Annotated in this window: 46 protein-coding genes and 7 pseudogenes (1 of these 53 cut by a window edge); 26 read left to right on the top strand and 27 right to left on the bottom strand. The window is 69.7% G+C overall.

Features of this window, described 5'->3' with window-relative positions:
* Together AC3ETA_RS36370 and AC3ETA_RS36365 are read left to right on the top strand one after the other, a co-directional pair.
* Window positions 1–653, top strand: the 3' portion of a protein-coding gene (locus AC3ETA_RS36370) for a GntR family transcriptional regulator (RefSeq protein ID WP_432197155.1). It extends 124 nt beyond the left edge of the window; the window shows 653 of its 777 coding nt (coding positions 125–777); its start codon lies beyond the left edge, outside the window; the stop codon is at window positions 651–653.
* 458 nt (window positions 654–1,111) lie between these two features.
* Window positions 1,112–2,446, top strand: a complete 1,335-nt coding sequence (locus tag AC3ETA_RS36365) for a helix-turn-helix domain-containing protein (RefSeq protein ID WP_432197154.1) — start codon at window positions 1,112–1,114, stop codon at window positions 2,444–2,446.
* A gap of 625 nt (window positions 2,447–3,071) precedes the next feature.
* On the opposite strand, the gene AC3ETA_RS36360 is transcribed toward AC3ETA_RS36365, so the two are convergent.
* Entirely contained in the window at window positions 3,072–3,218 is a 147-nt protein-coding gene (locus tag AC3ETA_RS36360) for a hypothetical protein (protein ID WP_432197153.1), read from the bottom strand.
* Between the two features lie 9 nt (window positions 3,219–3,227).
* Window positions 3,228–3,473, bottom strand: a complete 246-nt coding sequence (locus AC3ETA_RS36355; protein ID WP_432197152.1) for a hypothetical protein — start codon at window positions 3,471–3,473, stop codon at window positions 3,228–3,230.
* A 236-nt stretch (window positions 3,474–3,709) separates the two neighbouring features.
* Between AC3ETA_RS36355 and AC3ETA_RS36350 the strand changes: the two are divergent.
* Window positions 3,710–3,961 (top strand): annotated as a pseudogene (locus tag AC3ETA_RS36350) (RNA-guided endonuclease TnpB family protein); the annotation flags it as partial.
* Here AC3ETA_RS36350 and AC3ETA_RS36345 read toward each other — a convergent pair.
* Both AC3ETA_RS36345 and AC3ETA_RS36340 read right to left on the bottom strand, forming a co-directional pair.
* Window positions 3,930–4,189 (bottom strand): annotated as a pseudogene (locus AC3ETA_RS36345) (helix-turn-helix domain-containing protein); the annotation flags it as partial. The pseudogenes AC3ETA_RS36350 and AC3ETA_RS36345 overlap by 32 nt on opposite strands.
* Before the next feature lie 361 nt (window positions 4,190–4,550).
* Complete coding sequence (locus tag AC3ETA_RS36340) at window positions 4,551–6,413, bottom strand: hypothetical protein (RefSeq protein WP_432197151.1); 1,863 nt, start codon at window positions 6,411–6,413, stop codon at window positions 4,551–4,553.
* 166 nt (window positions 6,414–6,579) lie between these two features.
* On the opposite strand from AC3ETA_RS36340, the gene AC3ETA_RS36335 reads away from it, so the two are divergent.
* Both AC3ETA_RS36335 and AC3ETA_RS36330 read left to right on the top strand, forming a co-directional pair.
* Window positions 6,580–6,939: a transposase gene (locus AC3ETA_RS36335; RefSeq protein ID WP_432197150.1), complete on the top strand. Its 360-nt coding sequence runs from the start codon at window positions 6,580–6,582 to the stop codon at window positions 6,937–6,939.
* Between the two features lie 441 nt (window positions 6,940–7,380).
* Entirely contained in the window at window positions 7,381–8,898 is a 1,518-nt protein-coding gene (locus AC3ETA_RS36330) for an MFS transporter (protein WP_432197149.1), read from the top strand.
* A 153-nt stretch (window positions 8,899–9,051) separates the two neighbouring features.
* On the opposite strand, the gene AC3ETA_RS36325 is transcribed toward AC3ETA_RS36330, so the two are convergent.
* Together AC3ETA_RS36325 and AC3ETA_RS36320 are read right to left on the bottom strand one after the other, a co-directional pair.
* Window positions 9,052–9,648: an NADPH-dependent F420 reductase gene (locus AC3ETA_RS36325; RefSeq protein WP_432197148.1), complete on the bottom strand. Its 597-nt coding sequence runs from the start codon at window positions 9,646–9,648 to the stop codon at window positions 9,052–9,054.
* Between the two features lie 34 nt (window positions 9,649–9,682).
* Complete coding sequence (locus AC3ETA_RS36320) at window positions 9,683–10,516, bottom strand: inositol monophosphatase family protein (protein ID WP_432197147.1); 834 nt, start codon at window positions 10,514–10,516, stop codon at window positions 9,683–9,685.
* 139 nt (window positions 10,517–10,655) lie between these two features.
* On the opposite strand from AC3ETA_RS36320, the gene AC3ETA_RS36315 reads away from it, so the two are divergent.
* The gene (locus AC3ETA_RS36315; RefSeq protein ID WP_432197146.1) at window positions 10,656–11,612 is read left to right on the top strand and encodes a LysR family transcriptional regulator; all 957 of its coding nucleotides are present in this window, start codon (window positions 10,656–10,658) and stop codon (window positions 11,610–11,612) included.
* Window positions 11,613–11,755: 143 nt separating this feature from the next.
* Here AC3ETA_RS36315 and AC3ETA_RS36310 read toward each other — a convergent pair.
* Window positions 11,756–11,938: pseudogene (locus AC3ETA_RS36310) on the bottom strand (acyl-CoA dehydrogenase family protein); the annotation flags it as partial.
* Between the two features lie 511 nt (window positions 11,939–12,449).
* On the opposite strand from AC3ETA_RS36310, the gene AC3ETA_RS36305 reads away from it, so the two are divergent.
* The 3 genes from AC3ETA_RS36305 to AC3ETA_RS36295 all read left to right on the top strand — a co-directional run bounded on the left by AC3ETA_RS36305 (window position 12,450) and on the right by AC3ETA_RS36295 (window position 14,155).
* A complete protein-coding gene (locus AC3ETA_RS36305) occupies window positions 12,450–12,704 on the top strand; it encodes a hypervirulence associated TUDOR domain-containing protein (RefSeq protein WP_432197145.1) in 255 nt (84 codons plus the stop codon).
* A gap of 12 nt (window positions 12,705–12,716) precedes the next feature.
* Window positions 12,717–13,205, top strand: coding sequence for an MSMEG_6728 family protein (locus AC3ETA_RS36300; RefSeq protein WP_432197144.1), 489 nt, complete (start codon window positions 12,717–12,719; stop codon window positions 13,203–13,205).
* A gap of 68 nt (window positions 13,206–13,273) precedes the next feature.
* Window positions 13,274–14,155: an oxygenase MpaB family protein gene (locus tag AC3ETA_RS36295; protein WP_432197143.1), complete on the top strand. Its 882-nt coding sequence runs from the start codon at window positions 13,274–13,276 to the stop codon at window positions 14,153–14,155.
* Window positions 14,156–14,249: 94 nt separating this feature from the next.
* Here AC3ETA_RS36295 and AC3ETA_RS36290 read toward each other — a convergent pair.
* The 7 genes and pseudogenes from AC3ETA_RS36290 to AC3ETA_RS36260 all read right to left on the bottom strand — a co-directional run.
* A pseudogene (locus tag AC3ETA_RS36290) lies at window positions 14,250–14,447 on the bottom strand (hypothetical protein); the annotation flags it as partial.
* A gap of 151 nt (window positions 14,448–14,598) precedes the next feature.
* Window positions 14,599–14,892: a hypothetical protein gene (locus AC3ETA_RS36285; RefSeq protein WP_432197142.1), complete on the bottom strand. Its 294-nt coding sequence runs from the start codon at window positions 14,890–14,892 to the stop codon at window positions 14,599–14,601.
* Between the two features lie 695 nt (window positions 14,893–15,587).
* Window positions 15,588–17,051, bottom strand: coding sequence for an FAD-binding oxidoreductase (locus AC3ETA_RS36280; protein WP_432197141.1), 1,464 nt, complete (start codon window positions 17,049–17,051; stop codon window positions 15,588–15,590).
* Window positions 17,048–17,962: an alpha/beta fold hydrolase gene (locus AC3ETA_RS36275; RefSeq protein ID WP_432197140.1), complete on the bottom strand. Its 915-nt coding sequence runs from the start codon at window positions 17,960–17,962 to the stop codon at window positions 17,048–17,050. The genes AC3ETA_RS36280 and AC3ETA_RS36275 overlap by 4 nt, the downstream gene beginning before the upstream one ends.
* Window positions 17,963–18,117: 155 nt before the next feature.
* Entirely contained in the window at window positions 18,118–19,758 is a 1,641-nt protein-coding gene (locus tag AC3ETA_RS36270; protein WP_432197139.1) for a LuxR C-terminal-related transcriptional regulator, read from the bottom strand.
* Between the two features lie 462 nt (window positions 19,759–20,220).
* Entirely contained in the window at window positions 20,221–20,496 is a 276-nt protein-coding gene (locus tag AC3ETA_RS36265) for a hypothetical protein (RefSeq protein ID WP_432197138.1), read from the bottom strand.
* Between the two features lie 229 nt (window positions 20,497–20,725).
* A pseudogene (locus tag AC3ETA_RS36260) lies at window positions 20,726–20,950 on the bottom strand (hopanoid C-3 methylase HpnR); the annotation flags it as partial.
* Between the two features lie 27 nt (window positions 20,951–20,977).
* On the opposite strand from AC3ETA_RS36260, the gene AC3ETA_RS36255 reads away from it, so the two are divergent.
* Window positions 20,978–21,388 (top strand): hypothetical protein, encoded by a 411-nt coding sequence (locus tag AC3ETA_RS36255; RefSeq protein WP_432197137.1) that lies wholly within the window; start codon window positions 20,978–20,980, stop codon window positions 21,386–21,388.
* Window positions 21,389–21,954: 566 nt separating this feature from the next.
* On the opposite strand, the gene AC3ETA_RS36250 is transcribed toward AC3ETA_RS36255, so the two are convergent.
* From AC3ETA_RS36250 to AC3ETA_RS36240, 3 genes are all read right to left on the bottom strand, one after another.
* Complete coding sequence (locus AC3ETA_RS36250) at window positions 21,955–22,668, bottom strand: LmeA family phospholipid-binding protein (protein WP_432197136.1); 714 nt, start codon at window positions 22,666–22,668, stop codon at window positions 21,955–21,957.
* The gene (locus AC3ETA_RS36245; RefSeq protein WP_432197172.1) at window positions 22,665–24,938 is read right to left on the bottom strand and encodes an MMPL family transporter; all 2,274 of its coding nucleotides are present in this window, start codon (window positions 24,936–24,938) and stop codon (window positions 22,665–22,667) included. The genes AC3ETA_RS36250 and AC3ETA_RS36245 overlap by 4 nt, the downstream gene beginning before the upstream one ends.
* Window positions 24,939–25,016: 78 nt before the next feature.
* A complete protein-coding gene (locus AC3ETA_RS36240) occupies window positions 25,017–25,538 on the bottom strand; it encodes a hypothetical protein (RefSeq protein ID WP_432197135.1) in 522 nt (173 codons plus the stop codon).
* A 157-nt stretch (window positions 25,539–25,695) separates the two neighbouring features.
* Between AC3ETA_RS36240 and AC3ETA_RS36235 the strand changes: the two genes are divergently transcribed.
* The 4 genes from AC3ETA_RS36235 to AC3ETA_RS36220 all read left to right on the top strand — a co-directional run bounded on the left by AC3ETA_RS36235 (window position 25,696) and on the right by AC3ETA_RS36220 (window position 28,689).
* Window positions 25,696–26,382 carry a response regulator transcription factor gene (locus tag AC3ETA_RS36235; RefSeq protein ID WP_432197134.1) on the top strand — a complete coding sequence of 229 codons (687 nt, stop codon included), beginning with the start codon at window positions 25,696–25,698 and terminating at the stop codon, window positions 26,380–26,382.
* The gene (locus tag AC3ETA_RS36230) at window positions 26,379–27,773 is read left to right on the top strand and encodes a sensor histidine kinase (RefSeq protein WP_432197133.1); all 1,395 of its coding nucleotides are present in this window, start codon (window positions 26,379–26,381) and stop codon (window positions 27,771–27,773) included. Before AC3ETA_RS36235 ends, AC3ETA_RS36230 begins: the two co-directional genes overlap by 4 nt.
* A gap of 35 nt (window positions 27,774–27,808) precedes the next feature.
* Window positions 27,809–28,069 carry a hypothetical protein gene (locus AC3ETA_RS36225; protein ID WP_432197132.1) on the top strand — a complete coding sequence of 87 codons (261 nt, stop codon included), beginning with the start codon at window positions 27,809–27,811 and terminating at the stop codon, window positions 28,067–28,069.
* A gap of 149 nt (window positions 28,070–28,218) precedes the next feature.
* Window positions 28,219–28,689, top strand: a complete 471-nt coding sequence (locus AC3ETA_RS36220; protein WP_432197131.1) for a hypothetical protein — start codon at window positions 28,219–28,221, stop codon at window positions 28,687–28,689.
* A 109-nt stretch (window positions 28,690–28,798) separates the two neighbouring features.
* On the opposite strand, the gene AC3ETA_RS36215 is transcribed toward AC3ETA_RS36220, so the two are convergent.
* On the bottom strand, window positions 28,799–29,188 hold the full coding sequence (locus tag AC3ETA_RS36215) for a hypothetical protein (protein WP_432197130.1): 390 nt from the start codon (window positions 29,186–29,188) through the stop codon (window positions 28,799–28,801).
* A 700-nt stretch (window positions 29,189–29,888) separates the two neighbouring features.
* Between AC3ETA_RS36215 and AC3ETA_RS36210 the strand changes: the two genes are divergently transcribed.
* Window positions 29,889–32,663, top strand: a complete 2,775-nt coding sequence (locus AC3ETA_RS36210; protein WP_432197129.1) for a glycosyl hydrolase — start codon at window positions 29,889–29,891, stop codon at window positions 32,661–32,663.
* Window positions 32,664–33,277: 614 nt separating this feature from the next.
* Entirely contained in the window at window positions 33,278–33,712 is a 435-nt protein-coding gene (locus tag AC3ETA_RS36205; protein ID WP_432197128.1) for a subtilase-type protease inhibitor, read from the top strand.
* A gap of 184 nt (window positions 33,713–33,896) precedes the next feature.
* On the opposite strand, the gene AC3ETA_RS36200 is transcribed toward AC3ETA_RS36205, so the two are convergent.
* Window positions 33,897–34,589 (bottom strand): iron-dependent transcriptional repressor DtxR, encoded by a 693-nt coding sequence (locus AC3ETA_RS36200; RefSeq protein WP_432197127.1) that lies wholly within the window; start codon window positions 34,587–34,589, stop codon window positions 33,897–33,899.
* Between the two features lie 8 nt (window positions 34,590–34,597).
* Entirely contained in the window at window positions 34,598–35,131 is a 534-nt protein-coding gene (locus tag AC3ETA_RS36195; RefSeq protein WP_432197171.1) for a YbhB/YbcL family Raf kinase inhibitor-like protein, read from the bottom strand.
* A 168-nt stretch (window positions 35,132–35,299) separates the two neighbouring features.
* Here AC3ETA_RS36195 and AC3ETA_RS36190 point away from each other — a divergent pair, with 168 nt between their 5' ends.
* On the top strand, window positions 35,300–35,986 hold the full coding sequence (locus AC3ETA_RS36190) for a GntR family transcriptional regulator (protein ID WP_432197126.1): 687 nt from the start codon (window positions 35,300–35,302) through the stop codon (window positions 35,984–35,986).
* Between the two features lie 135 nt (window positions 35,987–36,121).
* Here the strand turns inward: AC3ETA_RS36190 and AC3ETA_RS36185 are convergent, their stop codons facing one another.
* Complete coding sequence (locus AC3ETA_RS36185) at window positions 36,122–39,241, bottom strand: family 78 glycoside hydrolase catalytic domain (protein WP_432197125.1); 3,120 nt, start codon at window positions 39,239–39,241, stop codon at window positions 36,122–36,124.
* A 570-nt stretch (window positions 39,242–39,811) separates the two neighbouring features.
* Here AC3ETA_RS36185 and AC3ETA_RS36180 point away from each other — a divergent pair.
* The 3 genes and pseudogenes from AC3ETA_RS36180 to AC3ETA_RS36170 all read left to right on the top strand — a co-directional run bounded on the left by AC3ETA_RS36180 (window position 39,812) and on the right by AC3ETA_RS36170 (window position 47,101).
* Window positions 39,812–43,086, top strand: a pseudogene (locus AC3ETA_RS36180) (GH92 family glycosyl hydrolase).
* Between the two features lie 475 nt (window positions 43,087–43,561).
* Window positions 43,562–45,880 (top strand): SpoIIE family protein phosphatase, encoded by a 2,319-nt coding sequence (locus AC3ETA_RS36175; protein ID WP_432197124.1) that lies wholly within the window; start codon window positions 43,562–43,564, stop codon window positions 45,878–45,880.
* A 615-nt stretch (window positions 45,881–46,495) separates the two neighbouring features.
* Complete coding sequence (locus AC3ETA_RS36170; protein WP_432197123.1) at window positions 46,496–47,101, top strand: dihydrofolate reductase family protein; 606 nt, start codon at window positions 46,496–46,498, stop codon at window positions 47,099–47,101.
* Window positions 47,102–47,307: 206 nt separating this feature from the next.
* On the opposite strand, the gene AC3ETA_RS36165 is transcribed toward AC3ETA_RS36170, so the two are convergent.
* The gene (locus AC3ETA_RS36165; RefSeq protein ID WP_432197122.1) at window positions 47,308–48,444 is read right to left on the bottom strand and encodes a PQQ-dependent sugar dehydrogenase; all 1,137 of its coding nucleotides are present in this window, start codon (window positions 48,442–48,444) and stop codon (window positions 47,308–47,310) included.
* A 289-nt stretch (window positions 48,445–48,733) separates the two neighbouring features.
* Window positions 48,734–49,354, bottom strand: a complete 621-nt coding sequence (locus AC3ETA_RS36160; protein ID WP_432197121.1) for a hypothetical protein — start codon at window positions 49,352–49,354, stop codon at window positions 48,734–48,736.
* Between the two features lie 324 nt (window positions 49,355–49,678).
* Between AC3ETA_RS36160 and AC3ETA_RS36155 the strand changes: the two genes are divergently transcribed.
* A complete protein-coding gene (locus AC3ETA_RS36155) occupies window positions 49,679–49,828 on the top strand; it encodes a hypothetical protein (protein WP_432197120.1) in 150 nt (49 codons plus the stop codon).
* Window positions 49,829–49,883: 55 nt separating this feature from the next.
* On the opposite strand, the gene AC3ETA_RS36150 is transcribed toward AC3ETA_RS36155, so the two are convergent.
* From AC3ETA_RS36150 to AC3ETA_RS36140, 3 genes are all read right to left on the bottom strand, one after another.
* Window positions 49,884–50,618 (bottom strand): translation initiation factor IF-2, encoded by a 735-nt coding sequence (locus AC3ETA_RS36150; protein ID WP_432197119.1) that lies wholly within the window; start codon window positions 50,616–50,618, stop codon window positions 49,884–49,886.
* Between the two features lie 266 nt (window positions 50,619–50,884).
* Window positions 50,885–51,319 carry a hypothetical protein gene (locus AC3ETA_RS36145; RefSeq protein ID WP_432197118.1) on the bottom strand — a complete coding sequence of 145 codons (435 nt, stop codon included), beginning with the start codon at window positions 51,317–51,319 and terminating at the stop codon, window positions 50,885–50,887.
* Window positions 51,320–51,636: 317 nt separating this feature from the next.
* Window positions 51,637–52,302, bottom strand: coding sequence for a helix-turn-helix transcriptional regulator (locus AC3ETA_RS36140; protein WP_432197117.1), 666 nt, complete (start codon window positions 52,300–52,302; stop codon window positions 51,637–51,639).
* A 75-nt stretch (window positions 52,303–52,377) separates the two neighbouring features.
* Here AC3ETA_RS36140 and AC3ETA_RS36135 point away from each other — a divergent pair.
* The 3 genes and pseudogenes from AC3ETA_RS36135 (at window position 52,378) to AC3ETA_RS36125 (ending at window position 54,483) form a co-directional block, all read left to right on the top strand.
* Window positions 52,378–53,221: pseudogene (locus AC3ETA_RS36135) on the top strand (aldo/keto reductase).
* A gap of 37 nt (window positions 53,222–53,258) precedes the next feature.
* A complete protein-coding gene (locus AC3ETA_RS36130; RefSeq protein WP_432197116.1) occupies window positions 53,259–53,885 on the top strand; it encodes an NAD(P)-dependent oxidoreductase in 627 nt (208 codons plus the stop codon).
* 121 nt (window positions 53,886–54,006) lie between these two features.
* On the top strand, window positions 54,007–54,483 hold the full coding sequence (locus tag AC3ETA_RS36125) for a tautomerase family protein (protein ID WP_432197115.1): 477 nt from the start codon (window positions 54,007–54,009) through the stop codon (window positions 54,481–54,483).
* Between the two features lie 196 nt (window positions 54,484–54,679).
* Here the strand turns inward: AC3ETA_RS36125 and AC3ETA_RS36120 are convergent, their stop codons facing one another.
* Window positions 54,680–55,264 carry a TetR/AcrR family transcriptional regulator gene (locus tag AC3ETA_RS36120; RefSeq protein ID WP_432197114.1) on the bottom strand — a complete coding sequence of 195 codons (585 nt, stop codon included), beginning with the start codon at window positions 55,262–55,264 and terminating at the stop codon, window positions 54,680–54,682.
* A 79-nt stretch (window positions 55,265–55,343) separates the two neighbouring features.
* Between AC3ETA_RS36120 and AC3ETA_RS36115 the strand changes: the two genes are divergently transcribed.
* Window positions 55,344–55,781 (top strand): tautomerase family protein, encoded by a 438-nt coding sequence (locus AC3ETA_RS36115; RefSeq protein ID WP_432197113.1) that lies wholly within the window; start codon window positions 55,344–55,346, stop codon window positions 55,779–55,781.
* Window positions 55,774–56,802, top strand: coding sequence for a zinc-dependent alcohol dehydrogenase (locus AC3ETA_RS36110; RefSeq protein ID WP_432197112.1), 1,029 nt, complete (start codon window positions 55,774–55,776; stop codon window positions 56,800–56,802). Before AC3ETA_RS36115 ends, AC3ETA_RS36110 begins: the two co-directional genes overlap by 8 nt.
* The last annotated feature ends 61 nt before the right edge of the window (window positions 56,803–56,863 follow it).

Here is a 56,863-nt window from a genome sequence, read left to right as displayed (position 1 = left end):
CACGCATGCCCGCCGAGCGATTACTCGCTGTCCAGCTCGACACCTCGCGCACCACCGTCCGGCTGGCGCTGCAGGAGCTCGTCGGTGAAGGCCGACTGGACCGGATCCAGGGAAAAGGCACCTTCATTGCACGGCCGAAGCTCTACCGCGTCCTCCAACTCACCTCCCACACCGAGGACATGCAGGCCCAGGGACTCGAACCCGCCTCGCGCATCCTGGACATGCGTCACATCGAGGCCGACGAGCGGCTGTCGCGCCTGCTCGACATCGATGTCGGTGAGCGGGTGGTGCGAATCGAACGGCTGCGGCTGGCCGGTGGCGAGCCCATGGCCATCGAGACGACCCACCTGTCCGCACGGCGCTTCCCCGACCTGCGCGAGTCGCTGGCCCAGTACAGATCCTTGTACACAGCACTCGCCGAGGTGTACGGCGTACGCCTGTCGGAGGCCGAGGAGGGCATCGAGACCTCGCTCGCGACCCCGTACGAGGCCGGGCTGCTCGCGACGGACGTGGGGCTTCCGATGATGCTGCTGTCCCGGCACTCGCACGACACCGAGGGGAGACCGGTGGAGTGGGTCCGCTCCGTGTACCGCGGCTCCCGCTACAAGTTCGTAGTGACCTTGATGCCCATGACGGACCGGACGCCCGACTGAGCCCTGTCCGGTTCCGACCGTTCCACCTTGTTGCTCGCGCCCCCCCACGGTCACGGCGCCCCCGCACGCTGATCGCGCGCACGGCCCCCGACACGGCCCGCCCGGTGCGGCGGCCGTGACCGCATGCAGCACGCTGAGCCCCGGGCCGGCCCCCACGACCGAGCCCCTGAGGACCAGTCCCGCCCCGCCAACCCTGGGAAAGTCGTGACACGACAGGGTGTTCTCACCAGCCGAACCGAAGCCGTCCCGCCATCGGCCGAAGCCGTCCCGCCATCGGCCGAGGCCGACCGACCACCAGCCGCCGGCATCCCGGATGGGGCACACCGCCGGATTCCCGACCGCTCGCCGACCGCCACGCCGACGGCGGCCGAAGTCGCCGACCCTCCCGAGGGGGCAGGCCGCCCCTGGGTCCCCGGCCGCTCGCCGGCCGCCGCCCTGCGAGCGGAGGCCTGCCTCCCGTGATCCAGACATCGCTGTCGACGACACTCGCGGACGCCCTGGTCACCGCACGTGAGGCGGCCTGCCTGACCCAGGAGGGCCTCGCGGAACGCTCCGGGGTGAGTGTGCGGGCCATCCGCAACCTCGAGACCGGCCACACCTCCCGCCCCCGCAAGCAGTCACTGCTGCTCATCGCCAAGGCCCTCGGCCTGCCCCCGGACGAGGTCGGGCGGCTGATGCGCAGACCCGGCGCCGAGAAGCAACAGCCACCACCCGGGCTCGTACCCGCCGAACTCCCCGCAGCGCCCCGCCACGATCTCGTCGGCCGGACAACGCACGTCGACTCGCTGATGGCACACCTGTCCGCCACGGAGCACGGCGGCGCCGGACGGCCCGCGGTCGTCGTCGGGCCGCCCGGCGCGGGCAAGACCTCGCTGGTCCTCGAGGCGGCACACGGTGTACGCGACCGGTTCCCGGACGGGCAGGTCTTCGTGGACCTCCACCCGGGAGCGTCCTCCACGCCGCTGACGCCGGACGAGATCGTCCCCCGCGTACTGCGCTCCCTCGGTGCCGGGCCGGCGGCGGGCCATCCGGAGGAAGCGGCTGCCCGGCTGCGCGACGCGCTGAGCAGGAGGCGCGTCCTCGTCGTCCTGGACAACGCCGGCAGCGAGGCGCAGATACGGCCGCTGCTGGTCGACGGCTCGCGCAGCGCCGTACTGGTGGCCGCGCGCCGCGCACTCCCCGCCCTCACCGCCCAGTTCCGCCGGCACATCGGCGTCCTCGATGACGGGGACGCCCTCCAGGTGCTGGAGGACCTGCTCGGACCGGCGCGCGTGAGAGCGGAACGATCGGCCGCGTCGAGTGTCCTGCAGTTCTGCGGGCGGCTGCCACTGGCCCTGCACATCGCCGGGCTGTGGCTGTCGGCACGACCCCACCGGTCGCTGCGTGATCTGGCGGACCGGCTGACGAACGAGCAGGACCGGCTCCGCTTCCTGCACATCGGCGATCTGTCCCTTGAGGCCAGTGTGGCGGCCTGCCACAGCTCGCTGCCGGCCCCGGTGAGGACCGCGTTACTGCGGCTGAGGACGGTGAACGGCGACTTCGGCGTCGACGACATGGTGACCCGCGTGACACCGTCGCGAGGACTGGCCGCCGACCTCCTCGACGAACTCATCGACCGTCAGATGGTGCACTCGGCCGGAGGAGCCGCCGACGGCCGACTCCTGTACCGGCTCCACGACGCGGTGCGCCAGTACGTGGCGTACGGCCCTGTCGGCTCCTGGCACCCGGACCGCGTGGCGGGCCAGATCTGGCTCCCCCGGCAGGCTGTGGACAGCGGCAGCAGGGAGACGTGAGCCTCTCCGCCGCCACCCGTAGCCTTGTGCGAAAGGGCTTCCGGCTGCGGACCGGGCCCGCTGACTTCCCGGAACTGAAGCAGCCATCAAGTCTTCCTTCGTTGCCTCCCCCGGCCTTCCCCGGCCTCCCCCGCCTCCCCCGGCCTTCCCCGGCCTCCCCCGCCTCCCCCGGCCTTCCCCGGGGGGAGGTACGAAGCTTGCGTGGGAGTGGGGCGGGGAGAGCCGATTCGCCGGCAGGGCGGATCGGCGTACACCAAAGCGCAGGTGAGGATGCCGACTCGGTCAGGAGGTCTCAACTGTCAGTGCGGACTGGGACCGGTTGCGCCGGGTGTGGAATGAGTGCGTCGCGAAATCCAGGGCCGTGCACGCGCACAACCGGGCGAGTGGAGAGAGGGCGACGTGCGGGCCGGTGCAGCTCGCGGCGATGCCGACCAGGGTGCTCGTGCTGGTCACAGGCCGTTGTCAGCGGAGCAGATCGTCCGTCAGCTGACCTGTGTCGGCGCGGTTTGATGCGTTGCCACCAGTTTGACCACATGGCGAAAGTGGGCCCTCTCCGCAGGCGTTCCTGCGGAGAGGGCCCGTCCGTGTGCCCACGTTAGTGGCGCTGCTCGCTATTCTTCACCGGCTAGCGCAGTACGTCCCTGATCCGCCACCACAGCTTGCGGGCCCGTGGGGTTTCAGTGGCGTAGCTGTTGCCGAGCCGGATGTTGTCCGCGGTGCGCCCCAGCGGCGTTCCTTCGGGTGAGTACCGCGTGGGGGGTTGCTCGACCATGCGCTTGTCCTACGGATTCGGAGACCTGGTCCCGCATCCCTTGCGCAGTTCGTTGTCGGAGCGGGTCTTCGGGCCCCAGCCGATCCCGCTGGCGTAGCCCTGCTTCCCAGGGTAGTAGGTGTAGGTGCCGCCCCCGTCGTTGCGGTCCGTCGACCACCCGTAGTCGATGAAGCTGCTTGAGGGAAGCTGCTTGAGGTCGGCCCCGTGCCGTGCCAGTCGTCGTAGCCGCGCGGCCCGCTCCACGCGCTGCGTCACATCTGCGTCTGCAGCTTCTGCGAGCCGTACGACCCGCCACATGCCTGTGAGGTCTCCCACTGGAAACATGCACTGGCGCCGGCGCCGTACGATCTACAGAACAGACTGCCGCCCACGACCAGCACGAGCACCCCGGAACACCGTCACGCCAGTCCTTTGACCAGCGACTTCAAGTTGGCGGACGGGCTCACTGAAGGACATCAGGGCACGTGTGCCGATGCCGCAACGGGGCCGGGATGCCGAAGCCGCCGTCCAGCGTGCGTGTGTACCGGGATGTGGTGGGGCACTGCTGGGCGTCGTTCGTCCTCCCTGCCGTGACCGAGGCCCTGCCCGCGACGGAGCGTGTGATCGGGATCGGCTGGGGCGTCAGGGAGACCGCGACCACCACGTCCGACGGGCACGACCCTCCCCACCCGCAGCACGGGCGTACGGCGGCGCAGAAGCTTGCCCGTTACCAGCGGATGATGGCGCGCAGGAAGCCGAATCGACGGCTTCGGCGATGTAGCGGTAGGCCGTGGTCGTGCCGACGTCGAACCCGGCGGCGAGCTGGGTGTAGGGATGGGCGTTGCGCAGGTGGGCGAGGGTGAGCAGGGCCTGTCGGCCCTGCTCAGCCGGCGCCACCGGCTGCCGATCGCACGACGGCGTTCGCGGCTGCGGGCAGCGAGGACAAAGAGGTGCGGGCTGGACAGGTCCAGTCCGGACGAGTGGACAAGCATGTGAAGCCTCTGGCGGAACGGGTGATCTTGGTCGTGAACCCGTCCACCAGGGGCCTCACTCGTCTCTCACGCCAACTACTGGACCACGCAGGGAGGTTGGAAAGGGCTCGATGTGATGGAACCGCCCCCACCGAAGGCCCACTCATGTTGGTGCCATCGGGATTCCGCTCACCGATGACGCCGGGCACTCCTGGCGCAAGCAGTGGATGACGTCGACCAGCAGGGGTCGCAGCCGCACCCAGGCTCGGGACGTTCGGACCACATCCGCGACCTGGTCCATTAACCAACGCATGAACGCGACGGTCACACCCTCGTGCGGTTGGGCCTCGGCGGTCCTCAGGCCCTGATCCGTTCCCGGGAGTCAGGGCAGGGTGACCGGTTCGTAGAGGAGGTAGTCGGATTGGGGTGGTGCCGGGAGCAGGGTGTTCTGCTCCCAGGTGTCGTCGAGGAAGCCGGGACAGAACCACATGTTGTCGCCGACGCGCCGGAACGCGATGCGGAACCCCGCGGCGAGCCGCAGGTCGGAAAACCGGTGGTCGGTCGGGGGGACCACCGAGTGCGGGCCCTTCTGCCAGGCGGGGATCTGGTCGGCGGGCCGGCCGACGGGGCCGAGGTCCACGACGGTCTGGGCGCATGTTTCGTCGAGGGTGGCGACCCACAGTCCTCCCGAGGTGCCGTCCCAGGAGGTGGTGCCGGTCTCCTCGTCGTACTCGGCGACCAGCGGCTCGCACACGGTCACGCCGTCACGGGCGGAGAGCCGCAGGCCGACCATGACGTACTTCGGGTCGAAGACGAAGGGCTGCGCGTAGTAGCGCAGGTACTTGTGCTTCGTCCCGGTGACGGGATTCTCCGCTTCACGCGCGATCATGAGCATGGGCGACAAGGTGGTGCTGCCGTCCGCCCACTCGGTCACGGTCTTCACCGAGGCAGGGTCGATACCACGGCTGCCGGGCACGGGCCGGCCGACGTAGAACTCCACCGGGCCGCGCTGCGGGGAGCCGCCGGGTTCCCACGGGAACGCCATGGCGGCGATCACCTGGCGGTTGTCCTCCACGACGAAGTACTTGGGCTCCGAGACTACGCCGCCGCCGTAGCCCCCGATGCTGTGGGTGAGCATGTCCTTCCTGGTGACCGCGTCCTGCCACTCCGCGACCTCGTAGGTCAGCTCCAGGGCCGCGTTGATGCTCTGTGTCTGGAGCAGGAGCCGCTCGCGCAAAATCCGGGCGTAGTCGATCTCGGGCAGGCTGATGGCCTGACGGGCCTTGCTCAGCGCGGCATAGCCCTCGGCCTGGACGGCGGCGAGCTTGAAGAAGTAGTGGGCCGCTTCCCGGTAGTCGATCTCCTCCTTGTGTGCCATCAGATGGCAGAAGACATGCATCAGCGACTTGCCGAGCAGGTTGTCGCCGACGAGGACGCGGTGGAGGCAGTACAGCGAGTACGGCAGCCCGTTCACCTCGTCGGTGACCGACCGTGCCCAGCCGTCCAGTCCGTCGGCGTCCACCCGCAGAACCGGGCCGCCGTCGCGCTGCTCCCCGGGATCGGTGGGCACGACATTGATCGCCATCATCATCTCGATGCAGTAGCCGACCCGGTGCTCGTGCTCGGTGAACATCGAGATGACCGCGTTCCAGTCGACCCGGTCGTGGAGCTCGGCGATCTCCGCCAGCACCTCTTCGAGGAGCTGCTCGATGCGGGCGAGCTGCTGCTGGATCTCCGCGAGGGTGTCGGCCAGGCCGGCGATCGCGGTGATCGTCAGCGCGAACCAGTTGTTCATCTCCGTCCACATGCCCTGGACCTGGTTGGAGATGACCTGGAGATTGCGGTTGATCTCCCGCGCCATCTGGCGCTGGTCGGCAAGGATCTGCTCCAGGAGTTTCCTGGCTTCCTCCTGGCCTTCGCCGATCTGGTCGATGAGGTCCTTGATCTGGTCGACGTCGGAGCCGATGCCCTGGATGTTGTCGTTGATCCCGCCGATGCTGTCCTGGATCTCCTTCTGCTCCTTGAGGATCTGATCCAGGATCTGCTGGTGGTTGTCGAGGATGTCGTCGATGTCCATGCCGGGCCCGCCGCCCGCGATGGAGTCCACCAGGTCGACAAGATCGATGATTGTGCCGATGTGGTCGAGGAAACGCCCGTGCCGCTGCCCCTTGCGCAGCGCCACTCCCGCCGGAGTGGTGAGGAATTCCCGCGCGGTCACAGGCCGTACCGCCACCGTATTGGTCACCGTGTTCCCTCTCTGTCGAGGACGGCGCGGCCGGTGCAGCCGGCCGACACCCAGTCGCGCTCACATTACGTGACGATGTGACTGCGGAGAGTGACACATGCCGGGTCGTCGCATTGTGCTTCACCGGGAGGGCGGTGCGGGCCGTGGTGCTGCCGGAGGCGGGTGAGTGGACGCCCGGTGTCCGGTGCCCGCTGTCGGGCTGGGCATCGACCGGTTCCCCGGGTGCTGGACCGGTGCCCGGCCGCTCCCGCGACGTGCCGTCCGGAACGGCAAGAACTCCACCCGGTCCGGAGTGGAAGGAACCATCTGTGAATTCGCCAACGGGCTCCAGGCACGGCGCAGCCGCTACCACGGTCTTCACAAGACCCATGTCCAACACGTGCTGACGGGCATAGCGATCAATCTTGAGCGCCTCGCCTCACGCACGCCACCACGGTGCCGGGGACCTCAGCACCCCACAGCCTTCCAGAGATACCTCGACTCACGCGGCCTGACCTGGGAATGCTGGTGGCGGCAAGGAAAATGAGCCCTGCCCACAAGATCCCCGACAGAGTCCCTCACTGCATCATCTGAAGTTCCCTCAGCGTTCGGGGTGTCGCGAACCATATGGAACGGGATGCGTGAAAGGGCAGCGGGAAAGCAGACATGCCGGTCAATTCTCTGCTCCTCGCACTCGGTGTACGGCAGCGGGAAGACTATGTCAGCGGTCTGACGACGCAGCTGCACTGCCGTCGAGCCCGTGCCAGGCGACCGCGAACCGAACGGTCGCGGCACCGGGCGTGACCTCCTCGTTCAGGTTGCCGCACGGCGAACCAGCCGGAGGGGCGCGGTGGCGGTGACGCTCACGGACCTCCGACTGGTCGAAGAGCCGAACGTCGGGTACCGGCATCACCCATTTGCAGACCGTCGGTGTGCACGCGCCGCAGCCGGGGAAAAGGTTCGGCCGGGCCGTGCGAGAGGACCACACGTGACAGCGGCGGCGTCAGCGGCGGGCGGCCAGGGCTCCGACGGCCGGGAGGACGACCACGAGCGGGATCCACGCCGGTGGCGGGCGCTCTGGGTCACTTTGGTGGCGGGCTTCATGAGCCTGCTGGACGTCACGATCGTGGCGGTCGCGCTGCCGACCGTCCAGCACAACCTGCACGCCTCCCCCGCACAGGTGCAGTGGGTCGTGTCCGGCTACACCCTCACCTTCGCCCTCGCACTCGTCACCGCCGGACGACTCGGCGACGCCCTGGACCGGCGCCGCATCTTCCTGATGGCACTGTGCGGTTTCGTCGTCTTCAGCGCCGCCTGTGGTGCCGCTCCCGACATCACGCTGCTGGTCGTGGCCCGCCTTGCCCAGGGACTGGCGGCCGGCTTCATGGCGCCTCAGAACTCCGCGTTCATCCAGCAGTTGTTCCGCGGCACCGAACGCGGCCGTGCCTTCGGCTACTTCGGGGCGACGGTAGGCATCTCCTCCGCGTCCGGCCCACTCCTCGGCGGCACGATCCTCGCCCTGGCCGACGGTCAGCAGGGCTGGCGTTGGATTTTCTACGTCAACGTCCCCATCGGCATCCTCGCGGTCTTGCTCGGACGCCGACTGCTGCCCGAAAGCCGGCGGTCCGGTCGGAGGTACGTGGACGTACCCGGCGTGCTGCTCCTCGGACTCGGTGTCCTCGCCCTCATGTATCCGCTGGTCCAGGCGGAGTCCGGCGGGCTGGGTCGCCTGTGGTGGTTGTTCCCCGTCGGCGCCTCGATCCTCACCGTCTTCGTCCGCCGGCAGTATCGTCTCGTTGCCAAGGGGGCCAAACCGTTGCTGGACCCACGCCTGTTCACCACGGTGCGCGGCTACGCTGTAGGCGCCGGCGTCGGCACGCTGTACTTCATCGGCTTCAGCGGCGTGTGGCTCGTCTTCGCCCTCTTCTACCAGAACGGCCTGGCCTTCTCCCCCTTGCAGTCCGGCCTCGCCGTCACTCCGTTCGCCCTCGGCTCGGCGGGCGCCGCCGTGGTCGCAGGCCGACTGGTGGGCCGGCTCGGACGCCTGCTCACCGTCTGCGGCCTCGCCGGGGTGATCTGTGGTCTGGGCGGAGCCGCTCTGCTCCTGCGCTTCGCGCCCCTGGGCATCGCTCCATGGATCGCCGCTCCTGTCCTGTTCCTCGGTGGCATCGGAGGGGGTTTCGTGGTGTCCCCGAACATCACCATGACCCTCCGGGACGTACCCGTGCGCATGGCCGGCGCGGCGGGTGGCGCGCTGCAGACGGGCCAGCGGCTCGGCGCCGCGGTGGGCACCGCCGCCCTGCCCGGGCTCTTCTACATGGTCCTCGGCAGCGGCGACGACTACCAAGGCGCCCTCGCCGTCGCACTGGGCACCGCGATCGCCGGGATGCTGACCTCCCTCGCCCTGGCTGCCTTCGACTGGCGACGCGACCGGCGCATACGCGGGATTCACGGGAAGTGCACCGAGGAGATCGCCAACAGCCCGATGCACTCACGGCAGAGCTGACTCCCGGTGCGGGGCGCAGGCGTGCGGTGCGATCCCGGTCAGCAGATGCATGCCCAGTTGGTGCAGTGGCAGCGGTGTTAGGCCATGGACGCCACGCTCCCGGGGAGCCCCGCGCGAGCGGCGGATGCGCCGGGTTCGCCAGTGCCTGCTGACTCAGCTGACGACCGAGATCGCGAACGGCGCGAATCCGCGAGCCCGGATCACGTGGGGCACGAACAGGACGGCCGCCTCGGTGGCCCGTGCGGTCTCCACTCCACCGAGATCCGTGATCCATTCCTCGCGCCAGCCGAGGTCGACGAGCAGCCCTCGAACGATCTCCTTGGCCGCCCGGTCGTCCCCGGAGAGGAAGACGGTGGCCGGCTGGGACAGGGTGGCGGGCGCGGTCATCACCGAGTGGAGCATCGTGTTCAGGGTCTTCACGACGTGGGTGTCGGGCAACGCACGCTGGAGCTGTTCCGCGAGGCTCGAGCCGTGGTGGAGGAGGTCGACGGGCAACCCGTCCGGCCCGTCGACGGTGGCGTTGGAGACATCGACGAGGATCTTGCCCCGGAGCTCTTCGCGCAGCGCCACGAGCCGCTCCAAAGAGCCCGCGCCCGGTGTGGCGTTGATGACGACGTGCGCCGACCGCGCGGCGTCGGCGGCAGCGCCCGGTGAACGGTCCGCCACGGTCACGTCGTGCCCGGCGCGGTTGAGGGCTGTCGCGAGGCCGCCGCCGACTCGGCCGTTGCCCAGAATGCTGATCTTGGTCATGGTGATCCGGTCCTTCGCGTGCTGGTGGTGAGGGTCAACGGGACAGCGTGGCCAGGGCCTCGGCGTGCACGCCGGGCGCGGCCGCCAGGAAGCTCCCGCTCTGCGGGGTCCAGTGGCGGCCCTCGGCATCGGAGAGGCGCCCTCCCGCCTCCGCGACGAGCAAGGCCCCGGGGAGCAGGTCCGCGCGGGCCCCGGCGAACTGCCAGAAGGCGTCGATCCGGCCGGCCGCCAGGTTCAGCAGGTGGAGGGTGGCGGGGACGGAGGTCCGCACCACGAGGGCGTCGAAGAGCATCGCGGTGATCGATGAGCCGACCCGGCGCACCACTGCCTCGTCCTCGTCCGGCCTGGCCTGGCTCGTGGCCACGATGCTCAGGCCGAGGTCCGTGGTGGGGGCCACGCGTAGAGGGCGGCCGTCGAGGTGGGCGCCCCGGCCGGCGAGCGCGGTGTATGTCTCGCCGGTCAGTGGCAGGTGGACCGCGGTGAGCACGGGCTGGTTGTCCCGCACGAGCGTCGCGGTCACCGCCCAGTCCGGCAGGGCGTGCAAGTGGTTGATGTTCCCTTCGGCCGCGTCCACGACCCACCATTCCCCGGGAGGCAGGGCGCCGCCCTCGAGTTCCTCCTCCACCCAGCGGGCGTCCGGGCGCAGCTGCATGAGGCGAGGACGGAGGATGCCGAGAGCCACGTCGTCATTGGCGGCGAGCGCTCGCATCAGCTCCTCGCGCGTCTCGTAGCGGACCGCGTCGCCGTAGCGCTCGAGCAGCGCAGAGCCCGCCGCGCGCACGGCGGCCGCGGTCGGCTCGAGCAGATCGGCGTCGTGGGCGGAGGCCGTGAATGCCGAAGTGCCGGCTTCCTGAGGCGATTTGGGCATGGCGGTGCTCCCGTTCGAAAGGGGTGGCTTTGTCTGCGGAGGTGGCGGCATTTTCGAGGTGTTCCGCGCCCGCATCTCGAAGGTAGGAGGGCATGTCATTAACTTCAAGTGCATGTAAAGCACGGCTAAGATGACTCCCATGCAATTGGATCTGAACCTGCTCACCGCGCTGGACGCCCTCCTCGAGGAAGGCAGCGTGGCCGGGGCAGCCGAGCGACTGCATGTCACCGCCCCCGCGATGAGCCGCAGCCTCGGCCGGCTCCGGCGTGCCACGGGTGATCAGATCCTGGTCCGCACAGGACGCACGATGACTCCGACGCCGTACGCGATCGCTGTCCGGGAGCAGGTGCACGACCTGGTGCAGCAGGCACGCGGCGTGCTGGCGCCGAGCCGTGAAATCGACCTCGCGACGCTGGAACGCACCTTCACTCTCCAATGGCACAATGCACTCGTCGCGCTCAGCGGTCCTGCGCTGCTCGCTGCGGTGCGCCGCCAGGCACCAGGCGTGCGACTGCGCTTCATCGCGGAATCGAGTATCGACACACCTGAGTTGCGACGCGGCGAGGTCGACCTGACCGCGAACGCCGATCCGCCCACCACACCCGAGATCCACGCCGACCGGGTCGCCGATGCCCGGCACGTCGTCGTCGTGCGGCACGGCCACCCGCTGACCCACGTCAAGTCCCTCACCGCCGAGCGGTACGCAGCCGCTGGGCACATCACCGTCTCGCGGCGGGGCCGCCTCAGCAACGTCCTCGACGACGAACTCGCGCGGCTCGGCCTCACGCGACGCGTGGTGGCGAGCGCGCCCACCGAAGCGGCAGCCCTCGCGTTCGTGCGCGGCTCCGACCTCCTCGTCACCGCGCCGGAGTCCACCACGCGTTCACTGGCCACTCAGCTCGAACTCGCCCTGCTTCCCGTGCCGTTCGACCTTCCGCCGGCCCCGGTGTACCTGTCCTGGCATCAGCGCTACGACACCGACCCTGCCCACATCTGGCTGCGCGATCTCGCCCGCACGGCACTCGCCGACGCGGCGGACGGACGGGACCGGACGACGGACGCGAGGCCGGCCGGCCCGGCGAGGTCGACGACGTAGACGGCGACGGCCGTGACGCTGTCGATACCCAGGCGCGCGCATCGGACGGGCGGTCCCGTCACCGCCACCCGTAGGCCACGCGCCTGGCCCACCACACGCCGCCCGCGCTGAGGCGAGACGGCGGCAGGCGGTGCTCACGCCCGTCAGACGAACGCACTCTCCCCAGTGATCGCGTTGCCGACGATCAGTGTGTTCATCTTCCTGGTTCCCTCGAAGGAGCAGATCGCTTCCGCGTCTGAGAAGAAGCGTGCGACGTCGTAGTCCAGAACGTTGCCATTGCCTCCGAAGATTTCCCGCGCCCGGGCCACGACTTCCCGCATGCTCGATCGCCATCATCCCGGTCAGCAGGTGGCCGGCGGCCGGGCCGTGGTCGCCGTAGCCCTCGTACGGCAGCCCTACCGATCCGCTCTCCCGGAACCTACCGATCAGCTCTCCTGGAACCTGCCGATCAGCTCCTTCGGGAAGAGGCCCTCAGCCCAGTGCTCGGCCACCAGCGCCGCGACCTGATTCGGCCACCAGCGGCGCGACCTGGTTCCGCATGAATTCCCGCGTCTTGACCAGAACCTTGCTTCTGCCGCGCAATGCCTGAGCCGGGAGTGGGTGCTGTCGCCTTCCGAGACACACCGCGCGGCAACGCCGCCCGCCTGGCACCGCACCGCACCGCACCGGACCGGACCGGACCGGACCGGACCGGACCGCAAAGCTGACCGCACCGCAAAGCTGACCGCATCCGAACAACGCCTCCGCAAGGAAGTGACTGACAGGGGCGTCGCCCGAGCCGACGGCGTCCGCGCGCAAGCGCTGGAGCCACCGACACCGAGGAAGGGAGCGATCACCATGGCGAAGCGGACGAGGAAGGCAAGGGAAACGAGCGGCCGGGGCGAGGACCGCCGACTCACCCAGGGTGACCAGGTCACCTGGAACAGTCACGGCAGCACCACAGAAGGCACGGTCGAGCGGAAGATCACCCGCCGCACCGAGGCCGCGGGCCGCACCGTCGACGCCTCCCCCGACGATCCGCGGTACGAAGTACGCAGCGACCGCTCCGGCAGGCCGGCGGTCCACAAACCGTCCGCGCTGCACAAGAAGTGAGCGGGGTGACCGATGCAGACGTTCCTGCCGCACCCCGACTTCCGGCAGACCGCTCTCCTCCTCGACCGGCGCCGACTGGGCAAGCAGCGCGTCGAGGCGCTTCAGGTCCTGCGCGGACTGACCGTCCCTGGCTACGGGTGGCGCCGGCACCCGGCGGTACGGATGTGGACCGGGTACGAGGAGGCACTCGTACGGTACGGCCTGGAGATCTGCCGAGTCTGGCGGGATCAGGGACACCAGGACAGTTGCGCGGCCACCCTGGTCGCAGACTTCGCCGCGCACCAGCCGGGCACCGCGGTCCGCGACCAGCGGGAGTTGGCGGCCGCCGGCGAGCTGCCGCCCTGGCTCGACGAGGAACCCTTCCACGAGAGCCACCGCTCGGCACTGGTCCGCAAGGACCACGACGTGTACGCCCCTCTGTTCCCCGGTGTCCCCGACGACCTGCCCTACGTGTGGCCGGCCTCCGACCGCGAACCACACCACGCGCCCACCGGCACCTGAAACTGCCGGCAAGCCCGGAACCCGGCCGACATCGCGGACACTGGACAGCAGCAGAGGGGAGGGCAGCCATGATCACCGGAGTGCGTGAACATCTGGGCCAAGCCCTGTTCCACCGGGTCGCGGGCCCCGACGGGCCGGCGACCCGCGCCCGCATCCACCACACCCCCGGCCCACGCTGGTTCGGACCCGACCGCCCGATCCGCACCGTCCACGGCGACGCCTCCATGTTCATCGGCGGACTGAGCGCACTGCTGCTGCAGTCCCTGCATCCGCTGGCCATGGCGGCGGTGGCGGGCCACTCCGGCTACCGCGGCGACCCCTGGGGCCGCCTCCAGCGCACCAGCACCTTCCTGGCCGTGACCACCTTCGGTACCGTCGAGGACGCTCAGCGCGCGGTGGACCACGTCAAGGCCATGCATCAACGCATCCGCGGGACAACCGCCGACGGCACCCCTTACCACGCGGCCGATCCGCACCTCCTCGCCTGGGTCCACGTCGCCGAGACGGACAGCTTCCTGCGCGCCCACGAACGCTACGGAGCTCATCCCCTGGACGCTGCCGGCTACGACGCCTACGTCGCCGACACCGCACGCGTCGCCGAAGCGCTGGGGGTCACCGACCCACCGCGAGACCGCCGCCGGCTCGCCGAACGGCTGAACGCCTTCCGCCCCGAGCTACGGGCCACATCCCAGGCCCGCGCAGCCGCTCGCTTCCTGCTGTTCCAGCCTCCCCTGCCGCTGGCGGTACGGCCGTTCTACGGCGCACTGGCCGCGAACGCCGTAGCTCTCCTCCCGCCCTGGGCACGCGGCATGCTCTGGCTGCCCCGGGTCCCCCTCGTCGAGGACCTCGCCGTACGCCCCACGGGCCAGGCGCTGACCCGGACCATCCGCTGGGCCATGGCCCCGCCACGCGAGTCCCACCCGACGCGAACGCCCAGGCTCCGCCCCTGACGACGACCGGTTGCCCCCGAACGGGCAACTTATCCGCAGGCAGACCGGGCATGCGGGGCATGCGGGGCATGCACTGACAACCACGCCACAGGCCGGCCTCGGTCCATACCGTGAAACTGCGATGCGCAGTCGCGGGCGACGTGCCGAACGTCGGCCGCAGATGCCGCCAGGCACAGCCGCTGGCCGGCGCGTACGCCACTGCCGTGAGCACAGCCCGCTCGCCACACGGAGTGGCCCCCCACCTCGCAGACGAGCAACGAACAACGGCAGCAACCGGGCGACCGGCTCCCAGAGTTCATCAGCTCTCAAGATCCCCTACGGGGACCGCAACGACCGCAAATGCCCGTCGGTTGGGCCCGGCCCGCGCAGACGCGAGATCAGGGCGAGCTTCCCAGTTCCCGCGCGGGCTGGGCCCAGAACCGACAGCTGTTTTCCGGCAGGCCTTAGAAGGCGCTGTTGTTGCAGCCCATGGTCGAGCCCAGGTGCGTCTTCTGCGCGCCGGCGTCACCTTCGCCGTTGAGCGCCCCGCCCAGCAGCCCGTTGAGCAGGCCGACCTGGCCGAGGATGTCGAGGTTCAGGTCGTGGGACTTGCAGTTGCTGCTCTGCAGAACGCTGTAGCTGTTTCCACCCTTGTCGCCGTGGCCGTCGAGGCCCTGCGCGGTGGCGGTGCCGGCGCTCAGGAGTCCGACGCCGCCCAGGGCGACGGCCATGAAGGCAGCATTGCGAAGCTTGTGCATGTCATCTCCGATGAGAACGAGGCGATCACTGAGAGATCGACTTCATACGATCACGGAGGATTAAAATAGGAAATCTCCCATCATTCCTCAGGGACACACCGAGGGTGCTGTTCTCTGACAAGCGCTATCAGGCGAACGGCCGGATTTCATTCACTCGGCAACTACCTTCCGGCATCGCCCTCCACGTCTCCTCCAGGTGACCAGGGACTTGCGGGAGGGACGGTTTCATGGACGTTGCCGACCTCCATTCGTCAACTCGCAACTGCGGGGCCGCCACCAGACACTGAGCAGGCATGGGAATCCTTGGCGCCGGCCCGCCCGGACGTCGGCGTGCTGAAGAGGGTCTGCTCCTCGAGAGCCACGTCCTGAAATCCGTGTCCACCCACCACACCGGCACCGACCGCACCAGCGTGCTGTATGTGCCCGGTCTGGGCCTCGTGGTGGCCGGCGACGCCGTCTACGACAACGTCCACCTCTGTCTGCTGCGGGCCCTGGACACCGTCGAGGGCCCGCGCCCGGTCGCTGTGGTCGCGGGCCACCGGGACCGCTGCCGACCCGACACACCCGACACCATCGCGCAGACCCCCGCCTACCTCGACGACGTCGAATCCCCCCTCGCCCTGCACCCGGCCCGGACGGCCTTCTACCCGGAGGTGCCCGTCCGTCATCCGGGCCGTCTCAACCCGTCGCACAACTTACTGCCCCACCGTGGCTTGCTGCCTTGGAGCGGAGCGTCCGCTCGGACGGATGTTGCGGTTGACGCGGAAGACGTTGTCCGGGTCGTAGTCCGCCTTGACCTGGCAGAGGCGCTCGTTGGTGCCCCGGTACGCGTCGGCGGTTCTGGTGGCATCGTCCTCGGCCAGCTGGAAGTTGACGTAATTCCCGCCGGTCGAGAACGGACGTACCTTCTCCCATCCCTTGCGTACGGCGGCCACGATCCCATCGTCGTCGGTGTGCGCAGGCCACACTCCGGAGAAACCGCTGATGAACCCGGCTTCCCGGTTGCCGACCGATCCGCCGTCGCCGTCCGTCTCGTTCAGCGCACCTGCGAGGTGGAAGATGACGGAGAAGGACAGGGGGGAGGCGACCTCCAGCGCGGCGTCCCGGAAGGTGGGGAGGTACTGTCCTGGCAGGTCGGGGAGGAACTCGGCCTTCCAGTACTGGTTCAGGCCCTTGGGTTCCATCGCGCCGAGCATCGACTGCTGGTCCACGTACGGCCTGGCACCGATCAGGTTGAAGACCGGTTCTCCAAGGGCGCGCAGCGGGGCGAGGTCGGCCTCGGCATTGGCACCGCTGTGGCAGGCGAGCAGCGCGGCAACGGGTTTGAGGTGCAGCTCGGCCGGGACGAACGGCGCGGGCGGGGCGAGCCGGATGATCGCTACGGTCGTCAGCTCGCGGTGAGCGGTCGCGGTGAGGTGCCGGTACGTCGCGAGCACGTCGTCCACCCGGTCGATGCTCCAGGCGGCCAGTCCGCCGGTGATGACGGGACCGACCTCGTGCAGCCGGAAGGTGAAGCGGGTGACGACGCCGAAGTTGCCGCCACCTCCGCGGATCGCCCAGAACAGATCCGGGTTCTGCGCCCGGTCGGCGGTCCGGATCCTTCCGTCCGCCGTGACGATCTCCACCTGCTCCAGATTGTCGGCCGCCCAGCCGAACCGGCGTGTCAGGTAACCGAACCCGCCGCCGAGGGTCAGCCCGGCGACTCCCGTCTCGGACACAAACCCGAGCACCGTCGCGAGGCCGTACTGCTGGGTCTCCCGGTCGACGTCGCGCAGGAGGCATCCCGGGCCGACGTGCGCGAGGCGCGTGGTCGGGTCCACGGTCACATCACGCATGCGGGACATGTCCAGGGTGAGCCCGCCGTCGGCGAGTGCGGTTCCGGCGATGTTGTGGCCCCCGCCCTTGATACTCAGCAGCAGGCCGTGGTCCGCGGCGAATCGGACGGCTGTGGCCACGTCCTGCGCCGTGGCCGGCTGGATGACCAGGGACGGCTTCGCAGCGGCCATGGCGTTCCAGACCAGGACGGCCTCGTCCCAGCCCTCGTCGCCGGCCGTGAGCACGGGCCCTTCGAGCCGGGTGCCGAGTTGCTCGATCCGGGCCGAAGTAAGGCCGACATGCCCTCCGCCGAGCCCGGCGACCTCGAACATTTTCGTGCTCATGCCGATTCGGCCTTCCTAGCTGCCCCCAGTGCGGTGCTCAGCGCGTCGAGGAAGTCCTTCGGCTGCTCCACTGCCGGGTCGTCCCGGCAGTCCTCGATCACGTGCAACGGCCATCCGTACCGGGCGCTCGCGGCCTCCGCGGTGCGCAGCCGCACCTGGAGGGCGTGACGGCCATGGATCAGGTCGGTGGGGACGTCGATGCGCTTGAGATCGCCGGAGGGGATCGCGGGCATGGCGATCCTGGGGACGATACGGCGGAGCGCCGACTGCACGCTGGGGGTGCGGGCGCGGTCCAGGGCGTAGTCCAGCAGCGGCTGCCACTGCCGGCCTGTCTGCTCGCCCACTCGGTCCATGTCGACGAAGCATTTGTTGAACAGGCGGTCCCGGCTCTTGGGGGTGGGATGGGCAACGAAGCCCATCATGGGCGCGGCGAAGCTGGGCGCCGGCCGGAACATTCCGAGCCCCAGCGTGTCGACCAGGATCAGGTGGGCCAGGCGGTCGCCGTGGTGCACCGCGTACCGCGCGGCGATGGCGCCGCCGAGCAGATGGCCGACCACCACAGGCGGCCTGCCCCGGCAGGTCTGGTCGATGAGCTCGTCGAGCCAGTTCAGGACCACTTCGGTGTCGATTCGGTTGTCGCGTACGAACGATGCGCCGTGGCCTGGCAGGTCGGGCGCGATCACCCGATGGGTGGTGACCAGGTCGGGTATCACCCTGATCCACAATGCGGCGAACTCGCCCTGGCCGTGCAGCAGCACGACAGGCGGGCCGTCACCGCCCTCAAGAACGGCAGTGGACACGGTGGCGAGCTGAAGCCGCCTCTCCTTCAGCGGCATCGCAGCAAGGAGCTGGCCGCGCATCTGCTGACCAGCGGACCGCTCCGGGCGTATTGGGCTCTCCTGGGTGCTCATCACGGGCTCCTTTCCCGGTGGCCTGCCAGGGCCACGAGAGCCGTAGGGCCTACGAGGAAAGAATCCGCGTCCGAGAGCGGTGGTCGCATCGGTCCCACCGACCAACTCGGCCGTCGCGCGCCGTGTGGGTATTTCTGTGCAGAGGGCGCCGGGTCCTACACGAGGTCGTGCTCGTAGGCGTACGCGGTGGCCGCGGCCCGTGAGGAGACGCCCAGCTTGGTGAACATGTTGCTCACGTGCCGGGCAACGGTCTTGTCGCTGATGACAAGGCTGTCTGCGATGTCCCGGTTGGTCGCACCGGTCGCCACCAGGCGGAGCACCTCGACCTCGCGAGGGGTCAGACCTCCAGGGCTCGCAAAAGAGGTCCGGCCCATGAGCTGCCGTGCCTCCTCCAGCGCCGGGACCGCACCCAGTTGTTCGAAGACCCGGCGGGCGGCGTCCAGCTCCATCTCGGCCGTGTCGTGGTCGCCGATCCGGCGGCACGCGCGCGCCATCCGCAGCCGTACCCGTGCCGCTTCGTACGGAGCGTCGATCTCGTGCCAGGCGGCCCACGCGCGGCGCAGGGCGACACAGGCGGCCTCGGGCTCACCCGCGGCCAGGAGGACGGACCCGTGCGCGTACGCGACCACCGCCCGCAGATACGGCGAGTCGAAGCCGGAGGCGATCTTGCCGAGCTCGTCCACCGCGGCCTGAGCCGCCTCCACGTCACCGGCGGCGAGCTCGATCTCCACGGAGCCGGCCAGCACCCTGGGCCGCTCCTGTGCCGCCCCCTCGGTCTCGGCGAGCGCCCGCCGGATCGCGGCGGCGGCGTCATCGCGGCGGCCCTGCGCCAGCCGGAGCAGGGCCAGGCCCGGCTGCGCCGGGTGCCCCTTGTCCAGGGCCTCGCGGTAACAGGTTTCGGCCCGGGAGAACTCGCCGCGCAGACGGAAGAGTTCAGCACGCTGGTACAGCGCCATGCCCATCGCCGGGTCACCAGGCGGGGCGGCCAGATGCTCGCACGCCAGCTGCGCCTCGTTCATCGCCTCGGCCCACTCGCCGCGCAATTGCATGATCTCCGAGCGGTGCACCAGGCACTGGCCCCGGTAGGGCTTGAGGCTCTGCTGCACGGCGCACCAGCGGCTCAACGCCGTCGTCCACTCCTGCACGCGACCAAGGTCGAAGATTCCGCGGCAGGCGAGGATCACGGCGCAGTAGACGATCCCGGCAGCGACCGGCGAGACCTCTCCTGTGGTCACCGCCACCATCGCCTCGTCCAGCAGGGAGACGCCTTGGACCACCCGCCCCCGCGCGAGAAGCGCCTGCCCCTGCCCCAGCCTCCCGAACGCCCGAAGGTCGGCGTCGTCGAACCGGTCGGCGATCCTGGTGATCTCCACGAACGAACGGCGCGCAGACTCGGGATCACCGCCATGCAGAGCCTGCAGCGCCCCGGGGATGCGCAGGTACCCCTGCTCGGTGCAGTCCGGGGCGGCGTCATCGAGGAGGTGCCCCGCCCGTGCGAGCCATCCGCCGCCGCGGGCCTGCTCACCGTGCAGGACGAGGATGATGCCGATCCAGAACGCACTCCGTACGGCCGGCGCCACGTCCCCACGGTCCAGGAACGCGTGATGGGCCCGCTCCCAGCTCTCGACCGCCGCGTCGAGGGTTCCGATCAGGTACGCCGCCCGCGCCATCCGATCGAGGTCATCGGGTTCCAGCAGGCCCTGCCGGTCGGCGGCCCGCATCTGGTCGTACGCGTCCCGCCACGCCAGCCGCAGGTACGACTCGCGCCCCTGCGTAAGCGGATCGACGGCTGCCATGAGCACTCCCGCGCGAGACGAGCCCCTGTGGGCAGCGTACTCGGCGCCCGCGGGCTGCGCCCGAGTCCGACCGTGCACAGCCTGAACGCGTAGAGGCGGCAAGGAAGAGGGTGACCTGGTCCACACCTGCCCCACCAGGACCAGGACCAGGACCAGGCACCGGCAGCACCAAGGGCGCCAGCTGTACGTGACTGTCACGGCGAGAGGCCTCGCCGATGGCCACCCGGATGATGATTCCCAGGGCCCGCCAAAGATCGGCCCCCCCACCAGCCACACTGTCGAGCCGCGGCTCACCCACTTCGGCCAGTGCGTACGCGCTCGCAGTGTCCCGGGCCGGTGGTCCGAAGCCGAGTTCGGTGCCCTCGGGGGTCTCCCGACGCCTTCGGGGACACGCGTTTCACCGTGTGGCGGGAGGGGTGCCTCGCTCACGCCGCAGCCGTCGCAGCACGACCACGAGGTCGGTCACCGCCAGAAGAGCAAGAATCCCGCACGCGACGGCGATGACGATGAGCGGGCCTTGTCCAAGGCTGTCACCAGGATCAGAGTTCGCCGCCCCCACGCCGAAGAGTATGCGGCAGCGATGAAGACCGGCACGAAGATACCGGCCAGGAGCAAGCGCAGTCCGAGTGAGCTTTGCGCGGTGACCGGTTCGGTGCCGGTACGAGGGAAACGGCGGCCGATCATCCCGGAGCGCGCTCGCCCCACCGGTTCTCGATCTCGATCCGGGGTCTTGCCCATGGCTGCGCACTTCCTTCCCCGGATCGGCAGGGACCACCGCTGCCCGTCGTCAGGGAGAGCCGACGAAGGCAGTGTCCCTACGGCTGTTCCGACGAGTAGCCCGCCCGCCCGGGGCTAAACCGGTCTGCGGCCGAGGCCCGGGACGCTGGCTTCGGCGTTGCCCGTGGCAGGCTTCGGGGGAAGACCCGTGACCGGCTGGTGGCTGCGGGAGGGCCGCAGGGGAGCGAACCTATTCCCTCTGCCCGGCCTGTCCGGCGTCGCCTCGGGCCGACCGGCGGGTGTGGACGTACAGCTTGTGGCGGTCGCCGACGTCCAGGTGCTGCGGCAGTGGCAGGTGGTAGCGGACCGGGCGGCGGTGGTCGGCGATCCGCCGCGCCGGGTTGTAGACGCGGTTGAATTTCCACAGCATGCGGGCGAAGTTGGTCTGCCCGCGGGCGAGGTTGGCACCCAGGACCGGAAGAACTCGCCGCTTCGAGAATGGATGGAAACCCCCAGGTCATCAGGATGTCTCTGCCTGGGCGACAGCTACGACGCCCAGCACGACCAGGCCACTGGGCGGCCCGCGCGCAGGGCCTACGCCGCCCTGGGCCTGCTGTTCGTCGTCGTGTTCGTGCCCCTCACGGCCAACACCGCACTGACGCTGCTGATCGACGTCTGGACCAGCCGGACCAAGGACGCCGCCGAACAGTGGCTCGCCCAGTCGCCCGGCGCATCCGTCACCAGTGTCCAGGCGGCATCGCGCACCATGCAGATCCACGTCCGCTCCCCCGAAGACCTCCCGCCGGTACAGTCCCTGCTCGACCGGCTGGAGGGCCGGATCCCGAACGGCATCCCCATCGTCGTGGACACCCAGCGCGGCCGGCGCATCGACGCCGGAACCGTCGGCGACTGAGCCCTGGGGGCATGCCCGACGCCTGCCAGGCATCGCCCTGGCACAGGCACGGTCGAGAGAGCCACGGTGGTCATGCCCAGCAGGCGCGGCAAGCGCTGCTAGAACTTCGAAGGGCACCGGCCGTGCAGTGCCCAGCCGTACGTCCAAGGGCCGGCGGACCGTGCCCCGCTCCACCCGACGGCCGCCGGAGCCCTGGCCATCGCCCTCGCCCTCGCCCTCGCCCTCGCCCTCGCCGACCAGCAAGCCCTCCCCGCCGACGAGAACTGACCGCCCACACACTCATATATTTATCCTTTTGACCGTAAGTTCGGCTCCTCCAGCGCTGGAAGGTACGACACCACTCGCAAACCCGCTCCGAGAGCGCAAGACAGCCACCATCGCGAGACGACGGACTGCACCAGCACCAACGCAAGGACGAGTTCCCGCAACGCGACGGGCGAGAAGGGGACGACACCGAACGCACTCAGCCGCTCGACAGACAACGGCGAGCACGGGAACCCGCGCCGGTCGGGTCTCTTCGAGCAAGTGGCCCCGGGCGAGGCCATGCTCGTCCCACTTGACCGGCATCACGCTCTCGCCTTTCCCGGCAGCCGGGTCGGGCCCGCGTCCAGGCCGACGGCCAGTCCTTCGGCGGTGACGTCGAGTGTGCTGGCCTTCAGTCCCAGGGGATAGTCCGCACCGTTCCGGCTTGTCAGCCTGTCCTGGATCCGGTCCATGAGCCGGGGTGGCGCGGGGCTGCCCAGTATCTCGACGTCGGCCAGGTGCAGGGAGACTCGTCCGTCCTGGAGTCGGGGCTGGATGGTGGCCTGCCCGAGGCCCCCCTGGCCGAGATCGAGGGTCACCGTGTCCGCCTGGTCGTCCAGATGTACGGCGGTGACGGGGAGCCGGCCGTCGGACGTGTCGGCCATGCGTTGCAGCGAGGCGGCGGGCACCGTGACGTCGGCGTGAGTGCGGGCGACGGTGCCGGAGCGGTCGGCGGTCAGCCGTAGGTCCTCCAGGCGGGCATGGACGGAGACACCGGGAATCCGGCCGAGGACGGCGTGGTCGTTGCTGATGGTCACGGCGTCGATCTGCCGGTCGAACAGGGCGAGCAACGCCGGACCGCCCTCGATGTCGACGGCGGTTCCCTTGCCGAGGGCGGTGTCGGCGACGGCGGCCAGACGGCTGTGCAGCAGGGTTCGAGCAACGAGTTCGGCGGCGGTGGCGGTGAGCAGGACCACCGCGAGGGCTGCGGACGTGAGCGCTGCGGCGCGGTGCCGCCGGAACACGGCGCGGATCATCGGCGGTCCCCCGAAGCGGAACGGGAAGGGACCATTGCGTCCGCGTCCGCCTGTGGGGACGGGGCGGCAGTCTGCGTCGGGCCTTCAGGATCCAGGTGTGGCAGGAGCCGGTCCAACCACTGCGGCAGCCACCAGTTGGCGCGCCCGAGCAGGTACATGGTGGAGGGGACCAGGATGAGCCTGACGACGGTGGCGTCGATGACGACGCTGACGCCCAGGCCGAGGGCGAGCATCTTGATGACCACGTTGCTGGAGAGCAGGAACGCCAGGAAGACGCTGGTCATGATCAGGGCGGCGCAGGTGATGACACGGGCGGTGCCGGCCAGTCCGGTGGCCACGCTGAGGTGGTTGTCCTTCGTGTGCAGCCACGCCTCACGGATGCGTGAGAGCAGGAAGACCTCGTAGTCCATGGACAGCCCGAAGACGATCGCGAACATCATCATCGGCACGTACGACTCCACCGGTACAGGCTCGTCGACACCGAACAGGCTGCCGCCCCAGCCCCATTGGAAGACCGCGACGACGACGCCGTACGCGGCGGCGATGGACAGCAGGTTCAGCAGGGCCGCCTTGAGGGCCACGAGGAGGCTGCGGAAGACCGTGAGCAGGAGCAGGAAGGACGCCGCCACGACGACCGTGACGATGACCGGCAGACGGTCCACGACCACGTCCCGGAAGGCCAGTTGGGCCGCGGTGACGCCGGTGACATAGCCCCGCGCGCCCGAGTCGGAAAGTGCGTCGGGGAGCGTGTCGTTCTCCAGGCGGTGCATGAGGTCCGAGGTGGCCTTCTCCTGGGGGCCGGTGTCGGGTGTCACGGTGGCGATGAGCAGGGCGCCGTCGTCGCTGGTGACAGGCGTGGTGACGTGGGCGGTCCCGGGAGTCGCCGCCAGTGCGTCGTGCAGCGGCCCGGAGAGTGCGGCGGGGTCGGTGCGGGTGTCGCCGAGGTCTGCCACGATCGTGAACTGACCGTTGGTGCCCGGTCCGAAGCCGTCCGCGATCAGGTCGTGGGCGCGACGGTCGGTGTAGTCCTTGGGGTTGGCGCCGCTGTCGACGTGCCCCAGGCGCATGGAGGCGGCGGGGATGGCGAGCACGGCCAGGACCAGACTGCCGACGGCGAGGAAGAACCATGGCCGGCGGCCCACCGTGGCGGCCCAGCGGTGCCAGGTGTCAGCCGTGCCGCTGGGTTCGTCGACCGGGGGGCGCACCCGCCAGCGGTCGATGCGGCGGCCGGTGACGCCCAGGAGTGCCGGGGCCAGGGTGAGCGCGGCAGCGGCGGCGACCAGGACAGTCAGGCCGGCGGCGACGCCCAGGGTGCCGATGAACGTCACGCCCGATGCGTACAGCCCACCGAGGGCGAGGGCGACCGTGGCCGCCGCGACGATCACCGCACGACCGCTGGTGGCCATCGCCCGCCCCGCAGCCTCGGCGGGGTCGTCGACGTCGTGCAGCAGTCGGCGGTGACGAGTGATCAGGAAGAGCGCGTAGTCGATGCCGACGCCCAGGCCCATCATCGTGGCCAGTGTGGGAGCCGCGTTGCCGAAGGTGAACGTCGCGGCCAGGAGTCCGAGCAGCGCCATCCCCGACAGAAGTCCGACGACTGCCGTCAGCAACGGCAGCCCGGCGGCGGCAAGACTGCCGAAGCCGGCCAGCAGCACAACCACGGCGGTGGCGAGTCCGATCGCTTCGGACAGCCGGTCCTCGGCCTTCGGGCGGGCCAACTGGCCCAGTGGTCCGCCGTATTCGACGTCCACGCCGCCCGCTCGCAGGCCGTGCACGGCGTCGTCGACGCCGTCCAGGTAGGAGGTTTCGAAGCGAGCCGGGTTCTCGCTGAAGCGGACGGTCAAGATGCCGGTGGTGCCGTCGGTGGAGACCGCGCCCGGTGTGCTCAGGGGATCGGCCACCGAGACCACCTCGGGCAGCTCCTTCAGCTCGGTCACCGCGGTCCCGACGGCGTCCCGGTGCGCGTCGAGGGACCCGGTGTCCGTGTGCAGCACGATCTGGGAGGCCGTGCCGCGCACTTGGTCGGATCCGTGGGCGTCGAGCAGGTCGATTCCGGTCTGTACGGCGGATCCGGGAAGGGCGAAGTCGTCGTCGTAGGTCCCGCCCCAGGCTCGGTCGGCGCCGAGGGCGGTCAGCAGGACCAGCAGCCAGGCGGTGATCACCCACCACGGCCGTCGGGCGCACCAGCGGCCGAGCCGGTGCAGTCGGCCGGCACCTGCGGGTGCTTCGCGGTGGTCGGGTTCCTGAGACGTTTCGGGGGCGTTGGTCATACTGTCGTTCCTGGTCGGGCCCTCGTCGGGCAGGGCGGGGTCGGCGATGCGGTGAGCAGGAGTCATGCGTGGTTCGACTCAGTCCTGCTGCCAGAAGTCGGCGCGCCGCTCCGCCCAGCGCTGCACCTGCCGGCCGTAGTCGCCGGAAAGCGCCTTGTCGCGGATCTCCGTCCGCTGCTCGGTCCGCTCCTCCCCGCTGACCTCCCGCAGTTCCTTGATGTCGTCCTGGAGCTGTGCGGGCAGCGCCTGGAAACGCCGCTGCGCCTCCTCGGCCCGGAGCTGGACCCGGGTGCCGTAGTGGCCGTCCAGTGCGTCCTGCCAGATCCTCGCCGCCGCCTCCTGGCGCGATGCGGGATCCAGGGCGCGCAGCTTGCGCAGATCGGCACGGAGATCCTCCGACAGGCGGCCGGGCACGGGCCGCGGGCCGCCGGCGACGAGGCCGACGGTGTCGGCGTCCGCCAGGCCGACCGCCGAGGCGGTCGGTGCCGTCGCGGGTCCGGACGACGACGTCGTCCACATCAGTCCGGTGACGGCGGCGGCCGTGACGGCCAGTCCTGCGGTCACGGCCCGGCCGGACACAGCACTGCGGATGCGGTTCACAGGGTCCTCCCCTTGTTCGATCTCGGGCCTCAGCCTCGCCGCGGCATGCGAGCCGGAGGTTCGGCGAATGTTCGGGGCGTGTAAGGGCCGGTCGTCAGGGCGCTCGCCTGGGGCGGAGATGGCTAGCATCTGGGATTGAGCTGCGAGAAGAGGGCACATGGCGGAGAGCAAGGGGCTCGTCCTGGTCGTGGAGGACGAGCGGAACATCGCCGACCTCCAGCGCCGGTATCTGAGCCGCGAGGGATTCGGTGTGCATGTCGAGACCACCGGTGACGCCGCCCTGGCCGCCGTCCGTCGTATGCGCCCGGCGGCGATCGTGCTGGACATCGCGCTGCCCGGTATGGACGGCATGGAGGTCTGCCGCCGGCTGCGCCAGGAGGGCGACTGGACCCCCGTGCTGTTCGTGACCGCGCGGGACGAGGTGACCGACCGTGTTCTGGGACTGGAACTCGGCGGCGACGACTACCTGACGAAGCCGTTCTCCCCGCAGGAGCTGGTCGCCCGGGTCAAGAGCCTGCTGCGACGTGCCGCCGGCCCGCGGCACGACCCGGTGCGCAGGATCGGCCGCCTCACACTCGACACCGGCCGCCGTACCCTGCACGTCGACGACCGGCCAGTGGAGCTGACGACCACGGAGTTCAACCTGCTCGCCTTCCTGATGCACCATCCCGGCCAGGTGTTCACCCGCGAGCAACTGCTCGCCCAGGTCTGGGGGTACGCCGGCTACCGCGACACGCGCGTGATGGACGTCTACGTCTCCCAGCTGCGCGCCAAGCTCGGTGACGCCAGCCCTCTGCGCACCGTCCGCGGGGTCGGCTACAGCGTCTCCGACACCGGCCGATGAGCCCCGTGGACGGCCGCGGCTCGCTGACCAGGAGCATCGTCCTGCTCACCAGCGCCGTGGCCGCGGTCGCCGTACTGCTGACCGGCCTGTTCGCCTGGCGAGTGATCCGCGTCAACGCCGAGGCGCAGGAACGTGACCAGCTCTCCCGGCAGGCCGAAGTCCTCGCCCGCACCCCTCCCCTGGCCTCCTGGATCCTCGACCGGCAGCAACGCATCGCGGGCCCCGATGACATCAGGCTCGCCATCGTCCGGCCTTCCGGCGAGATCGACGGTCCGGCGACCGTCGCTGTCGGCGCCGCGAGCCGTGAGGCGCTGCTCTCCGGGGAGAGGGTGTCCACGACCGCTCGCCTCGACGGCGACGAGGTCCTCGTGGAGGGCGCTCCGACCCCCACCGGGGGCGGGCTCGTGCTCACCCAGCCGATGAGCGCAGTCGACCAGGCCACCGACCGCATGCGCGGCAGTCTCGCACTGCCCCTGATCCTGGGTCTGGCCGGCGCCGCCCTCGCCGGTGCACTGCTGGCCCGGCGCCTGGCCCGCCCGCTCGTCTCGGCCGCACGAACCGCGCACCGGCTGTCCGAGGGCGCCCGCGGCGTGACGGTTCCAGCCGAAGGTCCTGCCGAGGTGGCGGAACTGGCCGGTGCGCTGAACACCCTGGACACGGCGTTGACCCACAGCGAGAACCGTCAACGCGACTTCCTGCTCTCCGTCTCCCACGAGATCCGCACCCCGCTGACCACGGCGCTCGGATACGCCGAGGCTCTCGCCGACGAAGTGATCACCGGCGAGGAGGTGCCCGACGCCGGCCGCATCCTGCGCACCGAGATCGAACGCCTCGAACACTTCGTCGGCGATCTGCTCGCTCTCGCGCGACTGGAGGCTGACGACTTCCGCCTGGACATCGTCGAGGTCGACCTCGACGCTCTGGTGGCGGAGACCGCCACCGCGTGGTCGGCACGCTGTGCCCGGCACGATGTCGACTTCCGCGTCGAGCGCCCGGAGCACCCTGTGCTGATCACCACCGACGGCTTTCGCGTACGCCAACTCCTCGACGGGCTCGCCGAGAACGCGCTGCGCGTCACGCCGGCCGGCAAACCCGTCGTCCTGGCCCTGCGAGCAGACGGCCCCGGCGCCCTGCTGGAGGTCCGTGACGGCGGCCCCGGGCTCACCGCCGACGACATCGAGGTCGCCTTCGTGCGCGGCGCCCTCACAGACCGCTACCGAGGCGTCCGCCCCGTCGGCAGCGGCCTGGGGCTGGCCATCGCCCACCGCCTGGCGGGCCGGCTGGGCGGCACCATCGCCGCGCGAGGAGGCGCACCCGAAGGCGGCGCCTGGTTCACCGTCCGGCTGCCGTCGTACCCCGGTGCTCCTTACACGCCCCTGACAAACTCCTGACGGTGTCGTTGCCGCGCCCGGGAACGCTCCTGCCCATGACCGTGGGGAAGAGGAGCCGGTTGAAGATGAAGTGGCTGTTCGGAATTGGGCTGCGGCGTCGTGTCGCCGCAGCCGGGACGCGAAGCATGCCGCAACGCCTGCGCGCGGACCTCGACGAAGCCCTGGCGCTGAGGGACGACGCGGACCGGCGAACTGCCGTCGACCGGGTGGTCCGAGGAATCGCCGAAGGCACCTACGGGGCGACCTTCCAACGCCCGGCTGCGAGCGCCGCCCGGCGCGGCCGCACCCCGTCCTGACATCGCATGCGGCACAGCCGCTTGGCCGGCCTTGATGAGGAGGATCGGCTCGGAGCGTTGCAGTCCTCGCGAAACCTGCGGGGTGGCGCGGCCTATGATTGCTCACCATTCACGACCGGTGTCCTGGTCGAGCGGCAGGAGCGGACCGCATGAACCACCACGCCCCATCACCGCCGGAACCCGCCGAGCACCGCCGCTTCCGCGCCCACCGGAGCACGCTCGAACAGGTCGCCGATGCCGACGAGGCGGGCCTGGTCAGCGAGGTACTCACCGACCCGGACCAGACGATGGCTCAGTCCGCCGTGACCCGGCACCTGGACCGCCGGGCGACAGACCTCCATCACGGACCCGCCTACGAACCATGGGCCGCTTCGATGGCTGAGGTCGTCATCGGCCATCCGTTTCTGGCACGACGCCTGCAAGAGTGGACGCTCTTCCGTGCCGTCACACTGAGGCAGTCCTGGAGCGCGGACGCCCTACTCGGGTCGTCCGACTGGCTTCAGCTCAAAGCCGCCACCGCTGCGAACACCGATGTCGTCGAACTTCTCACCGAGTACGGTCGCACGAAGCGAATACGCAGGCTGAGCAGAACCAACGGCAGGCGCCAATCCTCACACTGAACGCCCCGTCAACCCATGTACGGGTCAACGCTGATTGCATCTGCCCGGGGCACTCAGCGCCGCCCGGAAGGTCCCGCCGCCATGTGCATTCGATGCACCGGGTCGGGCGTCACGCTTCGGTCGCTGCCCGCACGACGGCGTGCGCCAGGGCGTCGAAATTCTCTCGGTAGAAACCCAGGCGGATGTGAAACGGCTCCTCCGAGAAAGCGCCCTCGCGGACGAGGAACATGGTGGGCGCCGCCGTCAGCGCGCTGTGCACCATGTGCAGTTCCAGCGTGGTGAACCGGAAATCGCGGGACTCCGTGTGCGGTCCGACCAGGCGTTCCAAGAGTGCGTCGACCGCGTCCCGGCACGCACCGACCAGCACGGTCAGCACCGTGTCATCGAAGTCCCGATGGCGCAGAAAGCTCAGCGCTTCGTACATCGCCGAGACTTGGGAGGGTGCGAGCCGGGCGGTGAACGCGTCACCGTCGCGGGTCAGTTTCAACTGCGTTCTCAACCGTGTCTCTTTCGTCTCTCTTTCGCGGGTCAGCTGTCCTTGGTCGGCTCGTGCCAGCGCCGTTGATGCGCCTCTTCCCCGCTACAGACAGGAGTTCGGGGAGTTTAGCGCGGCTGCTCCGACGACGGTTTCGACCATTTCCGCGGGTCGCGGTCGCTGCATCTGATGCCCTTGCGACACTGCCCGTACGACCAGCCGGGTCTCCGGACTTCCCGTCATCATGCCGACACGTTGACGCCCGCGGCGAGGCCGAGGCCGTCCAGTGCCGGCGCGGCGTCGGCCGCGGAGGCAGTCAACGCTCTCCCGCCCCGCTGCGGGACCAACCCCCCGTCCAGGCACCGGCAGTTCCGGTGTCGCGGGCAAGCCCCCTTCGAGTGCGACCGACCCGGTCGGGCGCCGGAGGTCGTCCGCAGCGCGGAATCGGCCGGCAGGCCACGGTCACCGGCAGGGGACGTATGGCCGGACCGGCCACGGCAGGGGAGCCTCCGGCCGGAACGCTGCCTCCGCTCCGCCGGTGTGCATCCGCCGGGTGCCGACCTCACCCTCTGCGCATCATCAAGGGGCGAAGACATAACGGACTTCATCACTGGTCAACTACCGGGCGCGTTCAATGCATTGACACGTGCATTACATAGGCTTTACGTTCCGGCCATCTGAGAGCGCTCTCAGACTCCCCTCCTGTGAAGACTTGAGGTGCCGCATGCCATCCCCACGCAGACCGGCAGTCATACTGCTTCTGGCCTCCGCGCTCGCCGCCGCAGGCCTGGTCCCGACCGCCGCACCGGCGGCCGCGGCCACCGTTCCAGTAGGTTCCGGCAGCTACTCCGACACCCGGCCCGCCGGCACGTCGGGCCCCACCACCAACACAGGAACACCCGTCACGCCCAAGCTGACCGCCGCCGCACGGAACCGGCCGGTACCCACCAACGACTGGTGGTCCTCCCTGGCCTTCCAGCGCTACGGCGACAACCCGTGGTCGACGCCCATGTACGGGCACCCCCTCACCTACCAGGCCACGGCCGGTGGACTCGACGTCGGCTACCCGACCTCGCCCGCGATCGTCGGTGACGGCAGACAGTACGAGTACGCCCACAAGCGGGACCTCACCATCGGACTGACCGGCCTCAACTCCCCCGACACCAAGGCCGACGACTGGTCCGACTGGACGGTCACTCCCCTGTGGTCCGACGGTGCCCGCACCCTGCGCACCACCATCGGCCACGGCTCCCCGTTCGTATACGCGAAAGGCTCCGGCGGCAACGCCCAGATCACCACCGCCGCTGCCCCGACGGTCTTCGCCGACCAGACCAACGTCCTCGGCATCACCGTCGGCGGACACCACTACGCCCTCTTCGCGCCGACCGGCAGCGACTGGAACGTCTCCGGCTCCACCATCACCACCGGCCTCGGCTCCAAGGACTACTTCTCCGTCGCCGTGCTGCCGAACACGGACGCGCTGGCGACCTTCAAGAAGTACGCCTACAGCTTCGTCACCGGCTCCAAGGTGAGCTGGAGCTACTCCGGTGGCACCACGAAGGCCACCTACACCCTCACCACCGAGGCGAAGGAAGGCACCGAGCGCGGCACACTCCAGGCGCTCTACCGCCACCAGTGGCTGAACACCACCGACGCCCTCACCTCCTACACCTACGTCTCACCCCGCGGCACCATGAAGGTCCGCGAGTCGGCCTCGTTCACCACGACTCAGAAGGCGGCCCCGGTGCTGCCCGCACTGCCCAAGTCGGACGGTGTGGACGCCGCCCGGCTGCGCGGATACCTGAACGAGGTCGTGAATGCTTCCGACCCCTTCTCCGGGGCCACCGACACCTACTGGACCGGCAAGGCCCTCGGCCGCCTCGCCCAACTCGTCCCGGTTGCCGAGCAGATCGGCGAGACCGGCACCCGCGACAAGCTTCTCGGCCTGATCAAGGGCAAGCTCCAGGACTGGTTCACGGCGGGCGGCGCGAACGAGTTCAGCTACGACAACGACTGGAAGACCCTCACCGGCTATCCCGCCTCCTACGGCAGCGACACCGAGCTCAACGACCACCACTTCCACTACGGCTACTACATCTACGCGGCGGCGATCGTCGCCCAGTACGACCAGGCCTGGGCCGCCGACTCAGCGTGGGGCGGCATGGTCAAAGCCCTCGTGAGGGACACCGCCAACCCCAGCCGCACCGACAGCTCCTTCCCCTTCCTGCGCGGCTTCGACGTCTACGCCGGCCACAGCTGGGCATCCGGCCATCAGGGCTTCGCCGCCGGCAACAACCAGGAGTCCTCCTCCGAGTCCACCAACCTCAGCGCGGCCCTCGTCCTGTGGGGCTCCGCCACCGGCGACACCTCGCTGCGTGACCTCGGCACCTACTTGCTGAGCACCGAGTCGGAATCGATCGCCCAGTACTGGTTCGACGCCGACGAGCAGGTCTTCCCCTCCGCGTTCGGCCACGACACGGCGGGCATGGTCTGGGGCAGCGGCGCCGCCTACGCCACCTGGTGGACCGCGAACCCCGAGGAGATCCACGGCATCAACGTTCTGCCCGTCACCGGCGGATCGCTCCATCTCGGCGGTGAGAAGGCAGCCGTGCGGCGCAACATCGCAGAGATGGAGCGGGAGAACGGGGGCCCCGCCGTCGAATGGCGGGACATCCTCTGGGAGTTCCAGTCCACTGCCGACCCGGCCGCGGCCAAGGCGAAGTGGGACGCGGGCAACGCCGGCTACACCCCGGAGCAGGGAGAGTCCAAGGCACACACCTACCACTGGATCAACACCCTCGACGCGCTGGGCGCCCCGGACACCACGGTCACCGGTGACATCCCCACCTCCGCCGCCCTCACCAAGGGGACGACCCGCACCTACGTCGCCCACAACTACGGATCGTCGGCCCGCACCGTCACCTTCTCGGACGGCAAGACCCTGTCCGTGCCGGCTCGTTCCACCGCGACCGGCACCGGATCCGGGTCGCAGGATCCCGACCCCGACCCCGACCCGCCGACCGGGAACACCTTCCAGCTGCGCAGCGGCGGTGTCCTGACCACGGCGACCGGTGGCACCCTGAGCAGCGACACGATCGCCTCCGCGGGCGGCACCAACCACGACGGCACCCCGTACCAGCCCCTCGTCTACGAGATCCGCGGCGTCAACGGCACACTCACCTCGGGTGCCGGCACCACGTTCCGGCTGCAGGTGGACGCCGACACGGCGGTCGGTCTCGGCCAACAGGCGCGTGTCAGCTACGACTTCACCGGTGACGGCACCTTCGACCGGACCGAGACGTACCACTACTTCGCCACCGACCCGGTCGCCGGGTGGGAGGAGTACACGCAGAGCCGCGGCCTCAAGGCGTCCACGGGCACGATGGGCAACCTCAACGGCGGCACCGTACGCCTCGAAGTCTGGAGCGCCATCGGCAACGGCGCGTCCAAGCTCCAGACGGGCACGGACAAGTCCGTGCTGGTGATCCCCTACGGCTGATCCGGCGAGAACGGTGCGGCGGGCAACGGCGCGAGTATGTTGCCCGCCGCACCGACATGCCTGGCACGGCTTGCTGCAGGCGGGTGTCCCGCGCGTCGTGGCCGCCCCGCCGGATCCGGATGCCTCGGGCAGCGAGGTCTGCCACGCTCTCGGGGAATCGCACCGCGACCGCGATGTCCTTCGCCGGGATCCGGGTCAGCGGCTGCTCCACGACCAGCCGTCCGAGCGCGCCCGACGCCGCGGACACGACGATCACGCGCCGCGGGGTGGTGCGCCTTCGAACCCGGACCGGAGACTTCGCCGCTTGCCCGCACCCGGCTCATGGCCCATGTGCTGTACGACGGCGGTGCATTACGGCACCACGGCACGCCCAGCACATCCAAGCCATTTCGTACCCCGGGCGCATCGGCCACATCCACGACCCGCGGATTACGCGAAAAGCTGCTCACCTCCTCGGCCGTGGAGATCGCCCAACCGATCAAGCCACTGCTTCAATGGGCAATTTCATCTGGATTGCAGCGATGGGAGTGGTTCATTTTTGTCCGCCCCGAAACAGAGGCAATAGGACGGGTACTTCGAAGCCTTCAGCACCGCAACCCAGAGGGAGACACACCATGCGACGAATGGCACGCTGGGCAACGTCAGCGGCTCTGCTCACCGCAGCCGTGGCGGGACCCTTGAGCGCTCCCGCCCACAGCGCCCCCGCATCGCCGTACGCCCCCTCGGCCCTGGTCTTCACCACAGGCCACGGCCAGAATGCCGTCACCGCGACACCGGAGCGCGCGGTGACGCTGAACTGTGCGTACACCACCTCGGGGACCCATCCCGACCCGCGGCAAGCCTGTGCGGAACTGGACCGCGTGAACGGCGACTTCGGACGCCTGGCCACGCTCCGCGGAAACGAGGCGGGGCGGCCCTGCACGAAGGAGTACCGGCCCGTGGTCGTCACCATTCAAGGTGTATGGCGAGGGACGCGCGTGAACTACGAGCACACGTTCGCCAATTCATGCGTCAAGGAAACCCAAGGAGCAGCGGCATTAGCCTTCTGAGCGTCACGGCTCAGTAGGCCGAGCATTTGGCCGAGCCTTTGCTGCCCGCGTACGGAAGCAGCAAAGGCTCGGCCCTGCACTGGACACGGCGAGGGGGTCGCGGCCTGGCGGGGACGCCGGGCAGAGCCAAAGGCTGACCCGTGCCCGGGCCATCGGCAGGCCGGCCGACCTCACGGCCTGCCGCTCAGGGCCTGGCCACGAAGACATGCGCGGCGGCCGACACGGGCAGCACGGCGGTCACCTGGTCGCTGCCGACCGTCACACCGCCGGGCGACGACGTGACGCTCACCCTCGCGCCGGGCCGCACCCCTGCGTACCGCAGCGCGCACAACAGTTGGGAGTCGGCCTGGACCGATTCCCCGATGCGGCGTACGACCGCGCTCACACCGTCCGGCCCGGTCTCCAGATCACTGAGGCCGACCGCGCCGCCGTGGTGGAACGGACCAGCGGCCCCCTCCTCACCGAGTTCCGCGAGGCCCGGGATCCGGTTGCCGTAGGGAGAGTGCGTCGGGTGCCGCAACAGGGCCAGGACACGGCGTTCAGCGGCCTCGCTCATCACGTGCTCCCAGCGGCAGGCTTCGGCGTGGGCCTGCTCCCACTCCAGCCCGAGCACGTCGACGAGCAGACACTCCGCGAGCCGGTGCTTGCGCACGACACGCGTGGCCAGTCGGCGGCCCTCGTCGCTCAGTTCGAGATGCCGGTCACCGGCTACGCGCAGCAGGCCGTTGCGCTCCATGCGCGCGACGGTCTGACTGACCGTGGGGCCACTCTGGTCCAGGCGCTCGGCAATGCGGGCGCGCAGCGGGACCACGCCGTCCTCCTCAAGTTCCAGGAGAGTGCGGAGGTACATCTCAGTGGTGTCGATGAGTCGGGACATGCCGGACGTCAGGCGGGAGTCTCGGCAGTGACGGTGAGGACCGCGCGGCCGAGAGTGTGGCCGGCCATGGTGAAGCCGAGGACAGCGGGGGTGGCGTCGGCGGAGACCCCGATCGACGGGACGTCGAGGGCGTGCACCACGACGAAGTAGCGGTGCACTCCGTGCCCGGCCGGCGGAGCGGCGCCGATGTAGCGGGCCAGGCGGGCGTCGTTGGGCAGCTGGAAGGCGCCTTCCGGCAGGCCCGCGCCGGTGTCGTCACCGACGCCCTCGGGCAGTTCGGTGACCGTGGCCGGGATGTCGGCGACGGCCCAGTGCCAGAACCCGGACCCCGTGGGAGCGTCGGGGTCGTAGACGGTGACGGCGTAGCTCTCGGTCCCTTCCGGAGCGCCGCTCCAGGACAGCTGCGGGGAGATGTCCTTCCCGCCGGGCAGCCCGGAGGCGTGCTGCTCCGGCGGCCAGGCGGCACCGTCGGTGACGGTGGTGCTGGCGACGGTGAAGGAGGCCGCCTCGGGGAGCCGGGCGAAGGGGTCGTTGGCGTGTATCACGTCGTTTCCTCTCAGAGCTGTGCGCTTGGGGTGATGGAGTCGGCGATGTGGGCCATCGGGCCCCAAGGTCGACAAAACGGCGTAAGTCAGGGCCCTGCCGCACCATCCTTAAATCGACAGTAACACAGATAATCGATTATCTAGAGGATCGTCTATGCTGCGCACATGGTTAAGGCGCACACTCCGACCCCCGCCGGGAAGCAGATGCTCTCCGAGCAGGTCTACACACACCTGCGAGACGCGATCCTGCGCGGTGACCACGCTCCCGGCGACCCGCTGAAACCGCAGGACCTTGCCAAGGAGCAAGGCGTGAGTCTGGCCGTCGTACGCGAGGCCCTCGTCCGAGTCGTCGGCGAGGGCCTCGCCGACCGGCTGCCCAACCGCGGCTTCGCCGTCCCGGCCGTCTCCGACCGCCGCTGGCAGGAGATCGCTGAGGCCCGCCGAACCGTCGAACCCGTGGTACTGCGGATGTCCATCGAGCGCGGGGACGTCGACTGGGAGGCCCGCGTGCGCGCCGCCCACCACCGCCTGGCCCGCACCCCCGCGTATCTGCCCGAGGAAGGCGAGTACTACACGAGCGCATGGTCCGAGGCCCACAGGGTCTTCCACCGCACCCTGCTGGAGGGCTGCGGCAACCCCGTCCTGCTGGAGACCTTCGACCGGATGTGGACCGCGAGCGAACTGGCACGCCGCTGGTCCGCGCACCGAAACCCCGGCCGGGACGGGGCCGTTGAGCATCGGCGCCTGGAGGAGGCAGCGCTCGCCCGCGACGCCGACACCGCGGCCGAGGTCCTCATCCGGCACCTCACCCGAACTGCGGACGTGCTGACCTACCCCACCGCTCCCGAGTGACGCCGGTCGTGGAAGACCACAGCCAGAGGGCCGGCACGCCTGACCAAGAACAACCGTCCCCACCAGCTCGGTCGCCGCGACGGGGCGGCAAGGCACCTCAGACTCCCATGGAGAGCCCTGCCGCCCGCCTGCCGGTCAGCTCGTGAAACGCCACGTCCCGTGCGTCACCCGGTAGACGACGAACCCGCTTTCCGAACGCAGATGCCGGGCACCGTCAGGTGCCGTCACCTCCTCACGGCCTGCCGCGGGAACGTGGACCTCCGCGATCGCTCCCACCGGCACCCGCACCTCCATCGTGAAGCCGGCCGCCGTCTGTGACCAGGCGACGCCGGCGGTACCCCGGACGGTGCGGATCGAGGTCCGGGCCCAGTCCACGCCGGTCCGGGCGTCGGGACGTACGGTGAACGTCGCGTAACCGGCATCGCCCGGACGCAGTCCTGCCACGTTCTCGTAGAGCCACTGGGCCACGGTGCCCTGGAAATAGTGGTCACGGGAGCGGGAGTCGAGCGGCCACATCTCCCACATGGTGTCCGCGCCGTTGTCCTGCCAGTAGCCCCAACCGGGGTAGGTGCGCCGGGTCGCCACGGCATGGGCCAGGTCCGGCCTGCCGTGCGCGCACAGCACCCGCAGCAACACGCTCGTACCCAGCGCACCGGTGTTGAGGTGGTTTCCGCGGCGTTCGACGTCCCGTACCAGGCTGTCGAAGACCGAGGCACGGGCGCTTTCCGGTACGAGGCCGAAGGCGAGCGGAATCGCGTTGGAGGTCTGGCGGTAGTCGGGATCCTTGGCGGTCCGGTAGTGGCCGTCCGCGCCCAGAAACTCCGCATTGAGGGCTGCTTTCAGCCGCTCGGCGGCCTTCCGGTACCGGGTCACCACCTCGTCGGCACGCAGCACCTCCCCCATCTCGGCGGTGTCCAGCAGCGCCCGGTAGAGGTAGGCGGTCGCGGTCAGCCGGGTGTCCTCCGGGGGATTGCCGCCGTATCCGGGGGCGAGGTAGTCGCCCAGCGCCGTGACGGCAAGGCCGTCGCGCAACCGGGACAGCTCCCAGTCCAGGTAGCGGGTCAGCGTCGTCCAGTGCTCGCGCGCGGCCCGCTCGTCGCCGTACACCCGGTAGAACTCCCGGATGAGGAACGGGTACACGGTCGTCCACTCGGGCGAGGGCCCCAGGTCGCCGTAGCCCCAGCCGCCGCTCGGCACGATGACGGGCAGTTGGCCTTCGTCCGTCTGGCTGTCGGCGAGGTCGCCCAGCCATTTGGAGAGCATGCGGTGCATGGCGAAGGCGTAGGTCATCACCGGTGTGCCGAGTTGGGCGTCGCCGGTCCAGCCGTTCTTCTCGTACATCGGGGTGTCGGTCGGAATGCCGTGCATGTTGTTCAGCACGGTCCGCCGCATGGCCCGGTCGAGCCATGCGTAGAAGGGCTCCGAGCAGGCGAAGGAGCTGACCTCGTCCAGTGGCGTGTGCACCAGGCGGCCGAGGATCCGCCACGCGTCGTCGGAGGTCTCGGGCAGGCCGCTGATCTGGACGTACCGGAAGCCCTTGTAGGAGAAGGCGGGCTCCCAGCTCTCCTCCTCACGGCCGGCGCAGATGTATTCGTCGCGCTGGAAGCGGCCGGGCACGTGCGACGTCTCCGCCGACACGCTTTTGTCGGCTTTCAGCTTCTCGCCGTAGGTGAGCTGGAGGCGCGTGCCCGCGGGGAGGTTGCGCACCGTGACGCGGGCCCAACCGGCCATCGTGCGGCCCATGTCCACCACGTGCACCCCGGGGGCGAGCCGGGTGATCTTCTCGGGGTGGAAGGAGTCGATGACCTCGATTCCGTCGTGCGGCTGCGCCCGCAGGCGTCCCTTCGGTGCGCTCCGCACCGTGGCCGGGCGCCAGGAGGAGTCGTCGAAGCCGGGGCTGGTCCACGGGCCCGGTTCGCGGCGGGCGTCGTACGTCTCCCCGGCGTAGAGGGAGTTGGAGAGTGTGGGTCCCTCGGTGATCCGCCACCGGTCGTCGGTGACGACTTCCGTGCGGGAGCCGTCGGGGTGCTCGATCTCCAGGCGGGCGACGAGGCGCGGCTCCGAGTGCCAGGGCGGCCGGTGCCAGTTCCAGACGTTCGGGGTGGTCATGCCGAAGAAGCCGCGGCCCAGGCTCACCCCGATCGCGTTGGCGCCGCGGCGCAGGAGTTCCGTGACGTCGTGGACGGTGTACAGCACGGTCTCGTCGTAGTCGGTGAAGCCGGGGTCGAGCACCTGGCGCCCCACGCGCCGGCCGTTGATCCGCGCCTCGTAGTAGGCCAGGCCGCTGATGTAGAGCCTGGCACGGCTCACCCGGCGCGGTATGTCGAACTCCCTGCGCAGGAGCGGGGCCGGCTGCTCCGGCAGGGCGACACTCACGCCCGTACCCCAGGGACCTTGGCCGTACGGAGCGAGCACGACCGCCGCAGGCCAGGCGGAGTCGTCGAACTCCGGCTCCTGCCAGCCCTGTTGTTCCGTGTCCGTCACTCGCCATCCGGCGTCGCTGAGGAGTTCGTACGTCCGGCCCGTCGACGTCTCCACCCGCAGGCGGACCAGCAGCCCCGCGGGGTTGACCGAGGCGCCTGCGCGGTTGGTGGCCCGGGCGGCGAGGGCGACGCCCGTGCCGGCGGCCGCGGCCTCGCGCACCTCATGAGTCACATCGGCGGTCCGGCCGCTCCTCCATCCGTCCTGCTGCTGCGGAGCCTGCACTGACTCCCGGCCGTTGAGGTACAGGGCGAAGTCGTCGTCCGCGGTGGCCACCACGGTGGCCTTGAGCACCTCGCCGTCTCCCGGCAGGTCCAGGTGGGACCGGAACCATCTGGTGCCCACGGGGGCGTTCTCCAGGCTCGCGCCGGTGGCCCAGATCCACGACGCGCCGGTGAAGTCGAGAGGCGTGGGGTTGTCCACCCCGATCCAGTCGGCGCCCCACTTCTCGGGAGACAACGTTGTCTCCCACCAGCGGGGCGCACTCCAGGCCGACGCTTTGCCCTGCCCGTCCCACACCTTGACCCGCCAGGTGTACCGCGTGCGCGGCTTCAGCGCCGGGCCGCCGTAGGCCACGCCCACACTGTTCGCGGACGTCACCTTGCCCGAGTCCCACACGAGCGATCTGGCCCACCCCGCCGCGTCGGCCTTGACCTGAATCCGATAGGCGGTCTGCCGCGCGCCACGCCCCGAGGACGCCAACTCCCAGGCGAGTCGGGGGTGAACCACATCGGTTCCGAGGACGTTCTCCGCGTACTCCACGGTCGTGCGCACGACACGAAGGCCGCGGGCGCCGTCCGCCCTGGAGGCCTGAGGTCCGAGAGCCGGCACGCCCGCCGCGGGAGCCGCGGCCGAGAGAACGGGAACTCCGGTGCCCACCGTTGTTGCGGTGGCGCGTAGAAAGGTCCTGCGGTCCCACTTTCCGGGCATATCCACTCCCCTGCTCACCAGGTCTCACTTCACGGAATGAAACGATTCAACAAGCCTTCACGCGGATCCTATGAGCGAGCCATGTCCACCCACAAGACTCCGGAAGCGCCGTGGCGGCAATCCGGCAGAAGTCCAGCGAACGCGCCGCCACTCTTGCCCACTTGAACAAGCCCGGCCTCCGTCCGACTCCTGCCCGAACCATTGACAACGATGTCAGGACCGTGATCTAGTCCGCTTCCGTCCAGCCATGTGCCGCTGCTCTGCGCCGTGAAGGGGGCTCACCGCGATGACCTGCACAGCGCCTCCTTTCCCCGACACGTACCGCCGAGCCAATTCCGCCGCTGCGTCCGTCACTTGGAGATCACCTCTCATGCCGCACAGCGCATGACGGGTGAGGAACGGGAGACCGCTTCCATGCACAGACCCCTGCACCGAATACGCAACCGTGCATCAACCGTGCTTGCCGCACTGCTCGTCGCCGGCGGTGCCCTGAGCCCGGCGCCGGCCGTCGCCCGGGGCACCGCGGAGGCCGCCGGCCAACTCACCACCCTGGTCAACCCGTTCATCGGAACCCAGAACTTCGGCAACACCTTTCCCGGCGCGAGCGCTCCCTTCGGCATGGTCCAGGTCAGCCCGGACACCGGCGGCCAGGGAGGCTACGACTACCAGCAGGACAAGATCCTCGGGTTCAGCCAGACCCACCTCTCCGGCGTCGGCTGCTCCGTCATGGGCGAGCTACCGCTCATGCCGACGACCGGGGCCGTCGACAGCGTCGACCCCGATGTCTACCGCTCCACGTACTCCCACGACGACGAGGACGCCGAACCCGGCTACTACCGGGTCGGGTTGCAGAAGTACGGGATCGACGCCGAGCTGACCGCCACACCCCGCACGGGATGGCAGCGCTACACCTTCCCCTCGACCGACCGCGCCAACGTCCTGTTCAACACGGGCAGGGCCAACCAGAAGGTGTACGGCTCGGAGGTCCATGTCGTCGGCGACCGTACGGTCGAGGGCCGTGTGGAGGCGGGCAACTTCTGTGCGGGCAAGGACCGGCACACCGTCTACTTCACGGCGACCTTCGACAGGCCGTTCACCTCACACGGCACCTGGCGCGGAACCACTCCCTCCCCCGGTGAGCGCGACGCGGCCGGCGAGGGCGGCAACGGCGCCTGGGTGACCTTCGACGCCGGCGCCGACCGCGACGTCGTCGTCAAGGTGGGGCTCTCCTACACGGGTGTCGAAGGCGCCCGGAAGAACCTGAAGGCGGAGACGGACGACTCGTACGACTTCGACGCGACCCGCACGGCTTTGCACGAGACCTGGGAACGGCAGCTCGACGCCGTCCGTATCGGCGGCGGGTCGGAGCAGCGGCAACGCGCCTTCTACACGGCCCTGTATCACTCGCAGCTGCACCCGAACCTCGCCGGGGACGTCGACGGCCGCTATGCGGGCTTCGACGGGAAGACACATCGCGCGTCGGGGTTCACGCCATATCAGAACCTGTCGTTGTGGGACACCCACCGGCCGCAGAACCAGCTGCTGCAGATGCTGCAGCCGAAGGTCGCCCGTGATGTCGCCTTGTCGGTCGTCGCGATCGGACGGGACGGTGGCTGGCTGCCTCGCTGGTCGCTCGCCAACAGCGAGACCAACATCATGACCGGCGACCCGGTCACTCCGTTCCTCGTCGAGGCGTGGTCGAAGGGTACGAGAAGGAGGCGTACGCGCTCCTGCGGAAGAACGCCCTGAGCACGCCGCCGGACGATTCCCCCTACAACGGCCGTGCGGGGGTGGCCGCGTACAGCGAGCGTGGCTACCTGCCCAGCGGGCTCGAACCGGGGAAGGACTGTGCGGACAAGGGCGGCGACAACGACTGCCGGCACCCCGCTTCGGCGACGCTGGAGTACGCCGCGGCGGACGCGTCGCTGGCCCTCATGGCCAAGGGGCTGGGGCACACCGCGGACGCCCGCCGGTTCGCGGCGCGCGGCCAGTGGTACCGCAATCTGTGGGATTCCTCCATCAGGCAGTTCCGGCCGCGCACGGTCGACGGCACCTGGCTGACGCCCTACGACCCTGTCGAAGCGGGCCACCAGTTCCATGAGGGCGGCGCCTATCAGTACCAGTGGCTGGTGCCCCAGGACCCGGCCGGGCTCGTCTCTCTGATGGGCGGCAAGCGGGAGACCGAGAAGCGGCTCGACGCCTTCTTCGCCTACGACGAACTCCTCGCCGACCCGGCCGGAACCGCTCGCGAGGACTGGATCTCGGCACCGTACGACTACTACGGCAAGCCGACGTACAACCCGAACAACGAGCCCGATCTGCACTCCCCTTACATGTACTTGTGGGCCGGCGCACCCGCCAAGACCGCCACCGTGGTCCGCGCCGCGATGACACTCTTCACGGACGGACCCGACGGTATGACCGGCAATGACGACCTGGGCACCATGTCCGCCTGGTACGTCTTCTCCTCCCTGGGCCTGTACCCGACGACGAACGGCGGCGACTTCCTCGCCGTCTCCAGTCCGCAGTTCCCCTCGGCGGTCATCCGTATCGGTGACTACGGGAAACAGCAGGGCGGCACTCTGACCGTCAAGGCACCGGGCACGAGCGACACACAACGCTATGTGCGACAGGCGAAGTTCGGCGGCAAGAACCTGCGCGCCACCTGGCTGGACTGGGACTCGGTCGCCAAGGGAGGAAACCTCGCCTTCGAGATGGCCGACAGGCCATCGGCATGGGGCACGGGCAAGGACGCCGAGCCGCCGTCCGTGAACCGCGCCGCCGCCGATTCCCGCCGCCACCTCGACGCCTCGCTGCGCACCGCTTCCGATGTCCTGCCGACGGCCGACAGCGCTCAGAGCGTCCGTCTGCGGATGGACGTGCTGGGCCAGTCCCCCGGCACGCTGCGGGTGGACATCGCTGCCAAGACGCCCGGTGGCTGGACCGCGCGGACCGCCGCACCCTTCTCCCTCACGTCCAATCGGCTTCCCGTCCAGCGGACGGTGGCGGTCGACGTGAGTGTGCCGGCCAACACCGCGCCGGGTTCGTACACCGTACGGGTCACGGCGAGCGCGAAGGGTGTGCAACCCGTGGAACGCCTCGCGACCATCGAGGTGCGCGCGGCGGCCCGCTGCGCGGAAGGCGCCGGTGAGCAGTGTGCCGTCGACCTCGGCAAGGAGGCGAACCACGACGGAACCGCGACGGTCGCGGCGTCCGGCGAAGGCGACTTCGACGGATCGGGATGGAGCTTCGACGGTGACCTGCTGCCTGCGGCCGGTCCGGTCGTCTGGGGCGGCGTCACGTACGACGCTCCCGATCCGTCCGGGACAGCCCTGAACTTCGTCGAGGCCCGCGGTCAGGCCATGCTGCTCCCGGCCGGCTCGTACGGCACGCTGCGCCTGGTCGCCGTCGCCCACCACGGTCCGGTGTCGACCGCGCTCACGGTTCGCTACACCGACGGCAGCACCGCCGAGGTGCCGGTGACCGTGGGCGACTGGGCGGGTTCGGCACCCCAGGGCAGCTCTGTGGCACTGGAGATGCCGCACCGGATCAAGAGCGGGCAGGGTGTGGACGGCCCGCCGGTGCGTCTGTTCAGCTCCTCCGCGAACCTCGAGGCGTCCAAGACGGTGCGTTCTGTCGGCCTTCCGAACGATCCGCGTGTGCAGATCTATGCGGTCACTCTCGGGTAACGCTCCGTGCGATGGGTGGCAGCACAGGGCATGGTCACGGTATCTATGCTGCCGCCATGGCGTCGACTTCCTCGGCGTGGGAGCTGCAGGTGGTCGGCAATCGGCACTCTGCCGAAGGAGATCACCCGGCTCACCGATGAACTGGCCGACAGCGCACGGAAGCCGGCGGCAGCGGACCTGCTCATCCGGGACCTCAAGAACCGCTGATCCACACCGCGGGGCCATCGCCCCTCTGGGCGGCGAGAAATTCAGCCCTGAACCGGAGTGGACGAGCACCTGGCAGGCCTCTTGATCTCGCCCTCGGACATGTCGGCGCTTTCCGTTCAACCACACCTGCAAAACGACCGAACGCATGCGAGCAGATACGGCCGATGAGGAGCCAGTACAGGTCAGACGAGGGCGGTTGCGGCCAGGATGCGCTGAGATGGCGCGATTCGCTGCAATCCGTGCAATCCGTCAGGCAGTTGGGGCCGCTATGAGCAACGCAATCACGTCGGCGTCAAGCGACGGGGCTGGTACCACCGAGCGGTCGGACGGTCGAGGCGACGCCGCGCTCCGTGCGGACCAGCCCGGCACGGCCGAGGACCGGTTCCGGAGCCTGCTGGAGGCGGCTCCCGACGCGATGGTGATCGTCGACGACACCGGAACCATCAAACTCGTCAACGCCCAGACCGAAGCCCTCTTCGGCTACCGACGCGACCAACTCCTCGGCCACCCCGTGGAAATGCTGATTCCCGGAAGGTTCCGCGCCCAGCACGCCACCCACCGGGACGGGTACGCCGCCACCCGCCAAGTGCGCCCCATGGGCGCCGGACTCGAACTCCACGGCCTGCGCAAGGACGGCAGCGAGTTCCCCGTCGAGATCAGCCTCAGCCCACTCGAAACCCCCGACGGCCTCCTCGTCTCCGCCGCCGTCCGCGACGTCAGCGAACGCAAGGCCGCCGAGGAACGCTTCCGCGGCCTCCTGGAATCGGCCCCGGACGCGATGGTGATCGTCGACGACACCGGAATCATCAAACTCGTCAACGCCCAGACCGAGGTCCTCTTCGGCTACCGACGCGACGAACTCCTCGAACACCCCGTGGAGTTGCTCATCCCGTACCGCTTCCACGCCCACCACACCCAGCACCGGGACGGGTACGCCGCCACCCGCCAGGTGCGTCCCATGGGCGCCGGACTCGAACTCCACGGACTGCGCAAGGACGGCAGCGAGTTCCCCGTCGAGATCAGCCTCAGCCCGCTGGAAACCGCCGACGGCCTCCTGGTCTCCGCCGCCGTCCGCGACGTCAGCGAACGCAAGGCCGCCGAGGCCCGGATCAACGAGCTCGCCGCACTCGTGGAGTCCTCCCAGGACGCCATCCTCGCCAAGACCCTCGACGGCCGCATCACCTACTGGAACGTCGCCGCCCAGCAACTGTACGGCTATTCGGCCGAGGAGGCCGTCGGCCGGCACGTGTCCATGCTGGCGCCGCCGGAACGCAAGGACGAGATCACCCTGCTGCTTGAGAGGCTGCGCCAGGGCGAGAAGATCGAGCACTTCGAAACGCTCCGCCTCACCAGTACCGGCGCCGCGCTCGACGTGGACGTCACCCTGTGGCCCACGTACAGCCCCGAGCGTACGGTCATCGGTGCCTGCGCCATCATCCGCGACGTCAGCGACCGCAAACGCGCCGAGGCCGAGCTCACGGCCCTGTACGAGCAGCAGAAGCACATCGCCCTCACCCTGCAGCGCAGCCTGATGGGGACCCCGCCCGCCATCCCCGGCCTGGAGGCCGCGAGCCGTTACCGGCCCGCCACCCAAGGGCCGGGAGTGGGCGGCGACTGGTTCGACCTCATCCCGCTCGGCGCCGGCCGGGTGGGCATCCTCATAGGCGACGTCATGGGCCGCGGCCTGGAAGCGGCATCCGTCATGGGCCAGTTGCGCTCCGCCGCCCATGCCTTGGCCAAGACCGGCATGCAGCCCCGCCAGCTCATGCAGGCCCTGGACGCGGTCGTCGCCGACCTCGACGTCCCCGACCAGCTCGTCACCTGCTGCTACCTGGTCATCGCCCCGGACTCCGGATCCGTGACCGTCTGCTCGGCCGGCCATCTGCCCGCCCTCGTCGCCACTCCCGGCGACGGTGTCCACCGGCTCGCCTCCCCCGTGAACGCCCCTCTCGGTGTCGGCGACATCCTTTATCAGCAGGCCGACGTGGCCATACCGCCCGGAGCCACCCTCGTCCTGTACACCGACGGCCTGGTCGAGACCCCCGGCAGTGACATCGAGGACGAGATCGACCAGCTCACCACGACCCTCGTCGACGCCTTCACCCGCACGCGCCGCCTGGAGGCCGCTGCCGACCACGTACTCGCCGCCCTGCTGCCGGACCCGGAGGGTCACGACGACGACGTCACCCTGCTCCTGGCCCAGCTCCCCGCCGCACCGCTGGCCGCCGCCACCGTGGAACTGCCGGCCAGGGCCTCCTCGGTACCCGCGGGCCGCTCGTTCGTGGTCGACAACCTCACCGCATGGGACTGCGCATCCGCGGCCGACGACGCGAGACTGCTGGTTTCCGAGATCCTCACCAACGCGGTCCAGCACGCGGAGGGCCCCCTCGTCCTCCACCTGCGCCGCACCGCCACCGAGCTCGCCGTCGAGATCAGCGACCTCAGCCCTCACCTTCCCCAGCCACGGCTCGCCGCCCAGGACGACGAATCCGGACGCGGCCTCATCCTCGTCGACGCCGTCGCCGACAGCTGGGGTGTCCGGCCGGACGAACGGGGGAAGACCACGTGGTTCACCCTCCGGCTGTGACCGCCGGGGCGGCATCCACCGTGTGGCGCACGGAGACGGTGTGCGCCACGCGCATCCGGCCCGGGCTGCGTCGTCGGTGGCGACGACGACGCTGTCACCTGGGCGTGTCGCCGGAGCAGCCTGGTTGCCTCGGTGCACCGTCGTCGTCATGACGACGACCGTCCGGGGCCCACCCGCTGCGCTGCCCCGGAGGATGGGGCGGATTCCCGATGGTTCCTTCCTGATGGTTCCTTCCCGATGGTTCCTTCCTGACGGGGTCCGGGAATGTCCGTCCCGATGAGCGTTCGGTGCACCCTGTGACGGTCGCCCTGACACCCGGGAACGGCTGATCCGATGGGTCCTCGACCTGGTTGTGATCGGTACGGCGATCACCCTGGGGCCTCTGCACAACAGCGCCTTCATCTGGCTGACCGCCCGGAGCATCGCCGAACTGGTCGCCTGACCCGGACGGTCCCGATGGCTCACACGACGCCCGGCAGCACCATCACCACCGGGCCGGGCCGACCGTCATCTTCGTGATGATCTACAGGTTTTCTCGTTTCTCCACTGCGCGTCCGATGAGTTCGTGGCTCCCGGCCGGTCCAAGCTCGTGACAGCCCAGGAAAGGACACCACCATGTCGGAGCTTCTCGTCGACTTCATCACGTCCCTCGACGGCTACGCATCGGGAGAGGGGTGGCCCGGGTTCTGGGGCCTTGAGGGCCCTGAGTACCTCGCGTGGCTCGGCGAGCAGCCCAAGGCCACCTATCTGATGGGGGCGAACACCTACCGTCTGATGTCGGGCTTCGCCGCGGGCGAGGTCCCGAGTGGCCAGGACGAGTTCAGGCCCGAAGAAGAGGCGTCCGTCGACGAGCTCACGCAAGCGCCCAAGGTGGTGTTCTCCTCCTCGCTCAAGGAGCCACTGACGTGGGCCAACACCACGCTCGTCCGCGACGACGCCGTCGAGGCGGTCCGCGCCATGAAGGCGAGTGGTTCCGGGCTTCTCAGCACGATCGGCAGCCTCAGCCTGTGCCGGTGCCTGCTACGAGCCGGACTCGTGGACCGCTTCCGGGTCGTGATGTTCCCGGTGATCACCGGGGCCACGGGCGAGGAACGCATCTACGACGGCTATCCGGACGTTGCTCTCGAGATGATCGAGCACCGTACCTTCGACGGCCGCATCCAGCTGGTCGAGTACAAGCCCCGCGTGCTCGACCACCCGCCACTCGGCGTCCCTGGGTGACGTCGCCCCGTCCGCAAGCGAAGGCAGCTGCATCGTCGCAGGTCGGTGGCGCCGAGCCGACGCTCTTTCCCTGCCGGGTCAAGGAGAGGAAGACGCAGCCGCTTCGGTGGTGAAGCGGCAAATGTGCCGGGGCGGGCCGGAACTCCTCCAGGTGTTCCGGCCCGCCCTCGGTGATCCTTACTGTCGAGCAGCTCCTGCGGTGATCGTTACGCCGGGTCGATCCGGAAGATGCTGCCGCCAATGGCGAGCACGTACAGTTCGCCATTGCCGCCCTGTGCGAAGGAGATGACCTCGCCGCCGTTGACTCCGAGATCGTTCACGGCGGTCACCTTGCCGTTCTTCATCCGCAGGGAGCGGACGGTGCCGTCGCAGTAGTCGCTGAACACGTACTGGCCCTTGAGGGCCGGGATCGCGTTGCCCCGGTAGACATAGCCGCCGGTCACCGAGCAGCCGAAGTTGGTGCGGTCGTACTCGTGGACCGGAGGGACGTGGTTCGCGGGTTCCGTGCCGCCGCGGAAGGGATGGGTGCCCTCCATCTGGCCCCAGCCGTAGTTCTCTCCGCCCATGCTGCTTGCCGGGGCCCAGTCGATCTCCTCCCAGTCGTTCTGGCCGACGTCACCGATCAGCAGGTCTCCCGTGCCCGCGTCGAAGGAGAACCGCCAGGGGTTGCGCAGCCCGTAGGCCCAGATTTCGTCCTTCGCGTTCAGGTCGTTCACGAAGGGGTTGTCCCGCGGGATCGCGTACGGCTTGCCGCCCCTCGGGTCGATCCGCAGGAGCTTGCCGAGCAGCGTGTCGAGGTTCTGTCCGTTGCCGTGCGGGTCTCCGCCGGAGCCGCCGTCGCCGAGTGCGATGTAGAGGTAGCCGTCGGGGCCGATCTTGATGTCGCCGCCGTTGTGGTTCGGATAGGGCTGCGTCTGAGTGAGGACCGTACGCCGGGTCTGCGGCTGGATTCTGCCGTTCCGTACGGCGAACTCGTCGACGGTACTGGTGCCTTCTAGGTTGGTGAACGAGATGTAGAAGTGCGCGAACTTCTTGTCGAACGCGATGCCCAGCAGCCCTCGTTCGCCGTCGGTGGTGGTCTCGGCGGAAATGTCGAGGACGGGCTTGCTGAGCCCTTTGCTGTCCAATGTCCGCACGGTGCCCGGGCGTTCGGCGATCCAGAGCTTCCCTCCGGGACCGGCAGCGCCGGCCGTCGGGTTCTGGGCCGTGGCCACATTCTTGAGGGCGACCTTGGGCGCCTGCCGTGCGGCGGTCGGCTCGTCGGCCGACGCCGCGGTCAGCGCGAGGGAAGCGACGAGACAGACCGTGCCGATGATCGCCGTGCTTCTGGTGCGAACTCTCACCGTGTTCCTCCTGGAGGCGGTGAATCAGGTCGCGCGGCTGCCGAGGCTCGTCGTGCGGTGCCACTGGCGCCGACACGCAACCTGGTGCGGGTGGGGGGAGAGAGAACGGTGTGCTGTTGGCCGGCTACGGATGAGGATACTGGGACACGGCCACTTGGTATAGACCAGCTGTCCGAGGAGTGCGGTGACCAAGCGAACAGCCGTGAAACCCAGGGGCGTTCATCGGAGCCGACCGCGCCACCATGGCCGGCGAGCGCCCCGCCACCCAGCCCAGCCCACTTCGAGCGCGTCAGCGCTTCGCAGGCAGCCTCGGCTCCCGCGCGCTCTCGGCGGATCGGGGTGGCGCCGCCGCCAGCAGGGCGAACGCCACGGCGAAGCCGAGCATGGTGAACACACCCCTCGGCCAGAAGATGTGACTGTCGACGAACGACCAGCAGGCTACGAGCAGGATCGCGGCGCCCGGCAGTACCCGCGCGCCATGCCGCCGCCAGAGCGCCGCGCAGGTGGCCAGCGAGGCCACGGCCAGCCCGTACACCCCGATTCGGCCCAACTCGTCGCCGGCGACGAACAGTCGGCCGGCCGCCCCGTGCACTCCCTCGTCCACCACGACGCCGGCGGATATACCGGCCACCGCATCGAGGCCCGAGTAGTACGCGGCGAAGCACAGGCATCCGGCCCAGGAGAGCACCGTCAAAGCTCCCTCCGCGTTGCGGCGCGGCCTGCCCCACAAGGGCACCACCAGTCCGAGCACGAGAAACGGGAAGACGGGCAGCAGGGCGATGTGCAGTCCGGCCCAGTGACCTGCCGTCATGGCCGTCAGATGTCTCGGGTGCATCAAGCCGGCGCCTGCCAACAGCAGCGGTGCTGCGGTCACCAGGGCCATCACGCGCAAGGTACGGAGAGATCGCATCAGCTCAAGCTAGGCAGCCGGCCGGTGGCACTCAGCGTCCGTTGGCCATGCGTAAGACATCCGTAAGACGTCCGTAAGACCCTCTGGGCAACGATCGCCCGCAGGTGTGCCGAGTTCTGACGTACGCATGAGACGACGCCGAAATCGCGACCTCACGCTGACCCCACCCGCAACTCTGGCCGCTCCAGTCCGTCGGCACAGTTGCCGCCCAGGTGCGTACGTCCAAGTTCCCGAGCTGCTGGAACGGCCGGAGCACCCTACAGTGCCCACCACCGCTCGCATGTCGCGTAAGCGGACCCAAGGACCGGTGCCTGCCGGAGCGGCATGCAGGCCATTCCGCAGCTGGTCCAGCGTCTGGTCCACGCAGTGGACTCACCCAGCCTCGACGACAACGGTCAGTCCAGCTCCTCCTACGCGGTGGCCGGTTTCCCCGAGCAGATCCACAAGCCGATCACGGACCCGCTCCTGCACTGACCACCCCTGGGTCCTGAGTACTTCCCGCCCTCAGGCCCCCCAGCCCATCCCTGGTTCAGTGTGGTGCAGGCATCGGATCCATGGCGTTGGCGATGGTGCAGCCGCCCTCTCCGGGCATTCGCTGGATCCGGGACGGCACCCACACCTCGGTCGTGCCGGGGCCCACGCGGGCAAGAAGGCAGTCCTGCGGGTCGAAGCCGTTGCCCTTCACCGACAGGAGAACGCCGACCTGGCCCTGGTCCGCCTTCACCTCGCTACGGATCCCCGGATCCAGGTCCAGGGCGGCGAGCGTACGGCGTACCTCGGCCTCGTCGGCCCGGCCGTCCTCCGGCACCCGGGGAAGTTTCGCGCGGAGCTCCTCGTACGGCAGCCGGGGCGGTTCGGGTGGCGGGGCGAAGGTCAGCGGAGGGCCGTCCGGGCAGTCCACGTCACGGGGATCCTCGCGCCACTCCGACTTGGGGGACACCTGTATGGCGAAACAGCGCCGCACGGTGACTTCTTGAGGGTCGCGCCATTGGTTGTACGCCGAGCCGGACGTGCGGACGATCACGTCGATGCCGTCCCCGTCGTGGGTCGAGGTACCCGTCACCCGCATTACCTCCACCCCGTCGATGCCGGAAGCGGAGCGCCCGACTTCCTCCGCCGTGCGCGGACGCTGGCCGTAGAGCTTCTCGCCCGCATTCCTGGCCGCCTCCCGTGCGGCGTCCGTCGCCTTGTCCCCGGAGGACTGCACCACCCCACAGCCGACGGAGAACAGCAACAGCGGGGCGAGCAGCAGCAGTCGGCGCATGCGTCCACCCTTCCGGCGCCGCACACGGCGGGCTACCGCTCGTGTACTCAGACCGGCGTGGTGATCCTACTCAGCCGGAGACGGCGGACCGGGCGCACCCTCGCGGTCGCGGCGCCGGGCGTCCACAGCGCCGTCAACAGCGCCAGTCAGCGCCGATGCAGTAGGGCGGCAGCGACGCCGAACGCGGCCTCCCGGCCGGTCTGAAGTCGCTGCCGCCCTAACGCGTCGGCATGCTTGCCGTGCTACGGAGGCGGAGGCCTCGCGTATCAGATCCGGCCACCGGTCATACGGGTGATCGGACCCAGCGTGCGCCGACCTGAACGTCGGCCCGCCGCATAGGACATGGCACTCAGAGCGGTGAGTCCCGCTCCCACGCCCGCGGCGAGGATCTTGCGGTTGGCGATGAGTGTCCAGGCGGACTTGGCGAATGCCGCAGCCTGCCCCGAGGCGGAGACGACCGCCAGACGGCCGGCCTCGACGCAGTGCGCTGCCGTATGAGCGACCGAGGTGGTCGCCTTGGCCGTCCGCTCGGCGGCATCAGAGGCAGCTGACGCCGCCTCACCGGTCTTCTCGGCAGCTTTGCCCGCCGCCTTCGACGCCGGAGCTGTCGCCCGCGACGTGGTGCGACGGGCCTTGGACGCCGCCGCCTTCGCGGATACGGAATCTTGACTGGTGTCGTTGTTCGATGGGCTCATGGACATCGCGTTGCCAGTCCACCCGACAGCAAACATGTTCGACCAAGACCACCTACGTCACAGCGTCAAGCGCCGCACATCGACAGAACCGCCTGTCGATCAAGCAATGCCGCGACGTTGGGGCTGCGATGGTGCTGTCAAGGGTTCGGCGAGCGGGGCCTTGTAGGTGCACGGGGCTGTGCGGATGGGTCGGTTGTTGCGGGTCCAGCAGCAGAGTTGCGCTGTGAGGCTCTTGACAGATGGTGTCGTGGTGAGGCCGGGTCCTCGTGTCGGCCCTGACCGTGGTCGAGTCCTGGTGCTCTGTTTGTCGCGCGCCGTGGTGCTCACCTGCGGATCAGCCCCAGCTCCCCCGCACGCACGCCGGCCTGGAAGCGCGAGGCCGCGTCGAGACTGGTGAGCAGTTCGGCGACCCGGCGACGGTAGGTCCGCAGCGACATGCCCAGTTCGCGTGCTGCTGCCTCGTCGGTGGCGCCGGAGCCCAGGGCCCGCAGGACTTCGATGGCGCGGTCGTCGATGCGGGGCCGTCGCGCGTCCAGGAAGGCCGTCAGGTCGATGGCGCTTGCCCAGGTCGCCTCGAACAGGGCATAGGTCCCGCGGATCAGCGCCGGTGAGGCACTCATGGTGTAGGTGCGCGGGCCGTGGACAGCCGGAACGGCGGTCGCCGGATCGGTGAGGATCATGGTCCGCCGGTCGATGATGACGGTCCCCTGCGGGAGTGGCGCCGTGGCGATCCGCACCTGGAAGCCACAGGCGGCCATCTCACGGAGGGCCTTACGGTCACCCTCGTCGACGAGAGCTGCGGGACTGTACAGCTTGCGTGCTCGCGGTGCCCCGCCGCGGCGCGCATGGAGGCAGGCGGCTTCGCGGGCTCCGGGCCAGGTGTCGAGGTCGTGGGCGATGTGCACCCACTCCGCGTCGTCCGACTCCGTCAAGGGCTTGATCCGAGCCCAGAACTCGCTCTCGCCGCGGAGCTCGATGACCTGTGACATAGCCCCATTGTGCCGCGTTGGCAGCAAGGTGCCACGAGCTCGCCCGGAGGACGGACGCCGTAGAGGCTGACGCACATGAGTAGCGGATTCCGCCTCGGTGGCGACCTGGATGTCAACCCGATGGGTTTCGGCGCCATGTGTCTGCCGTCGAGGGACGGCATGTTCGGGCCTGCCCGCCACCCCGAGGCCGGCCGGGCCGTGCTGCACCGCGCCGTGGAACTGGGCGTCAATCACATCGACACCGCCGGCTTCTACGCCGGCGGTGCGGTGAGCGCGAACACCTTGATCCGCGAGACGTTGTTCCCCTACCCGTCCGACCTGGTGATCGCCACCAAGGTGGGGCACCTCGTGCGGGAGGACGGTTTCACGCAAGGCACCGCCGGCGACATGCGGCCCCTGGTCGAGGCCGACCTGGAGAGCCTGGGCCTGGACTGCTTCGATCTGGTCCATCTGCGCATCGGTGCCATGTCACCCCCGCACGATGAGTCCCTCACAGCACGCTTCGAGGCACTGGCGGCGCTGCGTGAAGAGGGCCTCATGCGCCACCTCGGCATCAGCAACGTGGACGCGGGCCAACTCGCGGAAGCACGTGCGATAGCGCCCGTCACCGCCGTGCAGAACCACTACCACGCCGCCCAGCGCCACGACGCCGACCTCTTGGCGGCCTGGCGGCGAGGCCGGCATCGCCTTCGTTCCGTTCTTCCCGCTGGGGGGCGGCAGGGGGCTCGACGACGAGCGGCCGACGCGGGTGGCGGCCCGGCACGGTGCAACCGTCGGCCAGATCGGCCTGGCCTGGCTGCTCGCCTCCTCGCCCGCGGCCCTGGCCCTTGCGGGCACGGGATCTGTCGACCACCTGGAGGAGAACATGGCCGCCGCGGAGATCACCCTCACCACTGAAGACCTGACCGATCTCGCCTGAGCATCGGTTCATCCCATTCCGATAGGACGCGCATTCCATGAAGCTCTTGATCCTCGGGGCGACCGGCCCCACCGGCCGCCATGTCGTCGACCTGGCCCTCCAGTCCGGCGATACGGTCACCGTCCTGGCCCGCAGGCCGGAGGCACTGCACGAGCTGGCGGGCCGGGTCACGGTGATGGCCGGAAACGCCACCTCCCCCGACGACGTCGCCAAGGCCATGACCGGGCAGGACGTCGTCATCTCGGCCCTCGGCAGGAGCACCTCGGTGCGCGCCGACGATCTGTTCACCCGTGCGGCGGCGGCCGTGATCGGTGCGGCGAAGCAGGCGGACGTGTCCCGCCTCGTGTGGCTGTCCTCGTTCGGCGTCGGTGACACCTACCGCTCGGCGAGCGTCGCGCAGAAGGCCATGTACCGCACGTTTCTGAGGAACATCTACGCGAACAAGGAGATCTCCGAGAAGGCGATCCGCTCCAGCGGCCTGGACTGGACGCTGGTCTACCCCACCATGCTGACCAAGGACCCCGCCAAGGGTACGTACCGCGTCGGCGACCGGCTCCCGATGAAGGGCAACCCGACGATCAGCCGTGCGGACGTGGCGGATTTCCTGCACAAGGCGGCCCACAGCCCCGAGTGGATCCACCGCGACGCCGTCATCTCCGACTGAGTCTCTCGCGTCCGCGTCGTCCGCCCAACGCAGGCGCGGCGACTTCACGCCAACGGGATATGACAGTCGTTATAGAACTCGGTAGCCTGGAACTCTATAACGACTGCCATAGGAGAATGTCGTGACGATCATCACCGTGAACACCCCGGCAGGGCGCCTGCGCCAGGAGCAGCGCCGCATGCTGGCCGAGACACTGACGGACGCGGTCCTCGTTCCCGAGGTGGGCCAGTTCGCTCCGCCCGCGCGGGTCGGATTCCAGGTGCACTTCGTCGAGCGGGAGCCCGACATGATGGCCATAGGTGGACGGCTCCTGGCGGATATCGGTTCGGACGCCGACGTCATGGTGATCGACGTGGCGGTGATGGACGGAGACTGGCGACAGGAGGTCAGGACCACCGTCATCGAGCGCGTCCTGGCCGCGCTGGCCGACGCCTGCGGCCTGGTGGACCCGTCACCGACCTGGTGGGTCAACTTCCGCGTCATCGGCGAGGGCAGCTGGGGCGCCGGCGGCGGCGTGCTGTCGGTCCTCTCACTCCTCGACAGCGGCGTGTTCACCGACGAGAAGGCGAAGGCCATCCGCGCCGCACTCGGCGCATGACCCCGCCCGGCGTTTCCCACCGTCATCAGGCCGGATGGGCGTGCACGCCCGATGAGAGGCGACAGCACAGGGAGCCCGGGCACGGCCGCATCAACCTGAGCACGTCACGCCCTTGTCCGCACCGAGGGCCGCTTCAACGCGTGACGGCGGTCGACGGGCTCGGCTTGCGGCGCCGGGCGACTCGGCCGCACCCCGGTCAGGCGCTGACAGCGGCGGCGATGAGGGTCTGCAGCTGTTCGGCTGCCTGATCGAGGGGCTGAGTGCTGCGCTTGGCTCGGCACATGGCCACCGTGCCCTCGACGGCGGCGACGACGAGCGTCGCAAGCTGCTCGGCCTGCTTGGCGTCGGCCCCGTGTTCCCGCAGGGAGGCGGCGAGGAGGGCCTCCCACTGCTCGAAGACCTCAGCCGCGGCGACCAGGCTGGGCGGGGTCTCGTCGGTCGGCGGCTCCTCGATGGCCACGGCCAGGACAGGACAGCCGGCATGGAAGTCGCTCCCGACCACGATCTTCCGCCACAGATCCAGGAAGGCCCTCAGGCCCGCGACCGGCCCCGCTTCCAGCTCCCTGCGCAGGCTCCGGGCCACCCACTCCCCCGTGAACCGGACCGCCTCCGTGGCCAGTTGCTGCTTGCCTTCGGGGAAGTAGTGATAGGTCGAGCCGAGCGGCGCCTTGGCGTGCTTGGCCATCTCCCGGATGCTCGTGGCGCTCAGGCCGCGTCGGCTGATCATGTCCGCGGCGCCGGCCACGATCCGCTCTCGCGACGGCGTACTGCTCTTGCCCACCGGCGCTCTCCCCTCTGGCTATAACGTCCGTCATAGTCTAGCGTGGCCGACGTCTATAACGATCGTCATAGGAGCTGCCATGCCCATGATCCGGTTGACCGTGCCCGCTGGTGCCCTCACCCAGGAGGGCCGCACTACGGTCCAACGCGACCTCGCGGCCGTACTGCTGCGCTGGGAGGGGGCACCCGACACCGCCTTCTTCCGCGCTCAGGCGTGGAGCTACCTCGTCGAGCTGCCCGAAGGTGCCCAGACCACCGCCGCGGACGACGCTCCCCGCTTCCTCGTCGAGGTGACGGTGCCTCAGGGAGCGCTGTCCGAGCGGCGCCAAGCCGGTCTGGTCGAGGACGCGACGAAGACGGTCCTGTCCGCCGCCGGCCTCTCCCCGGACGACGCGCTGAGGGTGTGGGTCCTCGTGCACGAGCAGCCGGACGGCACCTGGGGTGCGGGCGGCTCCGTCATCCGCCACGCCGACCTGATCGCCCTGGCGCAGCAGGGCAAGGAGCGGACCGATGCGTGAGCTGACGTACGTGGGCCGCCGCACGGTCGAGTGGCGCGAGGCCCCCGATCCCCGCGTGCGCTCCGCCGGAGAGGCCATCGTCGCGCCCGTCGCCGCGACCTCCTGCGACGTGGATTCCGCGATTCTGGCCGGACACGGCTTCATCGACCCGCCGTTCGCCCTCGGGCACGAATGTGTGGCCCGAGTCGTCGAGATCGGCGACGCGGTGACCACCGTGGCACCCGGCGACCTCGTCGTGGTGCCCTGGTCCATCAGCTGCGGCACCTGCGAGAACTGCCGCGCCGGGCTCACCGCCCACTGCACCGCGGTCCCGCACATGGCCATGTACGGAGCGCCGATCGGCGGCAGTTGGGGCGGCCTCTTCTCCGACCTGGTCCGCGTTCCGTACGCGGACGCCATGCTGGTCCCGCTGCCCGCCGGCCTCGACCCGGTCGCCATGGCCTCCGCCAGCGACAACTGGTCACTGTCCTGGCGCCTGGTCGCCCCGCACCTCAAGGCCCGGCCCGGCGCCCGGGTGCTGGTCGTCGCCCGCGGCAGCATCGGCCTGTACGTCTGCGACATCGCCCGCGCGCTCGGCGCCTCCGACGTCCTGTACGTCGATCCCGACCGCGAGCACCGCTCACTCGCCGAGAGCTACGGCGCCCGTACCGCCGAGGCGGTCGAACCGATCCGGCACGGCTTCGACCTCGCCGTCGAGGCCACCGGCCGCGTCGACCAGCTCGCCCTCGCCGTCAAGTCCCTCGCCCCCGAAGGCATCTGCGAATCCGCCGGCAACCACTTCCGCCCCGGCGAACTACCGCTCCTCGACATGTATCTCACCGGTGTCACCCTCCGCATCGCCCGCGACAACGTCCGCGCCCATATCCCCGACGCCCTCGCCCTCGCCGCATCCGGCTCCGTCGCACCCGAACGCGTCGTCTCCCGCGTCCTCGACTGGGAACAACTCCCCGAGGCCCTGCCCGAGAAGCACCTCAAGCCCGTCTTCGTCCGCGACACCAGCCCGTCCAGGAGGGCTCGCTGACACCGCGTCACAGCCCGCGACCACACATACAGAGACACCCGTTGACTTCCTCCCCCGCCTG

It is taken from the genome of Streptomyces sp. bgisy027, assembly GCF_057710365.1.
The sequence above is the reverse complement of the archived record's forward strand: the minus strand, read 5'-3'. Positions and strand labels throughout refer to the sequence as shown.

Bases quoted from the DNA above. Each gene is read 5' to 3' on its own strand.
- AC3ETA_RS36315 (WP_432197146.1), top strand. From the start codon at position 10,656: ATGCAATTGGATCTGAACCTGCTCACCGCGCTGGACGCCCTCCTCGAG.
- AC3ETA_RS36170 (WP_432197123.1), top strand. From the start codon at position 46,496: ATGTCGGAGCTTCTCGTCGACTTCATCACGTCCCTCGACGGCTACGCA.
- AC3ETA_RS36325 (WP_432197148.1), bottom strand. From the start codon at position 9,648: ATGACCAAGATCAGCATTCTGGGCAACGGCCGAGTCGGCGGCGGCCTC.
- AC3ETA_RS36230 (WP_432197133.1), top strand. From the start codon at position 26,379: ATGAGCCCCGTGGACGGCCGCGGCTCGCTGACCAGGAGCATCGTCCTG.
- AC3ETA_RS36200 (WP_432197127.1), bottom strand. From the start codon at position 34,589: ATGTCCCGACTCATCGACACCACTGAGATGTACCTCCGCACTCTCCTG.
- AC3ETA_RS36140 (WP_432197117.1), bottom strand. From the start codon at position 52,302: ATGTCACAGGTCATCGAGCTCCGCGGCGAGAGCGAGTTCTGGGCTCGG.
- AC3ETA_RS36150 (WP_432197119.1), bottom strand. From the start codon at position 50,618: ATGCGCCGACTGCTGCTGCTCGCCCCGCTGTTGCTGTTCTCCGTCGGC.
- AC3ETA_RS36110 (WP_432197112.1), top strand. From the start codon at position 55,774: ATGCGTGAGCTGACGTACGTGGGCCGCCGCACGGTCGAGTGGCGCGAG.
- AC3ETA_RS36175 (WP_432197124.1), top strand. From the start codon at position 43,562: ATGAGCAACGCAATCACGTCGGCGTCAAGCGACGGGGCTGGTACCACC.
- AC3ETA_RS36360 (WP_432197153.1), bottom strand. From the start codon at position 3,218: ATGGTCGAGCAACCCCCCACGCGGTACTCACCCGAAGGAACGCCGCTG.
- AC3ETA_RS36320 (WP_432197147.1), bottom strand. From the start codon at position 10,516: ATGCCCAAATCGCCTCAGGAAGCCGGCACTTCGGCATTCACGGCCTCC.
- AC3ETA_RS36245 (WP_432197172.1), bottom strand. From the start codon at position 24,938: ATGACCAACGCCCCCGAAACGTCTCAGGAACCCGACCACCGCGAAGCA.
- AC3ETA_RS36270 (WP_432197139.1), bottom strand. From the start codon at position 19,758: ATGGCAGCCGTCGATCCGCTTACGCAGGGGCGCGAGTCGTACCTGCGG.
- AC3ETA_RS36250 (WP_432197136.1), bottom strand. From the start codon at position 22,668: ATGATCCGCGCCGTGTTCCGGCGGCACCGCGCCGCAGCGCTCACGTCC.
- AC3ETA_RS36160 (WP_432197121.1), bottom strand. From the start codon at position 49,354: ATGCGATCTCTCCGTACCTTGCGCGTGATGGCCCTGGTGACCGCAGCA.
- AC3ETA_RS36155 (WP_432197120.1), top strand. From the start codon at position 49,679: ATGCAGGCCATTCCGCAGCTGGTCCAGCGTCTGGTCCACGCAGTGGAC.
- AC3ETA_RS36255 (WP_432197137.1), top strand. From the start codon at position 20,978: ATGGAAACCCCCAGGTCATCAGGATGTCTCTGCCTGGGCGACAGCTAC.
- AC3ETA_RS36145 (WP_432197118.1), bottom strand. From the start codon at position 51,319: ATGTCCATGAGCCCATCGAACAACGACACCAGTCAAGATTCCGTATCC.
- AC3ETA_RS36220 (WP_432197131.1), top strand. From the start codon at position 28,219: ATGAACCACCACGCCCCATCACCGCCGGAACCCGCCGAGCACCGCCGC.
- AC3ETA_RS36190 (WP_432197126.1), top strand. From the start codon at position 35,300: ATGGTTAAGGCGCACACTCCGACCCCCGCCGGGAAGCAGATGCTCTCC.
- AC3ETA_RS36295 (WP_432197143.1), top strand. From the start codon at position 13,274: ATGATCACCGGAGTGCGTGAACATCTGGGCCAAGCCCTGTTCCACCGG.
- AC3ETA_RS36235 (WP_432197134.1), top strand. From the start codon at position 25,696: ATGGCGGAGAGCAAGGGGCTCGTCCTGGTCGTGGAGGACGAGCGGAAC.
- AC3ETA_RS36265 (WP_432197138.1), bottom strand. From the start codon at position 20,496: ATGGGCAAGACCCCGGATCGAGATCGAGAACCGGTGGGGCGAGCGCGC.
- AC3ETA_RS36305 (WP_432197145.1), top strand. From the start codon at position 12,450: ATGGCGAAGCGGACGAGGAAGGCAAGGGAAACGAGCGGCCGGGGCGAG.
- AC3ETA_RS36280 (WP_432197141.1), bottom strand. From the start codon at position 17,051: ATGAGCACGAAAATGTTCGAGGTCGCCGGGCTCGGCGGAGGGCATGTC.
- AC3ETA_RS36130 (WP_432197116.1), top strand. From the start codon at position 53,259: ATGAAGCTCTTGATCCTCGGGGCGACCGGCCCCACCGGCCGCCATGTC.
- AC3ETA_RS36115 (WP_432197113.1), top strand. From the start codon at position 55,344: ATGCCCATGATCCGGTTGACCGTGCCCGCTGGTGCCCTCACCCAGGAG.
- AC3ETA_RS36275 (WP_432197140.1), bottom strand. From the start codon at position 17,962: ATGAGCACCCAGGAGAGCCCAATACGCCCGGAGCGGTCCGCTGGTCAG.
- AC3ETA_RS36285 (WP_432197142.1), bottom strand. From the start codon at position 14,892: ATGCACAAGCTTCGCAATGCTGCCTTCATGGCCGTCGCCCTGGGCGGC.
- AC3ETA_RS36225 (WP_432197132.1), top strand. From the start codon at position 27,809: ATGACCGTGGGGAAGAGGAGCCGGTTGAAGATGAAGTGGCTGTTCGGA.
- AC3ETA_RS36300 (WP_432197144.1), top strand. From the start codon at position 12,717: ATGCAGACGTTCCTGCCGCACCCCGACTTCCGGCAGACCGCTCTCCTC.
- AC3ETA_RS36210 (WP_432197129.1), top strand. From the start codon at position 29,889: ATGCCATCCCCACGCAGACCGGCAGTCATACTGCTTCTGGCCTCCGCG.
- AC3ETA_RS36205 (WP_432197128.1), top strand. From the start codon at position 33,278: ATGCGACGAATGGCACGCTGGGCAACGTCAGCGGCTCTGCTCACCGCA.